General features: G+C 55.8%; 43 protein-coding genes and 8 pseudogenes (1 of these 51 running past the window's edge). 24 read left to right on the top strand and 27 right to left on the bottom strand.

Annotated elements, in window-relative coordinates:
• The first annotated feature begins 212 nt into the window (after positions 1 to 212).
• Positions 213 to 1,130 carry a Rossmann-like and DUF2520 domain-containing protein gene (locus tag AC2FJC_RS20235; protein ID WP_496741126.1) on the top strand — a complete coding sequence of 306 codons (918 nt, stop codon included), beginning with the start codon at positions 213 to 215 and terminating at the stop codon, positions 1,128 to 1,130.
• A gap of 422 nt (positions 1,131 to 1,552) precedes the next feature.
• Here AC2FJC_RS20235 and AC2FJC_RS20240 read toward each other — a convergent pair whose 3' ends face one another.
• Both AC2FJC_RS20240 and AC2FJC_RS20245 read right to left on the bottom strand, forming a co-directional pair.
• Positions 1,553 to 1,936: a Crp/Fnr family transcriptional regulator gene (locus AC2FJC_RS20240; protein ID WP_496741196.1), complete on the bottom strand. Its 384-nt coding sequence runs from the start codon at positions 1,934 to 1,936 to the stop codon at positions 1,553 to 1,555.
• Positions 1,937 to 2,131, bottom strand: a pseudogene (locus AC2FJC_RS20245) (cyclic nucleotide-binding domain-containing protein); the annotation flags it as partial.
• Positions 2,132 to 2,205: 74 nt separating this feature from the next.
• Here AC2FJC_RS20245 and AC2FJC_RS20250 point away from each other — a divergent pair.
• The gene (locus AC2FJC_RS20250) at positions 2,206 to 2,859 is read left to right on the top strand and encodes a YrbL family protein (RefSeq protein ID WP_496741128.1); all 654 of its coding nucleotides are present in this window, start codon (positions 2,206 to 2,208) and stop codon (positions 2,857 to 2,859) included.
• A gap of 130 nt (positions 2,860 to 2,989) precedes the next feature.
• Here the strand turns inward: AC2FJC_RS20250 and AC2FJC_RS20255 are convergent, their stop codons facing one another.
• The gene (locus tag AC2FJC_RS20255; RefSeq protein WP_496724932.1) at positions 2,990 to 3,595 is read right to left on the bottom strand and encodes a YrbL family protein; all 606 of its coding nucleotides are present in this window, start codon (positions 3,593 to 3,595) and stop codon (positions 2,990 to 2,992) included.
• A 614-nt stretch (positions 3,596 to 4,209) separates the two neighbouring features.
• Here AC2FJC_RS20255 and AC2FJC_RS20260 point away from each other — a divergent pair.
• The 3 genes from AC2FJC_RS20260 to AC2FJC_RS20270 are packed head-to-tail and all read left to right on the top strand — an operon-like array spanning position 4,210 to position 6,626.
• Positions 4,210 to 5,037 (top strand): ABC transporter substrate-binding protein, encoded by an 828-nt coding sequence (locus AC2FJC_RS20260; RefSeq protein WP_496741130.1) that lies wholly within the window; start codon positions 4,210 to 4,212, stop codon positions 5,035 to 5,037.
• Positions 5,038 to 5,898, top strand: a complete 861-nt coding sequence (locus AC2FJC_RS20265; protein WP_496741132.1) for an amino acid ABC transporter permease — start codon at positions 5,038 to 5,040, stop codon at positions 5,896 to 5,898.
• A complete protein-coding gene (locus AC2FJC_RS20270; protein ID WP_496741134.1) occupies positions 5,895 to 6,626 on the top strand; it encodes an amino acid ABC transporter ATP-binding protein in 732 nt (243 codons plus the stop codon). Before AC2FJC_RS20265 ends, AC2FJC_RS20270 begins: the two co-directional genes overlap by 4 nt.
• Before the next feature lie 688 nt (positions 6,627 to 7,314).
• On the opposite strand, the gene AC2FJC_RS20275 is transcribed toward AC2FJC_RS20270, so the two are convergent.
• From AC2FJC_RS20275 to AC2FJC_RS20285, 3 genes are read right to left on the bottom strand one after another with little or no spacing between them, the layout of a single operon-like run.
• On the bottom strand, positions 7,315 to 8,394 hold the full coding sequence (locus AC2FJC_RS20275; protein WP_496741136.1) for a helix-turn-helix domain-containing protein: 1,080 nt from the start codon (positions 8,392 to 8,394) through the stop codon (positions 7,315 to 7,317).
• Between the two features lie 59 nt (positions 8,395 to 8,453).
• Positions 8,454 to 9,200, bottom strand: a complete 747-nt coding sequence (locus tag AC2FJC_RS20280) for an anti-sigma factor (protein ID WP_496741138.1) — start codon at positions 9,198 to 9,200, stop codon at positions 8,454 to 8,456.
• Positions 9,197 to 9,733, bottom strand: coding sequence for an RNA polymerase sigma factor (locus AC2FJC_RS20285; protein WP_496724944.1), 537 nt, complete (start codon positions 9,731 to 9,733; stop codon positions 9,197 to 9,199). The genes AC2FJC_RS20280 and AC2FJC_RS20285 overlap by 4 nt, the downstream gene beginning before the upstream one ends.
• A gap of 84 nt (positions 9,734 to 9,817) precedes the next feature.
• Here AC2FJC_RS20285 and AC2FJC_RS20290 point away from each other — a divergent pair, with 84 nt between their 5' ends.
• Positions 9,818 to 10,756: a c-type cytochrome gene (locus tag AC2FJC_RS20290; RefSeq protein WP_496741140.1), complete on the top strand. Its 939-nt coding sequence runs from the start codon at positions 9,818 to 9,820 to the stop codon at positions 10,754 to 10,756.
• A gap of 84 nt (positions 10,757 to 10,840) precedes the next feature.
• Positions 10,841 to 11,863 carry an Ldh family oxidoreductase gene (locus AC2FJC_RS20295; protein WP_496741142.1) on the top strand — a complete coding sequence of 341 codons (1,023 nt, stop codon included), beginning with the start codon at positions 10,841 to 10,843 and terminating at the stop codon, positions 11,861 to 11,863.
• A 62-nt stretch (positions 11,864 to 11,925) separates the two neighbouring features.
• Here the strand turns inward: AC2FJC_RS20295 and AC2FJC_RS20300 are convergent, their stop codons facing one another.
• The 6 genes from AC2FJC_RS20300 to AC2FJC_RS20325 form a co-directional block, all read right to left on the bottom strand.
• A complete protein-coding gene (locus AC2FJC_RS20300) occupies positions 11,926 to 12,081 on the bottom strand; it encodes a hypothetical protein (protein WP_496741144.1) in 156 nt (51 codons plus the stop codon).
• Positions 12,082 to 12,087: 6 nt separating this feature from the next.
• A complete protein-coding gene (locus tag AC2FJC_RS20305) occupies positions 12,088 to 13,104 on the bottom strand; it encodes an alpha/beta fold hydrolase (RefSeq protein ID WP_496741145.1) in 1,017 nt (338 codons plus the stop codon).
• 16 nt (positions 13,105 to 13,120) lie between these two features.
• Positions 13,121 to 14,560, bottom strand: a complete 1,440-nt coding sequence (locus AC2FJC_RS20310; RefSeq protein ID WP_496724953.1) for a glutamine synthetase family protein — start codon at positions 14,558 to 14,560, stop codon at positions 13,121 to 13,123.
• Between the two features lie 102 nt (positions 14,561 to 14,662).
• Entirely contained in the window at positions 14,663 to 15,061 is a 399-nt protein-coding gene (locus AC2FJC_RS20315) for a cupin domain-containing protein (protein WP_108859955.1), read from the bottom strand.
• Positions 15,062 to 15,065: 4 nt separating this feature from the next.
• Positions 15,066 to 15,500 (bottom strand): lactoylglutathione lyase, encoded by a 435-nt coding sequence (gloA, locus tag AC2FJC_RS20320; RefSeq protein ID WP_496741147.1) that lies wholly within the window; start codon positions 15,498 to 15,500, stop codon positions 15,066 to 15,068.
• A gap of 19 nt (positions 15,501 to 15,519) precedes the next feature.
• Positions 15,520 to 16,611, bottom strand: a complete 1,092-nt coding sequence (locus AC2FJC_RS20325) for an aromatic ring-hydroxylating oxygenase subunit alpha (RefSeq protein WP_496741149.1) — start codon at positions 16,609 to 16,611, stop codon at positions 15,520 to 15,522.
• Positions 16,612 to 17,133: 522 nt separating this feature from the next.
• On the opposite strand from AC2FJC_RS20325, the gene AC2FJC_RS20330 reads away from it, so the two are divergent.
• The 3 genes from AC2FJC_RS20330 to AC2FJC_RS20340 all read left to right on the top strand — a co-directional run bounded on the left by AC2FJC_RS20330 (position 17,134) and on the right by AC2FJC_RS20340 (position 26,307).
• Positions 17,134 to 17,580, top strand: a complete 447-nt coding sequence (locus tag AC2FJC_RS20330) for an Lrp/AsnC family transcriptional regulator (protein WP_496741150.1) — start codon at positions 17,134 to 17,136, stop codon at positions 17,578 to 17,580.
• A 450-nt stretch (positions 17,581 to 18,030) separates the two neighbouring features.
• On the top strand, positions 18,031 to 22,782 hold the full coding sequence (locus AC2FJC_RS20335; protein ID WP_496741152.1) for a hypothetical protein: 4,752 nt from the start codon (positions 18,031 to 18,033) through the stop codon (positions 22,780 to 22,782).
• A 24-nt stretch (positions 22,783 to 22,806) separates the two neighbouring features.
• Positions 22,807 to 26,307, top strand: a complete 3,501-nt coding sequence (locus AC2FJC_RS20340) for a hypothetical protein (RefSeq protein WP_496741154.1) — start codon at positions 22,807 to 22,809, stop codon at positions 26,305 to 26,307.
• Between the two features lie 203 nt (positions 26,308 to 26,510).
• On the opposite strand, the pseudogene AC2FJC_RS20345 reads toward AC2FJC_RS20340, so the two are convergent.
• A pseudogene (locus tag AC2FJC_RS20345) lies at positions 26,511 to 26,737 on the bottom strand (DDE-type integrase/transposase/recombinase); the annotation flags it as partial.
• 113 nt (positions 26,738 to 26,850) lie between these two features.
• Here AC2FJC_RS20345 and AC2FJC_RS20350 point away from each other — a divergent pair.
• Positions 26,851 to 27,038, top strand: a pseudogene (locus AC2FJC_RS20350) (transposase); the annotation flags it as partial.
• 105 nt (positions 27,039 to 27,143) lie between these two features.
• On the opposite strand, the gene AC2FJC_RS20355 reads toward AC2FJC_RS20350, so the two are convergent.
• The 3 genes from AC2FJC_RS20355 to AC2FJC_RS20365 all read right to left on the bottom strand — a co-directional run bounded on the left by AC2FJC_RS20355 (position 27,144) and on the right by AC2FJC_RS20365 (position 31,136).
• Positions 27,144 to 28,160, bottom strand: coding sequence for a GlxA family transcriptional regulator (locus AC2FJC_RS20355; protein ID WP_496741156.1), 1,017 nt, complete (start codon positions 28,158 to 28,160; stop codon positions 27,144 to 27,146).
• 72 nt (positions 28,161 to 28,232) lie between these two features.
• The gene (gene nhaC / locus AC2FJC_RS20360; RefSeq protein ID WP_496741157.1) at positions 28,233 to 29,705 is read right to left on the bottom strand and encodes a Na+/H+ antiporter NhaC; all 1,473 of its coding nucleotides are present in this window, start codon (positions 29,703 to 29,705) and stop codon (positions 28,233 to 28,235) included.
• Between the two features lie 348 nt (positions 29,706 to 30,053).
• Complete coding sequence (locus AC2FJC_RS20365) at positions 30,054 to 31,136, bottom strand: helix-turn-helix domain-containing protein (protein WP_496741158.1); 1,083 nt, start codon at positions 31,134 to 31,136, stop codon at positions 30,054 to 30,056.
• 121 nt (positions 31,137 to 31,257) lie between these two features.
• Here AC2FJC_RS20365 and AC2FJC_RS20370 point away from each other — a divergent pair, with 121 nt between their 5' ends.
• A complete protein-coding gene (locus AC2FJC_RS20370; RefSeq protein ID WP_496741159.1) occupies positions 31,258 to 32,466 on the top strand; it encodes a sterol desaturase family protein in 1,209 nt (402 codons plus the stop codon).
• A 112-nt stretch (positions 32,467 to 32,578) separates the two neighbouring features.
• Here AC2FJC_RS20370 and AC2FJC_RS20375 read toward each other — a convergent pair whose 3' ends face one another.
• The 3 genes from AC2FJC_RS20375 to AC2FJC_RS20385 form a co-directional block, all read right to left on the bottom strand.
• Positions 32,579 to 33,196: a TetR/AcrR family transcriptional regulator gene (locus AC2FJC_RS20375; protein ID WP_496741161.1), complete on the bottom strand. Its 618-nt coding sequence runs from the start codon at positions 33,194 to 33,196 to the stop codon at positions 32,579 to 32,581.
• Positions 33,193 to 33,711, bottom strand: a complete 519-nt coding sequence (locus AC2FJC_RS20380; protein WP_496741163.1) for a dihydrofolate reductase family protein — start codon at positions 33,709 to 33,711, stop codon at positions 33,193 to 33,195. The genes AC2FJC_RS20375 and AC2FJC_RS20380 overlap by 4 nt, the downstream gene beginning before the upstream one ends.
• Before the next feature lie 93 nt (positions 33,712 to 33,804).
• Entirely contained in the window at positions 33,805 to 34,677 is an 873-nt protein-coding gene (locus AC2FJC_RS20385) for a LysR substrate-binding domain-containing protein (protein WP_496741165.1), read from the bottom strand.
• 103 nt (positions 34,678 to 34,780) lie between these two features.
• Between AC2FJC_RS20385 and AC2FJC_RS20390 the strand changes: the two genes are divergently transcribed.
• From AC2FJC_RS20390 to AC2FJC_RS20400, 3 genes and pseudogenes are all read left to right on the top strand, one after another.
• Positions 34,781 to 36,349, top strand: coding sequence for a trimethylamine methyltransferase family protein (locus AC2FJC_RS20390; protein ID WP_496741167.1), 1,569 nt, complete (start codon positions 34,781 to 34,783; stop codon positions 36,347 to 36,349).
• 12 nt (positions 36,350 to 36,361) lie between these two features.
• Positions 36,362 to 37,453, top strand: coding sequence for an aminomethyl transferase family protein (locus AC2FJC_RS20395; protein WP_496741169.1), 1,092 nt, complete (start codon positions 36,362 to 36,364; stop codon positions 37,451 to 37,453).
• Between the two features lie 104 nt (positions 37,454 to 37,557).
• Positions 37,558 to 37,911, top strand: a pseudogene (locus AC2FJC_RS20400) (site-specific integrase); the annotation flags it as partial.
• A gap of 119 nt (positions 37,912 to 38,030) precedes the next feature.
• Here AC2FJC_RS20400 and AC2FJC_RS20405 read toward each other — a convergent pair.
• A complete protein-coding gene (locus tag AC2FJC_RS20405) occupies positions 38,031 to 38,921 on the bottom strand; it encodes an AraC family transcriptional regulator (protein ID WP_496741171.1) in 891 nt (296 codons plus the stop codon).
• A gap of 160 nt (positions 38,922 to 39,081) precedes the next feature.
• Here AC2FJC_RS20405 and AC2FJC_RS20410 point away from each other — a divergent pair, with 160 nt between their 5' ends.
• From AC2FJC_RS20410 to AC2FJC_RS20420, 3 genes are all read left to right on the top strand, one after another.
• Positions 39,082 to 39,894: an SDR family oxidoreductase gene (locus tag AC2FJC_RS20410; protein WP_496741173.1), complete on the top strand. Its 813-nt coding sequence runs from the start codon at positions 39,082 to 39,084 to the stop codon at positions 39,892 to 39,894.
• A 38-nt stretch (positions 39,895 to 39,932) separates the two neighbouring features.
• Entirely contained in the window at positions 39,933 to 40,775 is an 843-nt protein-coding gene (locus tag AC2FJC_RS20415; protein ID WP_496741175.1) for an SDR family NAD(P)-dependent oxidoreductase, read from the top strand.
• A gap of 384 nt (positions 40,776 to 41,159) precedes the next feature.
• Entirely contained in the window at positions 41,160 to 42,179 is a 1,020-nt protein-coding gene (locus tag AC2FJC_RS20420) for an IS110 family RNA-guided transposase (protein WP_496741177.1), read from the top strand.
• Positions 42,180 to 42,702: 523 nt separating this feature from the next.
• Here AC2FJC_RS20420 and AC2FJC_RS20425 read toward each other — a convergent pair.
• Entirely contained in the window at positions 42,703 to 43,785 is a 1,083-nt protein-coding gene (locus AC2FJC_RS20425; RefSeq protein WP_496741179.1) for a DUF2652 domain-containing protein, read from the bottom strand.
• Positions 43,786 to 44,663: 878 nt separating this feature from the next.
• Here AC2FJC_RS20425 and AC2FJC_RS20430 point away from each other — a divergent pair.
• Positions 44,664 to 46,691: an oxidoreductase gene (locus AC2FJC_RS20430; protein WP_496741181.1), complete on the top strand. Its 2,028-nt coding sequence runs from the start codon at positions 44,664 to 44,666 to the stop codon at positions 46,689 to 46,691.
• A 219-nt stretch (positions 46,692 to 46,910) separates the two neighbouring features.
• Here the strand turns inward: AC2FJC_RS20430 and AC2FJC_RS20435 are convergent, their stop codons facing one another.
• Positions 46,911 to 47,147 (bottom strand): ester cyclase, encoded by a 237-nt coding sequence (locus tag AC2FJC_RS20435; RefSeq protein WP_496741198.1) that lies wholly within the window; start codon positions 47,145 to 47,147, stop codon positions 46,911 to 46,913.
• Positions 47,148 to 47,492: 345 nt separating this feature from the next.
• Between AC2FJC_RS20435 and AC2FJC_RS20440 the strand changes: the two are divergent.
• Together AC2FJC_RS20440 and AC2FJC_RS20445 are read left to right on the top strand one after the other, a co-directional pair.
• Positions 47,493 to 47,612 (top strand): annotated as a pseudogene (locus tag AC2FJC_RS20440) (site-specific integrase); the annotation flags it as partial.
• 552 nt (positions 47,613 to 48,164) lie between these two features.
• A complete protein-coding gene (locus tag AC2FJC_RS20445) occupies positions 48,165 to 48,800 on the top strand; it encodes a glutathione S-transferase (RefSeq protein WP_496741200.1) in 636 nt (211 codons plus the stop codon).
• 253 nt (positions 48,801 to 49,053) lie between these two features.
• On the opposite strand, the pseudogene AC2FJC_RS20450 reads toward AC2FJC_RS20445, so the two are convergent.
• The 5 genes and pseudogenes from AC2FJC_RS20450 to AC2FJC_RS20470 form a co-directional block, all read right to left on the bottom strand.
• A pseudogene (locus tag AC2FJC_RS20450) lies at positions 49,054 to 49,143 on the bottom strand (IS6 family transposase); the annotation flags it as partial.
• Between the two features lie 99 nt (positions 49,144 to 49,242).
• Positions 49,243 to 50,727, bottom strand: a complete 1,485-nt coding sequence (locus tag AC2FJC_RS20455) for a SpoVR family protein (RefSeq protein WP_496741183.1) — start codon at positions 50,725 to 50,727, stop codon at positions 49,243 to 49,245.
• Complete coding sequence (locus tag AC2FJC_RS20460; protein ID WP_496741185.1) at positions 50,720 to 52,042, bottom strand: YeaH/YhbH family protein; 1,323 nt, start codon at positions 52,040 to 52,042, stop codon at positions 50,720 to 50,722. The genes AC2FJC_RS20455 and AC2FJC_RS20460 overlap by 8 nt, the downstream gene beginning before the upstream one ends.
• Before the next feature lie 15 nt (positions 52,043 to 52,057).
• On the bottom strand, positions 52,058 to 53,992 hold the full coding sequence (locus AC2FJC_RS20465; RefSeq protein WP_496741187.1) for a PrkA family serine protein kinase: 1,935 nt from the start codon (positions 53,990 to 53,992) through the stop codon (positions 52,058 to 52,060).
• A 765-nt stretch (positions 53,993 to 54,757) separates the two neighbouring features.
• Positions 54,758 to 55,153 (bottom strand): RidA family protein, encoded by a 396-nt coding sequence (locus AC2FJC_RS20470; protein ID WP_496741188.1) that lies wholly within the window; start codon positions 55,151 to 55,153, stop codon positions 54,758 to 54,760.
• An 88-nt stretch (positions 55,154 to 55,241) separates the two neighbouring features.
• Between AC2FJC_RS20470 and AC2FJC_RS20475 the strand changes: the two are divergent.
• From AC2FJC_RS20475 to AC2FJC_RS20485, 3 genes and pseudogenes are all read left to right on the top strand, one after another.
• A pseudogene (locus tag AC2FJC_RS20475) lies at positions 55,242 to 55,481 on the top strand (HTH domain-containing protein); the annotation flags it as partial.
• 357 nt (positions 55,482 to 55,838) lie between these two features.
• Positions 55,839 to 56,469: pseudogene (locus AC2FJC_RS20480) on the top strand (tyrosine-type recombinase/integrase).
• Between the two features lie 104 nt (positions 56,470 to 56,573).
• Positions 56,574 to 57,671: the 5' portion of a cation:proton antiporter gene (locus AC2FJC_RS20485; protein WP_496741190.1), read on the top strand. 1,437 nt of this gene lie beyond the right edge of the window; 1,098 of the gene's 2,535 nt are visible here — the first part of the coding sequence; the start codon lies at positions 56,574 to 56,576; its stop codon lies off the right edge, out of view.

The raw sequence follows: 57,671 nt of genomic DNA on the forward strand, positions 1-57,671 counted from the left end.
CGATTTGCGACCGCCTAAACGGGACACCTAGAAAGTGCCTTGGATGGCAAACTCCAACCGAGGCATTTAGAGATGAACTGATGAAACTGAGATAGCGGAAACCGTCGCAACGACCCTTGAGACTTCTAGATCGGATTGGTGATGTCCGGCAAAAACCGAAAGGTGGTCGCTGAAACTTTGAAATTGCAATCCTGTCAAGCCGGGCCTTTGCAATGGCCCTGCGCCGCAGGCATAGTCCTGACAAAGCCAGTCGCCAAAGGCCGAAAAGAATGGACAGGATCATAGTAAATCTGATCGGAGCGGGCCGGGTCGGTCAGACATTTCTGAGCCTTCTCAGCTCTTTGGCGGATTGCGAAATACAAGATGTTCTTAGTGCAAGTCGGAACTCGGCAGAAAACGCTGTTCAACGCGTCGGCGCAGGTCGGGCCGAAACTGACCTATCAGATATGCGGCCAGCCGATCTCTGGGTTATCGCAGTACCAGACACGCAAATCTCTTGCGTCGCCTCGGACCTTGCCGCGACGCAAACAACGATAGAACAACGCCCCACAGTATTTCACTGCAGCGGATTCTTCCCGGCTGATGAGCTGGCCGCGTTGCGTAAGCTGGGCTGGCGTTTGGCCAGTGTGCATCCGGTCCTGTCCTTCGCTGACCCCGATACAGCGATAAAACAGTTCACAGGCACCCTGTGCGGCCTTGAAGGTGACGCCGATGCATTAGCTATCCTTCAACCTATTTTGGAAAGAATGGGGGCCGAGTGCTTTTCGATCCGCTCTGATGGCAAGAGCCTTTATCACGCGGCGGCCGTGATCTCGAACAACTTTGCAGTAGTGCTACAAGCCATCGCGCGCGAAGCCTGGGCCGAAGCCGGGGTCAGGGCCGATGTGGTCCCATTGCTGAACGCAAGGCTTCTTGAAAGCACTGCGGAAAATGTCGTTGCTTTGGGACCGCAACAGGCATTGACGGGCCCGGCCGCGCGCGGAGATGAACGAGTCGTGACCACTCAGGGACGCGACGTGGCAAACTGGCACCCCCAGGCCGGAGAGGTTTATCGTGCCTTAAGTGACATGGCCGGGTCTTTGAAAAAGACCGGTTCGACCGATGCCACCCTTAAGTTGTCAAAAGAATAAGCCGCATCGCTCGCGTACTGAGGCCTGCGCAATTCAGTTGGCACCAGTTCGGGGTGTCTTCAACACAGAGATCCCCCTCTCCTTGGGCTGCCAGCATGGCACGAGCACGTTGACCCCCGACATCTAATTCGGCCGTCACCTGTCGCAAAGGTGTGTAGGTTGCAGTCAAATGGCTGAGAGGCTGATCAGAACAATCAGGCACAACAGAAGGAGCACATTTCACCCCGTCTACAGTGCTCGACAAACCCCGCTGAATCGCTATGAACAGCAGCGTTTTCCCAGTTTCGTCGTTTCTTATTTGGCCCGAGGCGACCTGGCGGCAATGCCGACAGAGTGGCATTCTCGGGGGCCCTAAGATCTGCGCATAACCTGACCGATACATTCGATGCCGCTTCGGAATTCCTGTGAAAGCCTCACAGCGCTCAGGGTCTTGAAACGGCACCGTACTCCATTTCATGAAGCCGTTCGAGGAAGGATGCATTCAGAATAATGATTGAGCGATCCTGAATCCTAATTGCGTCGGCGCGCTCCCACTCTTTCAGGCATCGATTCACGTTGCTGCGGGTACTGCGGACCATACTCCCGATATCGGATTGCGTAACAAACGCCCCGATCCTGATCGCCTGCCGACCGTCGGCCGAGATCGGCTCGCCGATCTGACTGGCAACGCGCAACAAAGCTTCCGCAAGGCGCGCCGACAGGCTGTTCAGTGTCAGACAACGCGTGGCGTCAACGAATGTTCGGAACCTTTCCGCAACCAGATCGCTCAGGGCCTGACAGGTCGAAATATTGGAGCGGCTGAGCATGTTCAGAACATCTCTGCGAATGCGGTAGACAGTGACAGAATTCAACGCGGTTGCGGTGCCTGCATATTGGCTTTTTTGGAATACACCCAACTCACCAAACGTGTCACCGGGGCGCAGAATAGCATAGGTAAACTCGGAACCGTTCCGTGTCAGGTTGCTCAGGCGGACATAACCATCGGCCAGAAAGTAAAGGTAGTTCGCGTCGTCTTATCGCTTTCAACGATCAAAAAACGACTTGCGTTGGTCTGCAATCAACTTAAACAGAAAAAATGAAATGCCACCAAAACCCCACCTTGCTTGAACTAGGAAACAGCCCTGTTATCGCGAAGGGAAACAGGCAATTCGTGTATGAACACCCATTTGATAAGGGGTTGCTGTTAAAGGTTCCACAACCTCATACGATGGATGCAGGTTCGAGGCTAGTAACCGACAAATGGTATGACCGGCTGTTTCGTAGAGCTACCGCTTTTAAAGGTTTCATGCGTGAGTTTGATGAAGCCTTTTTTCTGATGGTCCGCCATCAGGAAAGCCCGGATGTTATGCCCATTTGCAGGGTGTTTGGCACTGCACCGACAGACAAGGGTCTGGCGCTGGTCTATGAACGCATTTCTGATCCGGATGGGCAGCTTTCCCCAAGTCTGTCTCAGTTAATCGCCGAAGATCGTCTCACCCCTCAGCATCTGAGCGATCTCGATAGACATTTCGACCAACTGTCAGATGAACGTGTCATCATAAGCAACAAGAACACTGGCAATCTTGTCTATCAAACATGGCCCGACGGATCCGGGCGATGGGTTTGGATTGACAGTTTTGGGTCTAAACAAGTCATTCCTCTGCGAAGATGGGTTCGCAGTTACAATGACCGCAAGCTCGGCCAAGTTCGAAAAAAGTTCTTTGATTTGATAGACGCCGCAAAAGGCTAATCGTTTGGCTAACCCAGTTGATTGGAGTCAACAGGTCCTTGTTGGTTCGGGCAGGAAGGCGCCTATTCGGCCGGTGGCTTATGAAGCGAAGCCAAATCGGCGCCAGTAGTTGGTCGCAGAGCGGGTGTTACTAGCTCAGACCAAATGCCTGGCCCATGCGCGTCCGACGACGCTCGATGGACTTGCGGAATGCTAAATCAGAAACCAGCGTCAGCGGAAACAGCACTCGTTCGCCCAAACCATCGATAACGACCAGTTTCCCATCGCGTTCTTGCGCCCGTACAATGTTTTCAAAACTCAGGTCGCCCACGATAATCCGACCACGTTCAAGGTCGTCCATGAGTTCCATAAACTCACCGTGCAGCTGTTTGCGCTCTGACAAATCATCGCCCAATGCGGCCCGTTCAGACTCCAGCGTTGGTGCCAAATCACCATCTGGGCCGGTCATCTTTTCGACCACCAGTGCTGGTCCTTGAGATGTCGCAGCATACCCCATAAAATCCGCAAGGCGTTCAATCTCGGGGCAGCCTCGAGTCAGCGCGGCTAAGTATTCGTTTGCTTCCCGGTTCCACTGACGGAGGTTGCCATAGCGTCTCTCGGCATAACGAGGAATCACGTGGTTGCGCACCGGTTCATCCACTCTGACTTTCAACAGCGCGCGCTCAACAAACGGATGCTGATAAATCTCGTAGTTGCGGCTTCTTCGCATTGGCCGAATTTTACTTAAGTCTATCATGTTGTTTTGCCGATCCTAATAAAGAAGATCACTGATTACAGCGATCCTCTCAAACCAAAACCTCCAATTAGTCCTTTTCATTATTGAGGACAACCAGATGTCGAAACCAATTGTTTAGTACTGGCATCTGGTGGACCGAATCGAGAAGGAATCGAGACGATTCTTAAGTCCAGATTTTGCAGATTTTTCGTATGGAGCGAGGCGACTTGGTGTCTTCAATCGGTGGCGCAAGTGTAGGCATCATGGATTTCAGTCAAGTTCGAGCGAAGCTGGTTGTTGCAGCTGGCTGCCATTGACGGTCAAGGTGGTGTTGATATGGCAGGGAACCGTTTCGAGCAGGTGCTCCAGAAAAGCTCAAGCTTCCTTTGAGTTTGCGATTTCCACCAGTTGAGCCGCAGCAAAGACGCAGGTCCGGTCAATGGCCAAATGTTTGTAACAGATCTCTTAACGATACCGTTCGACCGGTTCCTGAGAAGATTTGCGATTGGCCGCTAAATTCATTGTACCGTCTCTCATTCCAATGAAAATTCCCCGCCATCACGCCGTGGGATCAAACACCTAGACAAATCCCCCTGCGCATAAGAACCTGTGACCAAACAAAAACAGGGAGAAGATTGATGAAACTGATTGCTGGCCCAGCTCTGGCCTTACTTTTCTCAACAACCTCGGTGCTTGCTGCGGACGATGGGACCTGCGCCAAAGGCAAGACCCTAACAGAGGGCACCCTGACAATCGCAACAGGTAATCCGGCCTACTATCCTTGGGTAATGAATGACGCGCCCGATAGCGGCGAAGGATTTGAAGCTGCCGTTGCTTATGCCATCGCCGAAAAAATGGGCTTTGGCCAGGAAAATGTCACCTGGGTTCGCACAAGTTTTGACGAGGCGATTCAGCCCGGCGCAAAGAACTTTGATTTCAACATGCAGCAGTACTCGATCACGCCCGAGCGCGAAGAAATGGTTGATTTCAGCCTGCCATATTACACCTCGGCCATGGCGGTTTTGACAACCCAGAACGTTGTCGATTCCGGTGCAGAAGCGACGTTGGACGGCCTTAAGGATTTGAAGTGGGGCGCTGTGGCCACGACAACCGCGATCCCGATGCTGAACGACGTGATCCAACCGTCGAGTGAACCGCTGCTTTACAACGACAATGCTGATGTGAATGCGGCCATCATGGCTGGCCAGATCGATGCCGCAATTTATGACCTGCCTACGGCACTCTATCTGTCGGCTGTCGTGGTCGAAAACGGGGCATTGCTTGGCCAGTTCCCTCCGGGGCAATCCGAAAGTCCTGATCAGTTCGGCCTTTTGATGGAAGAGGGCAACGCCTTGAAGGAATGCGTCAACGCGGCCATCACAGAATTGACCGAAAGCGGCGAGCTTGCCGCGATTGAAACCCAATGGCTGTCCGAGGCTACAGGTGTGCCGGTCATCGAGTAAATGGAAGAAACATCATTGCAAAAAGACTCGGTTGAGCGCCCTGTCGCGACGCCCACGCGTCGCGAGGTTTATGAAGCTGAGGTACGGCGTCGCTCAAATCGCATCGCGCTGATTTCGGTGGTCAGCGTGGCTCTTGCCATCGTCGTCCTCGTCCCGCTCGCCCCCGGTTGGGAGGCCGTACAACGCTCGTTTTTCAACGGCCGGGTCTTCGCCGAGACATTTCCCGGATTGCTCGAAGCCTTTCTGATGAACGTGATGATTTTTGCCTGGTCTGCACCGCTGATCGCGATCACGGGACTGGTTATCGCGCTGTGTCGGGACACGCGCGCACCTGCGCTTTTTCCGCTGCGGCTGTTCGGCATTGCATATACGGACATCTTCCGTGGCCTGCCAGTGGTTCTTGTAATCTACATTATTGGCTTTGGCGTGCCCGGTTTGGGCCTGCCGAGGCCCTGGAACAGCCCCTACATTTGGGGCACGCTGGCGCTGGTTTTGGTCTATTCGGCCTATGTGGCCGAGGTGATCCGCTCGGGCATTGACTCGATCCATCAGTCGCAGCGATCCGCTGCGGCCTCGTTGGGGCTAAGTGATCAGGACACCATGCGCTATGTGGTCCTGCCGCAGGCCATACGAAACGTCGTTCCTGCCAATATGAACCTGTTCATCGCTTTGCAGAAGGACGTAGCGCTATTGTCCTTTATCGGCCCGGTTGAGATTTTCCGACAGGCTGGTGTTTACAAATCGCTCTATGCCAATTTTACGCCTTATGTGGGCGCAGCGCTTATCTTTCTTGCGCTGACCATACCAGCCACGCGGTATGCGGACTACCTTGTGAATAAACAGAACAGGGCCCGTACATGACAGCCAAGTTATCCTTGCGAGGGGTGCGGAAACGGTTCGATGATCATGAGGTATGCAAGGGCATTGACCTGGATGTAGCTGAGGGCGAGATGGTGTGCCTGATTGGCGCTTCAGGTTCTGGCAAATCCACACTCTTGCGCTGTATGAACCTGCTTGAACCCATCGATGACGGCGAGATCTGGTTGGACGGGAAAGACATCTCTGAACCGGGACTGGACCCACAGCCGGTGCGTCAACAGATCGGCATTGTGTTCCAGAGCTATAACCTCTTTCCCCACATGACGGCGGCAGAAAACGTGATGCTCGCGCCACATCGTGTACGAGGGCTGAGCAGAGATGACCTGCGCCCGCGGGTGACCCAGCTTTTCACGCGCTTTGGGTTAGGCGACCGGATGGAGCACTATCCAGACCAACTATCGGGCGGCCAGCAGCAGCGAGTGGCTATCATCCGTGCGCTGGCGATGGAGCCGCAGATAATGCTGTTTGACGAGATTACAAGCGCACTGGATCCCGAGCTGGTAGGCGAGGTTCTGGACGTGCTGAGGGACCTGCGAAAGCAGGGTATGACCATGGTACTTGCCACCCACGAAATGGGCTTTGCACGCGAGCTGGCGGACAAAGTGTGTTTCCTGGACGCCGGACGCATCCTGGAGCAAGGCCCGCCCGAGGTGCTCTTTTCCCAACCAAGCGAACCGCGCACCAAGGCATTCCTGTCGCGCGTGTTGTGATACCGCGGACATCGTGCAGCGTCACGCCTGGGGCCTATGTTAAACAATGTACCGGTATTCCAAACCGATGCTCATCTGCGTTTCCCACCCACGTCGAATTCGTAGGTTCTGCCAAGGCAGGTGGCTTAAATTACATGAATGAAAAGCCTATTTTGCGTGACACAATATCGACACGCTATCGATCAGCGACAGCGGATTGTTAGCCAGTGCTTGCACTAGGATTTCACGTTCACCAGACAAGGCATAGTTTCGAGGCTGAGGCATGCACAATGGAAACCGACCGACGCACGCCAGTCCTTCATTCTTGATTGTGGAACCAAATTCTCAGATTGGCAGCGTCTAAGTGACGGGATCGGCGCGGATGACTGGTTTTGCGACCCACAAGCGGCTTATCAAAATGCACCGTCGAAACCACTCACAATAGGCTACGAAAATAGCTTCGAAGATCGAATGACCCGTCGGCGCTAAAAAATCGATACTTTGTCATCCCATCATTTCTAAGCCGTGCAAATGTTTCGGTTACGGAACATCTGCAGAAGTCTTCGAAAGCAACCCGATGGAAACACTGAACTGGATGACCCGACAAGATACGTCCGAGATCGCGCTTCAACGTGGGTTCACGTGAATTTATCTGAATGAATTGGGGTTTTCACCCTGCCGACCGGGCAATTCGCAGTTTGTTCAGAGGCTACAGTGCAGCTGTCCAGACCCGGTAACGCCCCTGCCCCGTTACCTCTCGGATCAAACCCCGGTTCATAAAACGGTCGATATTGCGTTGCACCGCAGCGCGCGAAGCCTGTGTCAGGGCCTCGGCCAGCGGTGCCGACACCATGGGCCATGCGGTCAGCGCGTCGATCAGGCGCGGTGGCGTGCGGCCGCTCAGGTCACTTGTCGCCTCGCGGGCGCGCTGATCCCAGGCGCTGACCCGATCCAGGTGCAACAAAGCCGCTAATATCGACTGCCCTGCCCCCCTGATCCAGGCCGCGAGTTTTTCCTGCGGCTCACCAACCCCACGCAACGCCCCCGGACCCGACAACGCCAACGGCATGAAGATCGCTCCACCCCGCCCCATCGACGCAGCATGTCGGGCTGCAATGATCGCTGCCTCAGTGTCCTGACCAGGGCTTTCCGAAAGGGCGCGCCAAGCATGAAACCCGATGGCTGCCTGCGTGACGGGATGCAAGCCTTCCACATTCTGCATAATCTCAGCCAAATCGGCGACGGCCTCTGGCATGTCTTCGATGCCCTGTGCCATGCGATCAAGAAACGCGGTCAGGCCAGTCGCCCAGCCGCCCTCTGATGGCCCAGCCCCTGCAGTTAGTCGGCGCACAGCCCAGCCTGCCCGGAACATCGCCTGGACATCATCGCCGGTTGCGCCAATCCGTAATCCCACCCACAACGCAAGCCGGTCGACACCGATCCTATCCCCTGTCCACCAACCCAGATCAGACACATCCATCAGCGCCAGCCGGTGTCCCCACCCGGTCGGGCCTGCGCGCAAACGTTCGTCCAACGCCCCGAACGTGGCCGCCAGTTCGGCCAGTTCATAAGACAGCTCGGCCTGGGCCGCACGCCAGTCCCTTGGATCAAACAGCAGGCGGCGATCGACCACCGGACCGGGCGGCAGAAAAACATCCTGCGCCAGGTCCTCATCCGGGGGGAGGAACCAAAGATCATCATCCTCAGGCGGATCTGTGTCATAGATGCTGGGAGGACCAACCACATCGTCGTCGTCTTCCGGGTCCGGCATCACAGGTTTCGTCGTCATGCCCGCTATATTTCGGACATTTCGTGCGGTTCACAAGACGTATTTCGCCCTGCCCCCGGTTAGCCGGCGAATGTTGTCGTCAGAATGTCCAGTTGCTGGTCAAGATCGGTCTGCTCGCTGCTGCCGATCAGCATATATCCATATCCATCCTGCGCCCATGTCGCAGTGGCAACACCACTTATCGCCGCAAGTTTGACATCCTTTGCTGGCGCGCCCTCACCCTGGCGGATCACACAAAACGCCAACGGCTGACCCTGATCATCCGCAAAGACAACCTGAATCAGAGGTTTCCCCTTAAAAGACAGAACCTGAGCGCGTTTCAATTCCAATCCAGGCAGCGTTTCAAGCGCATCCCGGTTAAGCGACCGGCCCAGCTGTGCCTCAGCCCGCGCAAACTGCGCATCAAGCGCAACCGGAGAATTGTCCAATGATGCAATCGTGTCCGGTGAATAAAGTGACTGGTAGATTGCCGCCTGTTCGGCCCACCCCATCGGCTCGGGGCGTGTGGCCCAGAACGTTGCGGACACGGCCACGACCGCCACTGACGCCGCAACTGCCATCAAGCGCCAGGGGCCGCCCGAGGTGCGGGCCGTACTGACCGGCATTGGTTGCGGCAATTCAATCTGTGGCGCGTCTGCAGGAATGTTTTCGAACACTGATTGAACCACAGGTGCCAGCAGGTCCAGTGTCATCAGGCGTTGTTCCAGCGCAAGATCGGTCTCGATCGCCGCTTCGATTGCGGCGGCCTCGGCTGCATCCGCATTGCCTTCCAGATACGCCTTCAGCGTCTCGTCGGAAAACTTCATTTGCCACTCCGTCGAACGGTGTCTGCCGCATCATGCTGCATCACGTTTTTCAGTTTCTGCCGGGCGTTAGACAACCGGCTCATAATAGTCCCTATCGGAACCTCCAGCAACGCGGCGGCCTCGCGGTAGCTATATCCCTCAACAAACACAAGCATGACTGTCTCCCGCTGCGCTTCTGGCAACTGCATCACTTGTGTAAACACCTCAGCGGCGAAAATATTCGTTTCTGAATCCGGTCCGACCGAAATTAATTCGGCTTCGGGCGTCACGGACAGCGCTTGGGCCTTGCGCACCGAGCGTGCGCGCACCTCGTTCAGCCAGATCGAGCGGCAGATCGTCATCAGCCAACTGTCCAACCGATCATGCGATGTGACCTGATGATGACGCTCCAACGCACGCAGACACGTCGATTGCAAAAGATCATCTGCAACGTCCGACGCCCCCGATAGTGCAAGACCAAACCGCCAGACCCGCTTGGAATGCGTCTGGATTGCGCCGCGCACGGCCTGTTCGGAGTTAATTTCGGGACTCATCGAATAAATCGCGACCTGTGTGTGTTTGTCATTCACGGACCGGGCCCGCGTGGTCAGGACTGACATACAAGATGGAGGAAGGAAATGAAACTTCTGTTGAAGGCGGTCACAATCGCGTCGACAATTGTTGCAACCCCGGTTCTGGCACAGAACTGGACGCTGGACCCTGAAGGCTCGCAGCTGGCTTATGGTTCGATCAAAAAAGACACCGTAGGTGAGGTCAATTCTTTCACAAAACTCTCTGGTCTCGTCAGCCCTGATGGCAAAGCTGAGATTGAAATTGATCTTTCCTCGGTTGAGACCAATGTCGATATCCGCAACGAACGCATGATCGAACACGTATTCCGCAATGCCGGCACCGCGTCGCTTGTCGCAGAGTTCGATATGCAGGAGGTTTCGGCACTTGCAGTAGGCGAAACCACGACAGTCGATGCCGAGGCGGTTTTGTCCCTGGTGGGCAGGAATATCGAATTTGATGCCGAGATGTTTGTTGCCCGGCTATCCGATACCTCTGTGATGGTATCCACCAATGACATGGTGTTCATCAGCACGGAAGACGCAGGCGTAAACGCGGGTATCGACAAATTGCTGGAATTGGCCGATCTGCCGAGCATAACCAGAACCGTTCCGGTCACGGCGCGATTTATCTTCAAGTCGGAAAAACAAGAGGCCGCAGCCGCGCCAGTGTCATCTGTTGCAGTCGCCGCTGTCGATGGAGACATCAAGGCGGGCAAGAAAGTGTTTCGCAAATGCAGGGCTTGCCATCAGCTGAAACAGGGTCTGCACGAAGTTGGTCCATCGCTTTTCGGAATTATTGGTACAGCCGCTGGTCAGACCCCGGGATACAGCTACTCGAACCCATTGCGACAGTCTCGTACCGTTTGGACAACCGACACGCTGGCTGCCTTTCTGGCTGATCCCAAAAGTGCCATCCCCGGAAACAGGATGCAGTTCTCTGGCCTGAGAAACGCCAAAGACATCGCAGACGTCATTGCCTATCTTCAATCTGAATCGCGGGGGTGACCCCCGCCCCGGTAAAAACCGGGTTTCCATTATCCGCAGTGCCACGCTATCCATTGTGCAACTCAGACAAGGGAGACGCGCGGCATGAGCGACACGGTCACACTGACACTGGACGAGATCCGGGACCTCAGCCTGTCCATCCTGGCCAAGTCGGGGTTTGGCCCGGAACATGCGGCGGCCATTGCCGATGTATTGACGACCTGCCAGATCGACGATTGCCAATCTCATGGGTTGTTCCGCCTGTTCATGTGCAATGACACCATGAAGGCAGGCAAGATTGACGGGCATGTCGCCCCGGTTGTTGCGCCTTCGGATAATGCCATTGTTCGTGTTGATGCGCGCGGCGGCATGTCTTTGCTGGCTTTCCGTGAAGCGTTGCCTGTGCTTATCGAAAAGACCCGCACCCACGGCATTGCTGCAATGGCAATCAACCGCTGTTTTCACTTCTCGGCCCTTTGGCCCGAAGTGGAAAGTCTGTCTTCAGAAGGTCTGGCCGCGATGGCGATGGTGCCCAGCCACAGCTGGGTCGCACCGGCTGGGGGAACTCGGGGCAGTCTGGGTACGAACCCATTGGCTTTCAGCTGGCCGCGCCAGGGCAAAGATCCGTTTACTTTTGATTTTGCGACCAGCGCCTTTGCCCGTGGTGAGATCGAGCTCTATCGCCGGGCAGGCAAGCCCCTGCCCGAAGGCGTGGCCATAGACAAGGACGGCAATCCGACCACCGATCCGCAAACTGCGATGGAGGGCGCGATGCTGACCTTCGGCAGCTACAAAGGGTCTGCCCTGTCGATCATGATCGAACTGTTGGCTGGTCCGTTGATAGACGACCTGACCAGCCTGGAAAGCATGGAGTTTGCCGAGGGCCAAGGCGGGGCGCCCTATCACGGCGAGATTATTCTGGCCTTTGACCCCGCCCAGTTCAGCGGTGGCCGTGCCGCAGCAAATAATGAGCGCGCCGAACGTTTATTTACCGATATCATCGATCAGGGTGCGCGCTTGCCGTCGCAAAGACGTTTCGCGGCGCGCGCACGCAACACGTCCCGCGGTTACGTTGAGATCGCAAAAACCCTGCACGACGATTTGCTGGTTTTGGCCGAACAGGCTTAACGGCTTCGATCGTCTCTTTCCCTTGGCGGAGCGGCTGGCCAAGACGTGCTTCCCAAATGAATTCAGGGGGCATCCTTGGACCGCATCGCCCGCACCATCGCCACCGAAATCAACGCCCGCCCTGAACAGGTCGATGCAGCGAATGACGGAAAATCGGGCTGCACCCTCAGCATCACGGTTGGCTGCTGGATATCGGCTGCGGTCCCCCGATTCTTCACCAAGCATTACTCTTCTAAAAGTTCACGAATATTGGCATCTAACTGAGCCGTGAAACCTTTGTCATTGCCTGGGTTGGCAGCGCAATGACCCCAAGGGGAATTGTAAGGGCGGAAGATGGCGCGAGGTATGTGGTGGGCCTCAAATTCATTGTCCTCTGGAGGGAAATAGAGGTCCTGAGTACAGGGCATCAGAATGGCACGAGCCTTGATGGCACTCAGCGCCAGTTTGTAATCCCCATTGTAAAGCGGCCCGGCTGAGATGTCGCCTGCCTGCCATGTGGCAAGCTTGGCCAGCAGATTGTTTGCATCCCAGCCCTGCACATGGTCCTGTTCCCAATCCTGCATCAGCTCTTCCATCGATTGGAATCCCAGCTGCCGATATAGCCCCTCGCGATAGAAGGTCTGAGAGAAGGCCCAGCCTGCGTAAACCCGGCCAAAGGCTCTAAGCCCGGCCTCAGGTGGGCTGTCATAATTGCCGCCGTTCCAACTCTTATCCGCGCAAAGGGCGGCCTTGACCCCCTCGAGGAAGACGAAATTATGCGGTGAGGTTTTGGCTGAGGCGCAGAAAGGCAGGATCGCCTGCACTATGTCCGGGTATTGCGCCGCCCACTGGTAGGATTGGCAGCCCGCCATTGACCAGCCCGCGACAAGGGCGATTTTATCGATCCCCAGGTGATCACGGATCAACCGATGCTGGGCAGTGATGTTGTCCCACATCTGCACCAAGGGAAAACGCGGGCCGTCCTGCGGCGCAGGCGCATTCGATGGCGACGACGAACGACCATTGCCGAACAGGTTCGGGCTGACGATGAAATGGCGGCTTGGATCAATCGCGCGACCCGGGCCAAAGAACCCCTCGTTACGGGAATTTGTGCCTGTGTAAAACGTGGGCAGAACGATGACGTTGTCACGGGCGGCCGACAATGTGCCATAGGTCTGATAGGCAAGCCTGGCATCCTTCAATACCTCGCCCGACAAAAGTGGAAGGTCGCCAAGCTCGTATATCTCAAAGTCCGACACCATCTGGTCATCTCCTGCCTCAGTAGAGTCGCAAATATTCCTGCACTTCCCAATCGGTGACCGATTGGTGATACCGCTCCCACTCGTCGTTTTTGTATTCGAGATATGAATTACGCATCACCGGACCCATCACATGTTCCGCCATGGCATCGCCACGCAAGGCCTCGATCGCGTTAAACAGGGTCCGCGGCAATCGGCGGATTCCGAGCTCGGCGAGTTCAGCTTCGGTCTTTGAGTAGAGATCAAAATCCGTTGGTTCGCCCGGATCGGTCTTTTCTTTGATCCCCTTCACACTGCAGCTCAGATGCATCGCCATTGCCAGATAGACGTTCATGGTCATGTCGCAGGCACGGTTTTCGATGCAGTGACGGCTTTGCGGCAGGCGGAACTGGGCGGAGCGATTGTTGAAGCCATATGTGATATTGGTCGGAGCCCAGGTGACGGTGCCGCCTTCAAAACCTCCAACGCGCGGCACCAACCCGTTATAGGAGTTCACGGTCGGACAGGTGATCGCCGTGATTGCTTCGGCATGCTGCATCAGCCCGCCTACGGCCCAGCGGCTCTCGTCGCTCCAGTTGCCATCGGGTGTCTCAAAAATGTTTTCGCCGGGGCGACTTTCATGCTGCATCGACATGTTGATATGCGCCCCGGACCGCCAGTCCCCCACAGTTGGCTTTGGCATGAAGGTCACAAACAGCCCATGCTGCTTGGCCACCTCTTTCAACGTGATGCGCAGAAAAGCCAACCGGTCGGACATTTCCAGCAGGTTGGTATAGTGGAAATCAAGCTCAAACTGGGAATATGCACCCTCGGCCACCACGTCATGCAGGTTCCAGCCTAATCCTTCGATGATGTCGATCAGGGTTTTTAGGAATGGCATCGAGTCTATCGAATACTCAACATCATAGCCAAATGCCTGACGACGCGGACGAAGCCCATCTGCAGGGTCATCGTCAAATGCCTTTACCGGCTGCCCGGCGTCGTCATATTTCATCACGATAAACTCGGGTTCTACCCCGGCGTAACCAGTGTACCCTTCCAGCGCCGCCTCGTGCATGGCGCGTTTCAGGGCCTGACGCGGGCAGACATTATAGGGTGCGTCTTCCCAGTAGAGATCCGAGAAGATGATCGCCATCGATGTGTCCCACGGACAGACGTAGACGGCATCGAGATCCGGAACCACCACCTGATCGCTGTCGGCGGGGCTTAGCTCGGGCACGTACGAAATCGAATGCACCGCGAATTGCGGGCCTTTTCCAAGGCATAGCGGTTCAAAATCACTCATTGGTACGGGTTTGGTTTTTGGAATACCGTGCAGGTCAATCCAGGCGGCCATCACGTATTTGACACCAGCCTCCTCCAGACGTTGCCGTACCTCTGCGATACGCGGGCGGTTACGCTCGACAGCGTCATGGAAAGTCTCGTAGTAGATGCGGGTGCTGGCATTATCTTTGGGCATTCGGCGTCCTCCCATCGAATGGCAATCAGATTTGGTTCACCGAGGGTGACCCCTCAGTGTTGGTGCTGGTTTCGGTTGTTCTGTCGCTCAGCGAAAAGGTGTTCAGCCGGGGACAAAATCGTCTGGGTCGATGCCCGGAACCTGCGTGATCCCGGCAAGCTGTTTCCAGTTGTGAGGGTAGGCGGCATAGAAGATCACGCATTTGCCGTCCGACTCGTAGGAAATGTGGTTGTCCTTGGGGACAAACAGCACGTCACCACGATTGCAAACATAGCTTTTGCCATCGCAAACAAGTCGGAACGTGCCCTCAAGGCAATAAATGATCTCGTCGCAGGTCAGATCCCAAGGCACCTTGATATTGTTCAGGACGTTGATGCCACCGCACATGGACTTGCTGAATTCGCTGGTGACCATCGGTTTGATGTAGGTGTCGCTGTCGCCCATCGAGTCGTAGCGATTTTGAACCAGATCGAATTTGAAAAGTTGAGGTGTGTCACCCATTTGGTCAGCCTTCCTGTGCCAGGTGTTTCAGTATGGATTCGTTCAATTCGACCTTGTAACCGTCAGGGTCCTCGCAAAAGGCGATGACCCTAGTGCCGTTTTTCATTGGCCCCGGTGGACGGGTGATGTTTACCCCCGCTGCAGCCAGCTGTTCGCACGCGGCATAAACATCCGGCGTTTCGATGCAGATGTGACCCCAGCCGTCGCCTTTGTCATAAGGCGTGCCCTGATCCCAATTGGCGGTCAGCTCCAGCGTGGGAAATTCGGCCTCAGGCCCATAACCGACAAAGGTATTGGTGAATTTGCCTTCGGGGTAATCCGTGCGCCGCTGCACTTCCATACCCAGAATTCCGCAATAGAAGTCCAGTGACTTCTCCATATCTGTGACCCGCATCATCGTATGGGCCAGACGAAACCCTTTTGATATGGACTTGTTCATCGATATTGTTCCTTCTTTCTTAAGCACCGGCCACATCACGCTCGATCAGATCCTGAAAGGCGCGGACGCTGTCCTCCCAGGCGGGCGACAACAGCCCCCCATCCTCAGCAACCGGGGATTTGCGGCCCTCAAACATGCGCTCAACCATCTCGTGATCTTCCTTGTGGACATCCCACCATAGGTTTTTGAGGGCTTGTACTTCCTCGGCGCTCAGTTCCTGGCCTTCCGTTGTGTAAAGAGCTCGGTACTGGCGCATTTTTCCGGCACCGATGGGCACGTTCAGATAGACGCCCAGCTGATCCGGAAAATAGCGGCCCAGAATGAAATTGGGGTACAGGGTCAGATAGCGAGAGCTGACGCCCAGACTGCCGGATGTGCCCAATTCTTCGTTCAGATCCACGGCGCTGCCGATGCAGGTGCCATCGGTGATGGTATAGTGGTTTTCCAACGGCTGATCAGTGGTTGAAGCATGGACAAATTGAACGTGGTAGGGCTCGATAAAGTTCTCCATGATCAGCTTCCAGTTGGTGCCAATCTCACCAAAGTCGAGCAGGCCAATTGGTTCCACTCTGGTGAAATCCATCCCCTCCAGCCGGCTAATCAAAGGCGCGGCATAGTCTTCGAATTCAGGCGCGTTCCCATCCAGATTGACGAAAATCCAATCATGCCAGACATGGGTGCGTACAGGCTTGAGGCGATGATTTTTGATGTCAAAGCCGTCGAACTCCTGCTTACCGGTTCCGGCAAAATGAGGTGCGGCCCGCAGGCGGCCATCCAGGTCATAAGCCCAAGCGTGATAAGGGCAGCGGATCAGCTTGCCGACGTTCTTAGGCTTGTCGACCAATGTCATGCAGCGGTGCAGGCAAACATTGTGAAACACCTGAATATCGCCATCACGACCGCGCACCGCCAGCAGCGGCAAGTCTGCGCAGGTGATTGGATGTGCATCACCGGTGTTGGCCATCTGATGGGCAAAGCCGATGAACACCCAGTTCTTGGCCAAGACAGTCTGGCATTCCCTCTGCCAGAACTCTTCGCTGCGATACGCCCCGGCGGTCAGCCCGTGCTGAGGCCCTCCAATGGCCTGGGCTCTATCCTCGGCAATTGTCATTTGTCCTCCCTTCGACACTGCCACCTGTACCCGTCAGTCCAACGACAGGCGCATGGTTTTTCCGTTTCTCGCGGTCTTCCTACTTGCCGGCTCTGTCTCGCCGCGCCGGGACTTGAGGTTTTGACTGCGAATATCGAATTTCTCGTCCAGTTTTTTCCGTTTTTCGCGACTAATTGGAATTTTGAGGCAAGAATCAGAAATGATCTGGTCAAAAAACGGCATAGTGGTGCGAATTTCGCATAGCGGGATCGTGTGGATTGCGAAAGGCGCAATTCCAACGGAATTTTACAGAAAATCTGGCAATCGACTCGCGTCACCGTCCTTGGAATCTACGGTGTCGAGGGCAATGGATGTCGTTTTCTGCACTTCCCGCCACAGAATTCACAGGGGAGAATTGCGGATTTCGATGTCCTCACCTAGTCTCAGCTACGAATGCAGCAATCGAGCATCGGGTATATGGCAGTCAAAAAGCAATCAAACATGCGCGCCACCGCACAGAGCATTAGGTCCCCAAAGGATGACTTGAACCAACAGATCATCCGGCTACTGCAGCAAGATGGCCGGATGGCCTTTTCTGAGATTGCGCAGCAGTTGAACGTGTCCGAAGGAACCATCCGCAACAGGGTGAGCGGTCTGCGAGACAATAACATGTTGCGGATCGTCGCGATGTCCGATCCTGTGGCCACGGAGTACACAACCGACGCGATGATCGGGTTGAATGTGGCTGTTGGTGTGACCCCACGCCAGGTGGCGGAGCGGCTTGAAAAGAACCCGAGGGTAGTTTTCATCCTGTGGGTCGCGGGCCGTTATGACCTGATTATCGAACTCGTCAGCGACGACGGTGACGCACTAAAGGAATTTCTTGAACATGAAATCCACGCGAGTGACGATATTGCCAAGGCCGACGTTATGCCGGGGCTGCAAAATTTCAAGAACCAGTTCCTGCTTAAGCAGGGTGTGAGGGAATGACTAGGGAGCTGTCCACAGATGGAAATGCCGGCGACACATAGTTCTGCCTCCAGCGAATGAACTCATCCATTTTCGCAGCGCGTCCTTCATCCAGCATCTAAACCGATTTCTTTGATCCTGACCTCGATTTGGCAAAATTGGCGCTGATTTGTAGATCAGACGCCGAAGACGACTGTTCCTGTTGATCTGCCACGTGGCGGTCGCGGATACCGTTCATCGCCACGATGTGAGGGCCGGATTTCGGAGCCCCCGCGAGATTGTTCGCACCCGAAAAAAGCGGAACGGTGAACCAAGCGGAAAGGCGACGACCGGAAAAAACCGTTGTCGCAAGTTCGTATCGAATCGCAAAATATGTTAGGATTTATCATCAAGAACGCCGGTCTATTAACCTCAATTCTTCAACCAGTATTAGTTTATCGTCGCATTTCTCCACTTGTTCTTGGAGGTCATATGTCAGCCGATTCAACACTTTACAACTTTGCCGTAGAATTCTTGCGAAACCAGGACGAGCGGCCCAACACACCAGATACCGTTCCCGATTCCAATGCCCTGGACGTGCGGCGTGCAGCGCTGGCAGGGTCGAGCGAAGCCTTCGCTGCGGCGCTTTCAGGGGCTGCTCCGGCGGAAATCAGCGTAACCGAAGCTGAGGAAGCGGCTGCGGCCCTTCGAACACTTTACGTCGATAGCGCCCAGGATCGCGATACGCTTGCAAGTCTTGCAGAGCACGGGCTTTCTTGGGACCGGATCGACGGCGCGGAGAGAGTACTGCGCTCCGGCTCCGACCGCGTGGTGGCGGTGCGCCGGGTTCCGATCTTCAGTACGCAACTGAATGACGCTCTTCCGGCCTGGACCAGTGGCTTAGCGGCCGAAGCGGTCATCGGGCCAGCACGTGATGCTTTCGGTCGTGACATTTGGATCCATATATTCCGGATCGTCCGCCAGGTCCGATTTGTCCGTGCCCCCGGCGGTGTCCCGTTCCTAAGCGTCCCGCACGTCCAGTTTGCCTCAGTGTTCCATTCCGCCGCACAAGTCGATCACGACCTCGCGGGCGGCAGCTTTTGGATGGCAACGAACCAATTTGCGACTGTGGCTGGCGACACCTACACTGGCATCCGGATCAAAGGCGGCTCGCTGTCTTTTTCTTCGCCGATTGCGGTCAATGGCGACGAGGTCGTCGTCCCGACCACTGTCACCTGCAAGCTCGATATCTTGCTGGATCCGCCCGCGCGGGGCACTTCGGGCGTCCCATTGGACCACGCCGGCACGGACGCGCGCGCCTCGATCTTCGATCCACCAGAAGCCCTGCAGATCGTCATTGGCTCTGGCGGCAATCGGATTGAAGCGACGGCAGACGCCACCATTGGTGCCTTCGGTGAAGAGGTGGAATTAACGCCAGCGCAATCCGCAGCACTGTACCTGCCGGAATTCAACCGACTGTTGGTGCCAATGACCCCGACCGAAACGGAGTTCACGGTCACCGCCTCTGATGCCAAGGATTTTGCGATCGCGGGCGACGCCCCGATCACCGGCGGTGGCCTTGCACTGCCGGCCGCGCGCATCGTCCCCGCGCTTTTGGGCGAGGCGGCGGGAGTCGGCGCATTGATGCTCCGGATCGACCCTGGACTTTCGGCTCAAATATCTTCTGAAATTGCGCCCGGACAGCTTGGGCTAACCACTTTGATGGTCGATCAGGAGCGACTTGCACTCACCGCCCTGCAAGCCGAACAGGATGGTCGCCGCACACTGATCGAAATTGGCGACGTGACACCTGAGTCACGCGCTGAAATTGGGCGCGCGACCCAAGGTTCGGTGCGTTACTTCGCCCAGACTGGCGGGCAGGAGGCCGTCCAGTATGTGGCCGATGTCAGCCTGCGCCCGGACCTTCCGCGCGATGTCGCAGGCGATCGTGTGCCGCTGCGCTTACTGGATGCGGTCGTCATCATCGCTCAGATTGGGGATATCGGCGCGCTCGCAATCTATGGTCGAAATCGCGGGGACCGGCGACGGTGCTTTCAGATAAAGAATGGTCTCCTGCGCACCAACGACCCGATCAACGCCCTTCTATACGGCTTTTTCGATGGCGAGCGCATAAACTCCGGTGCCCTTTGGGCAGGCTACAGACTGGAGGGGATCGTACCGACATTGCCTGACCCTTATGCCGCCAACGTCGGTATCCGCGACACGTCCGAGAAACGGGGCGCTCAGCTTCTGATCAGCCGGTTCGCCGTCCAGCCAGGCAGCCGGACACTGGACTTTTTCCTCCCGGGCCCAGCGCCTGTAGCGGCCCCCAACGATGGCGACACCGGCGCATCCATGAACCTACTGTCGAACTCCGTTGCGGCTGTTGCCTCGGTCACCGACATCTCCTTCGCCGCGCGTCCCAACACCGCCGCGGCCGCCGCTGATCCGAGTTGGGGGAAAGCGCTTGGCGATGCGCTAGACTTCGAATTTGTCCCTAAGATCACCCTTCTCGATGTCTCCAGTGGCGCGGGCCAGTTTGGTGTCGCGCTGCGCCCACCACGTGGCCCGCGCGATCCTATCGGAGTTTCCAGCACTGCGCCGACGACTGCAGTCAACCAGGTCGTCGCCATTGAGGACCTGGCTTTCGAGGTGGATCCCAATTGGATGGTGCTGCTGACCCTTCCTGCGGTTCAATGGGAACCCGCGGTCGTCGTTCCGCCGGAGCCTGCGGACGCTATCGCCTTTCCCGAACGTGTGGTGTTTCTCAATTCCGGCGTCCCCGCGGTCATCGACCTGCCCGACGGGGACCGCGTACCATTCGCACCGGTGCCCGCCTATGACACGATCCTCGACCGGCTCCGCGGCGACACCCACCCGTCTAGCCGGGCGCGAGTCACCCTCCCCTTTGGAATGATCGCCTCCGCTCGAATGACGGCGCCGACCGATACCGAACGCGGTGTTCGGGTGCAGGAAACCCGCCCGGAGGCCCCTGATGACATGCAAGGCGCCCACCAGCTTTCGCTGCGCGCGCGGGACCGCACGCTCGCAGGTCGCCAGACCCCCGCCATGCCCGGCCATACGGTGCAACTTCCCGTTGCCGTGCCTGCGGATGTACCCGGTGCGCCAGTCAGTATCCTGGGAACCAGCGCGACGAGCATATTCAACTCTAGCCTTGGTGCTGGTTCACCCAGCACTGCGCTCGTCCCCGTCACGCGGCTCGACCTTTCGGGCTATGGCGAAAGCATCTTCAGCAAGTGGAACAACCCACTGAACGCCACAACTCAGGTCGAGAAGGTCGAACTGGACGTGCCCGTCGGACGCACCGCGCGGGAAGTCGTCACCGTCAAATCGGTTCTGGTTCCCTACGGCGTGCCTGTTGTGCGCACGATCACGCTTCAGCGTAAGGCAGACGCCATTGTCGGTCGCAGCGACACCGGCTGGGTTGCGGGCGGCGATGGCCTGTATGACTTCCCAGGTCTCGGCCTGATCACTCATCCCGGCGTCGTAAGCCGGATCACAAATGTCACCGAGATCGCTGAGACCGGCCAGATCGTCACCGCCAATGGGCAGGATTTCATGGCCGTCTACTTCCAAGGCGATCTGGTCATGGATGGCGCCGACGCTCCTGTACCGGTCAAACAGCACCTGGGCTACGTGCGCATTACCGCCGACCCGCCGGCCTTCGACGTCGCCACCTACACCGACCTGATCAATCAGGTCGGGCCGATGTGCGGCCCTGTCGAAGCGGTTTGTGCCGTCGCAGGCGGAGAGCAGAAGATGCGTATGAACCGCGTCGGCATTGCTGTCGCGGGAACCGAGTTCGCGATGACTGCATGGGGCAGCCTCGTCTTTCCCGGCGGCGAATGGTCTGTGCTCGAGACGCTCGACGCCAGCGGCGCCCCTTCGCCGGTGCCTGAGGATGAAGGCTTGCCGCTGATCCGGCGCGGCGCAGCTGGCCTGCCGACAGGAGAACCTTACCGCTTTGCCGACCCCGAGGATCTCTTCGCCGTCAACCCGGCCAAGGATTACGGCATCCTGCACTCCATGGGGATGCAGCGTGCCTTCTTTCGCCGACCCCGGATCGAGCCGACCGAACCCAATCGCATCGTCTCGACCGAACGCCCGATCATCGCCGATCCTTTCGTCCTCGCCGACTCGTTGTCCATGTTCCCCGAGCAGTCCGACTGCATCCCCTTCCCGAGTGCCAACTTCGCATTGGTGGCTGATGGCGGCAGCTTCCGCCTTGACGGTCCCGGCACTTTCAATGCGGGGATCGGGCGACGCACGACCGCGTCTGCCGGAAGTGTGCAAAGCGACGTTGATTACACCAACTCAGAGGTCACATACGAAGTCGACACCAGTCAGCCAACTCCGTGGGAGTTCCGCCTAACCAACGCCACCCGCATCATGGCGCATACTGATATGGGCGATGTGATCACCACGGTTGCGCAGGTCAGCGCCCTTGGTGACCCCGACACCCGTTTCGAAGCGCCCGAACTCCGAATGGGCGGACCCGTACAGATCGTGCAGGACCTTCTGACAATCCTGCAGGAACTGGGTATCTCCGGCGAACCGGATGTCCGGATGGAGAATAAATGGAAATTCACGTTCGGAATGAAAGTTCCCTTCAAAACCAGTAGCGGCGCCGATCTTCAGATCCCGCCCTCACCGCTGCCGGGAGACATCATCTTTGCGGACACCGGCGTAGAAGTTCTGGTTACCTTGGCGAAGGAAAAGACCAAAGCGAAGTTCTCGCTGGGCGGCAAACCGATGTTCGCGATCAAGGCGGTTCCCGGCCTATACGCCGTTGCGATCATCAAGTTCTCACTCATCATGTCTGTGAAGGACGGCACGACCTTCGTGGTCACTATCGGCTTTGGGATTGCCTACATGAAAAAGGTCGGACCGGGCGACTTCCTCAAGCTTAAGGGTATGGTTGGGTTCACCTTCATCGCCATTATCGGTGAAACCGTAATGGGTTGGGGCGGAGGGATTCTGCTGCAGGCCGAGGCAGCCATCAAACCAATCATATCCGTCGCCATCCGGTTCGAGGCAATGGGGGCCCGACTACTCGCGCAACCGGGCACCGGCAACGAGACCGTGTTCTTCGTCTCGAAAGTTACCGTATCGATCGACATCTCGGTCTTTCTGGTCCTGAGCTTTTCCGCCTCCTGGGACGCAAAGATGGTTGAAATCACGCGCGGCCCCCTCGGCAAAGAGGATGCTCCAGATGTGCTGTAATAACCAAAAGGGGAGGATCGCCCCATGACTGCCGCGTCCCGCCTTGTGCTGCTGCCGTTCCTCCAGAATTGGGATGGCGCAAATCTCTCGCTACGTCTGATGGTGACCCCCCAGACCGATCCGACCTCGGCCCCCGCACCGGGTCTGTCACCCTATGCGACAACGGATTTCGACGTTGTTGTTCGCACCATCGCGGACCCGACGGTGCTGCCGTCACCGGCCAGCGTCGCCACCGGCGAGACTGCGATCACGTTGCCCGCAATGCCTCAGGCCGAAACGCTGTTTCAATCACTGGCGTCCGAGCTCCCCATCGACAATTCCGTCACGCCTACCGACCCACGCACCGCCTCGATCCGGATCATGAAGTACGCGCCACCGCCCTATCGCGAGGCCACAGGCTATGGCCAAGGTGCCAATCCCTTCCTTCTGACCGATGACACGTATCGCTGCGCGCTCAAGGCCGTTCCGCCCGCAGGCACGTCCATCGCCGACACGGCCCCACCGTTGTCGTGGGGCCAGGTTCTGGCCGGCGTACTTCGCCAGCCTTTACTTGCCGAAGCGGTAGGTCTCATTCGCACAATCGACATCCCTCTTCCTGCAGACGTCGTCTCACAAGGGGGCTGGGTCTATGTCGATCTTGCCCCTGGCGGTCCGTGGCAGTCGCTTGCCGGCATTCCCGGAGCGCTGCGTCTCTACGCCGCGCGGCTGTCCCCGCTATCGGGGCCACGCCCGCTGTTCACGGCTGTGCAGTTCCCCGTCACAGCAGCACCCATCCCGGGCTACGACGATATCTTCGCCGAGGCCGTACGTTATGACGACGGCTTCGCCAAAGAGGTCTATGGCGCGCAACCGGCCTGGGCCGACCCCTTCGACGAGGACGGTGAGGACGAAGCGGAGCGTCCCGCGACAGAACGCGGCCTGCTTGTCGGCTGCGACGACTCGCAGCTAGTCACCTGGTTCAACCGTCAGATTAGCCCCGGTGCTGCGCCGTTGGATGCGCCGATGGGCGTACGCGGCTATCGCATCGACGCCCGGGAAACCGGCAGTTCCGACTGGGTTCCCCTGACGATGGGGGAAACCGCTCTTGTTCTCGGCGGCAATGACCTTGGTAGTGTTCAGGCCAACTTCCCCGTCGAGGTCGGACCGAACAAGATCCTCGGCGATCCCACCGCCAACATGTGGCTTCCCTCCTATTTCGCCGCCTGGAACGGCCGGCCGCTTGTGGGGGTCGACCGCTTCGCCGACCGGCTGATGGGCGGCGACGATGAACCTGAACCTGTCATAGGAGTGCCCCCCGATATCCCGCTGCGCTATGGCACCACATACGATCTGCGCATTCGACTTTGCGATCTTTCCGGCGGCGGCCCCGGCATCGAAACCGAGGCCCTGAACCCTGGTGCACAGCCTGTCTACACCGCAACGATGAAGCGCTACGTCCGGCCCGCTGGACTGCGTACGACGCCCGCCCTGCCTTCGGCAGCCGATCCCACCGACCCTCCAGCCTCGCTCACAGTTACCAAACCCCGACTGCACTACCCCGCGTGCCTCGTGGCCGGCGGAACCGAGGCCGAGCTTGAGGCAGATATGCCCCAGGCCGCCGCCGAGCAGCGCGCACCTGGCCTTCCGGACCTAGATGTGGACATCCTCGAGATCTCGGTTGAAGTGCTGCGTCCAGACGTGAACCCGGAAGACGATGAGCCGGTCTACGAACAGCTCTACACTATAGAGCGCGCCTTCGATGCCGATGGTCAGGCCCTGCTAGATCTCGAATACGTTGACACCGCCGACATCGGGACCATGGCAATCCCCACAGACGGCGCGATCACTATTCCGACTTCGCGCAATGTGCGGCTGAACCTAACCCCTATCTGCTCGGACAAACCCAACTACTTCGGTGCCGATGACGTGCGCCGCGGCGAAACTGCGCGGCGCTACCTACGCAGCCCGGCCCAGGACGAACGTGGCCTCATTAGCCTGCCACGCGGATGGGTGGCCGAGGGTTTCTATCTGCAACCTACAGAACCGGGAAGCCGGGCGCTTGTCAGAGCCAACCGTGCCGGAGGTCGTACTGGTCAGGGGGCCGAGAACCCGATCGCGCGGCTTGCCTCCGCGCTCGACCTCGATCATGTGGGCGCAAGCCTGCGCGCTCGCCCGGGACAGCGATGCCTATTCGGGCTGCACTCAAGTCTGAACGCAGTTATCGGTCCCGACGGCGGTTCAGTCCGCTTCGCAACCAAATCCGAAGTGACCAGCCAGTGGATCGTCGCGGTCGTTGTCAACATCGAAAGGGACTGGACATGGGATGGGCTAAGTGGGTTGCGCATCGAGCGTGACGGCAACCAAGTGGGCCGCGTGAGCTGGCGGCAGTCCGCCCCGCACGAAGTCGCCCGCGCAGCCGCCAATGGAGAAACGACGCTGATCTTCCTCGATGCGATCGACCCCGAGCCCGCGGACGGCAGCTTCCCGCGTCCTTTGCAGTTAAAATACACCGCCATCCCCGAATACAAAGTTGACCCCGCACAAGAGGACGGTGCCGAAGAGGTCGATCTGACCTTGCCCGTCGCCCGGCCTCCGCGCCAGGTGCCCAAAATTGTCTCGGCTGGCATCGCATTATCACCCTACTTGCGCGACCCAGCGTATTCCCACTCCGAGGAACGAACCCGGCTGGTCTGGCTCGAGTTCGACCGCCCGCCCGACGATCCGAATGATAGCCTGTTCGCGCGCATGCTCGCCACCAGTCCGGACCCAGTACTCACCGGCGATCTTACCGGCGACCCGACGCTGGGTAACACGCCCCTGCCCATCGACCTTGAACTGATCCGCACGATCATCCCCGAGCAAGCCGATGACCGCAGCGGACTGGGCGCGATGCAGAAGCTTTTGCCCACGAACAGCCCTCGGCACTTTATGCTACCGCTGCCCCAAGGGCTGCCGCCCGAAGCGCCCGAACTCTTCGGTTTCTTCCTTTACGAATTCCGCGTCGGTCACGCCGAGATGTGGAGTACTGCGCAAGGCAGATACGGGCGGCCCCTGCAAGTCGCAGGTATCCAGCACGCGCCTCCTCCGCTTACCTGCGGCGTCACCCGCTCGACCCAGCGGTTGACTGTCAGCGCCGAATTCGCCGACCCGGTCAAGAATGGTCGCTCCGTGCAACCTGTGGTGCCACGCACCGACCTTTGGGTGCTGCTTTACGTACAAGCGGTGCAAGCTGATGACGAAGACCGGCGCAACGTGCTTCTGGGTCGTCGCCAGCTTGCAGCTCCGCGCCGCCCGCGCCAGCCCTTCGATGACAGAAGCTTTGGATTTACCGCCACAACCGAGCCCGCCGGCCAGACAAGCTGGTCGGCCGCAGAGATCACGAGTCTTCTGGCCGACATAACGCTTGGCCCCGATGCACCGCTCAGCTGTCTCGTTGTCGAGACCCTGCCCGGCGAGGTACCGCACAAGGATCCGCTAGGCGCGCATCTTGGCTACGAACGCATTCTGCGCGCATCACCTCTGACGAAGGTGCCCGAGGTCTGTTAGGCCCAAATTTTTCTGCCTGCGACTAATCGCACGGTTTGGCGACGTATACAGGGGTCCCGGTCGGATCGGATACCTGCGATAAGAGGACTGTTGCGTTAATTGGTTGAAGCTGGGTCAAGTGCAGCGCATGCGGCCGGACTATACGCGCTCGAACAGTTTGAGATGAAGCCGGTCTCTCCTCGAACACCGGTCTATTTGTGTCAAATGTGACCGCGCTTGTTGGTCCGGATCGTCTCTATCCCACTCAGTGTTGCCCTCACGGTTCGCAAGGCTCGAATGCTCTGACGGTACCTAAGTAGGCGCTTCATCGCGACATGATCACTTTCGACCAAATTGTTCCGCCACTTTCGATCAATTTGCCTGTGCAGTCAAAATCCGGATCGTATCGGCGGTTGATTTCGCAGATGATACGCCGATAAGCGTAGGCCTTGGGAGCCTTAACGTCTCGCGAACCGAGAGCCGGAAAGCGGACCGTGGTTGGGCTCAGGACACATTGATTTTTGGTTTCAGCGTGATTCACGTTGCCGAAAACAAGCGGTTACCATGCCTGACCTTTTCTGGCTGAGCGACGAGCAGATGGCGTGCCTTGAGCCCTTCTTTCCTAAGTCTCATGGCAAGCCACGTGTAGATGATCGACGTGTTCAGAGTACGATTATCTCCATCAATAGCAATGGGTTGCGCTGGTGCGATGCGCCAAGGAATACGGGTCGCACAAGGCGCTATATAATCGCGCTCGCGGCTCTCGTCATTTATTGGTTATGATGCCCGACCCTAACTGCACATAACCTAAATCAAAAATTCAAAATTTTTGACTTCCGATACTGGTCAGATGCAATTTAATCGCGTCTTTCAGACCATCCTCTCCGGAAAGAAGTTGGCGCCTCGCCGTAGCGTTTCTTGAATCGTACGGTCAGCTGAGTAGCGCTGCTAAAGCCAGTGGCTGCCGCAATTTCGGCGACCGACATCTCGGTTTCGCTGAGCAGTGCGTATGCCCTCGCGACGCGCAGTTCGATATAGAACTGGACGGGCGAGATTTCGACATACTTTTGAAAAAGACGTTCCAGCTGACGACGCGATATCTGCACAGCTTCCGCAATTTCAAAGATATCCAGCGGCTCTTCCAGGTTTTCATGCATGATCTGCATAGCATTGATCAGGTATTGATTGCGGCTGCCCAAGGCCACCGAGAAGGCCGATTTCTGAAGCGTTTTGCTATTGTTGGATCGAAAGTGGATGCACATGTCTGATACGATGACCGCCAGATCGTTTCCGAAATCGGATTCAATCATGTCCAGCATCATGTCGGTTGCGGCATTTCCACCACCACATGTCATAAGCTCGTTGTCAATCTCGTACAGGTTTGCCGATGGCTCCAAATCGACAAAACTTTCAATGAAAGCCGGGTGGTTTTCCCAATGCAACGTAAACCTTTTTCCCGGTAGAACCCCGGCCTTAGCCAGGGCAAAAGCGCCGGTGCAAATTCCACCCAGATTGCAGCCAAAGGTTCTCTGTCTACTGATCCAAGACAGGACTTTGGGGTTCGTACTTTCGGCTGGTTCAATGCCTGAGCAAACAAACAACCGCGAGGATCGCGGAAGATTGAGCAATGCAAAGTCCGGCGTAATTTCAATCCCGTTGGAACAGGAAACCGGTGTCCCGTATTCGGTGATCAGAAACCACTTATAAAGCTCTTTGTTGGTGACCTGATTGGCGATCCTCAGTGGCTCTACCGCAGCACTAAAGGCCAGCATGGTCAGTTTCGGCAATAGCAAGAAGTAGATTTCTTTGGCCGACCCTTCATGGTCTATGCGATAGCTGGCCGCACCTTTTGGAACAAAGTTTCTCGGGTTCATTGTCTCTCCTCCCAGTATCGACCAAGGCGGATGAAGTGCACCAACACCTGTTGCGGTGTTGGTGCGGTACGGTCAGGCGCTCATCTGGGCAACAGGCTCACCGCTTTCCTCCCACGAGCGGATCTCACCTTCGCTCGCCTTTGGTGAGAAGAGCCCGGTCATGGCATAGATGATACCGATGACCGGTGACAGCCAGCAAGCAAATGCGAGCGGGATGTACAGCAGGTTCTCAAAGTTCCCGTCCGCGATCCCCAGGCCCAGTGCCGTGATGACAAAGGCGCCACCCGCATTCCATGGGATCAGAGGGGACACCAGCGTTCCGCCCTCCTCGACGGCGCGGGACAGGTTCAGCGGGGAATAGCCCATCGCGCGATAGACAGGCGCATACATTCGGCCCGGCAGTGCGATGGACAAGTATGGATCGCCTGCAACGGTATTGGTGGCGACAGACGTCATGATAGCGGAAATCTGTATGCCGGCGAACGACTTCACCTTCGATATGACGACTTTGATGATAGCCTGAAGGCAACCCACGCGTTCAAGCGCTCCGCCGAAACCCAGGGCAAGCAGCACCAGTGAGATGGTCCACATCATCGACTGAATGCCCCCGCGGTTTAGCAAAGGGTCTATCTCCGGAACCCCGGTATCGATTGAATAGCCGCTGTTGGCAAAAGTGAACGTTTCATGAAGCCCGGCCCCCTGACAAAAGATTGCCATAACACCGCCCGCAACAGCCCCCGCAAACAGCGACGGGATCGGAGGTTGCTTCATAACCGCCAGAACGATGACCAGAACCGCCGGAAACAGCATGATCGGTGAAATCCAAAATGCGTCGTCCAGCGCGGTTGTGATCGCGTGAATACGATCAAACGAAACCTGCGACGTGTCGATCAGTGTGAAACCGACGACAAAGTAAATCACCAGCGCGATCAGCATCGAAGGAACTGTGGTCGGAAGCATGTTCCGAATGTGATCGAAAAGATTGGTCCCCGTCACGGCAGGGGCAAGGTTAGTTGTGTCCGACAAAGGCGAGATCTTGTCGCCGAAGAACGCGCCAGAGACCACCGCCCCCGCCGTCCAATACATTGGAATACCAAACCCGGCACCAATCCCCATCAGCGCCAAACCAACTGTACCGGTTGTTCCCCACGATGTGCCCAATGAAACAGAGACAATGGAGCAAAGGATCATTCCTGCGGCAAGGAAAAGCTCGGGCGACAATATCTTGAGGCCGTAATAGATCAGCGTCGGGACGGTGCCGCTTGCGATCCACACGCCAATGATCATACCTACCGTGATCAGTATCGAGACCGACGGCAGGGATATATTAATGACGTGGAACACGCCTTCTTCGATGCTGGGCCATTTGTGACCCAACATAAGGCCAACGATGCCGGTGATCGCGATCCCGAAGGCCAAAGGGATGTGCGGGGTAAAATCGCCGAAATAGAATAGCTGCAGCCCAAGCACACACAGGGTCAGCACGATTGGCACAAGCGCCAGCACTAAGCCGGGTTGACGTATGTTGTCTTCATTCGCAGACATATGGGTCTCCTCCATTGGAATGATCCAGAAGCGGTATGATCTGCGGAAGAAACCAAGTTTAGCAGTGTGGGACCGTCGGTCAGAGCGCACATCCTATTAGAATTTGCGACACAGATGCGTCGGGGTTCGGCTTCTTCGGGTGAACTGAAGGCCGACCAACGCGATCAAGCGCAACAAATTGGCTCCAATTACTGCGCACTCCCAAGCCCCGAACGACAGCAGGCTGTACTACGGGTATTGGCAACAACCCTTGGCAGACGTCCGCCTCATTGATCGTTGCTGCGGTACGGCAGCCGTAATTTTGATTTTTTTTGCAAAGCAGGCTTGGAAGGTGGTTTTGCGGATAGCTTACAAACGTGACTTTGTCGTTTCATGTAAATGCGCCCTTCGAAATTCCGAAGGTGTCATCCCGGTTTGAGCGCGAAAGGCGCGGTTGAATGGCCCCAGTGAGGAAAACCCCACATCGTAAGCGATGCTCAAGACCGAGCGCTCTGCCAGCTCGGGCGATGATAACATGGATTGCGCCTCTTGAATGCGGAACGCGTTCACGAAGCTCGCAAAATTCCGGTGCCCCAAGCCTTGATTGATTGCGGACCTAATGCGGTGTTCCTGTGTCCCAAGATGTGCGGCCACTTGGGCAACGGTCAGCCTTTCGCTGCGCCACAGCCCCTCAGACATCGCGGCTTCAATACGCGTTATGAGCGCGGACTGCGCCGGGTTGGCTTGGTCATCCCGCTTTGGAGTGCTCGGTATCCAGATGTCTGGAACCACGCGAACCGACCACAGCAGGAACGCGCTTGCAGACAGGAAAAACGCACTTGCCTGTAGTGCAAATACCCAGACAGGAAGCGCTTTATCCAGATGGGTGATTTCAAATCCGGTAATGAGAATTCCCAAACTGAGGATCCAGATCAGAAACCAACGCCGAAACCGGCGACGGGCCTCGATCAGATCCCCTGCCTGACCTGAAACTACGATCCACAGGCCATGGAAAAAGAAGATCAGTACGCAGATACCGCGAACTGCACCAAGTTGCAGCTGTAGTTGAGAAAGCCATGCCAAACCGACTATCAACGCAGCGGTCAAGATCTGCCAAGGTCGAACAAAAACGTCATCCTGGAACAGCTCAATCACGGCCCAATAGAGCAAGACAGGGATCACACCTGCGATCATCACAAGCACAATCCGAACCGGGCTGTCGGTTAGATCAATGCTTGGTGAGGACACAATCAAGTAGGGGCCAAAACTGAGGCACAGCAAGACTACTGCCATGCTTTTGCGCTGGAATCCCCCGTTTCTCATGAAGACAGCGGCGCATAACGCGAGTGTGCCGATGGCACTGCCGCGCAGGAAGATATCCAAAATCATTGGGTCTGACATAACAGGCGCAATCGAAGTCGGATTTACCCCGCCGGTCAACGGTATAGCCATGCTGAAACTGAAAAATCCTCGCCGATTTTGCAAGAAACGGATCGGTTTTTAAACTCAGCGCGCTCTGATTTGCGTCGCCAGCCACTGTCCGCCACATGTCAATTCGCATTCGGAGCAGACAATGACTCAGTTAGCCACACTCTTATCCATCTACACGGATGTCTTCGGCGGAGACCTCTTACGGTATATTCTTGGCGCCGGCGGCACGTATCTATTGATCAATATCATGCTGGCACGGCGTCTTGGTGCGCAGAAAATTAGACCCTCTGCAGTGCCACAAGGTCAAATCCTGCGCGAGATTCTAACGAGCCTGCGCACTGTGCTTATCTTTACTGCCGCAGGGACATCCATCGCGCTTGGTGCGAGGGTAGGTGTCATCACAATCTACCAAGACATAGCCGCATATGGCTGGACCTATTTCGCGTTCAGTGTCGCGGTGCTGATTATCCTTCATGATGCGTGGTTCTATTGGACGCACCGTGCCCTGCACTACCCGCCCCTGTTTCGCCGGTTTCACCGCTTGCATCACAAGTCACACCAACCGACTCCCTTCACCTCCTACAGCTTTGACGTTGGCGAGGCCGTGGTGAACGCCGTCTACTTGCCTTTCGTTCTTATCATTCTGCCAACACACCCTGTCGCGCTTTTCATCTTTGTGACCCATATGATGCTGCGCAATGCAATCGGGCACTGTGGGATCGAAATCTTTCCTGCCAATGCAAAAGGCAGGCCGGTCTTTGGCTGGCTCACGAGCGTTACTCATCACGATATGCACCATGCACATGCGGGCTATAACCACGGGCTCTATTTTTCGTGGTGGGATCGGTTCATGAAGACCGAGCATCCAAGATACTTGACCGAATTCGCCCGCGTCGCGCCGCGATTGCGCATCCGAATGGTCAAAACAGCTCTTTTGGTGATTGCGGTTATCGTGGGTATGTTGGCCACCCAAGGACATGCCTTTGACCTAAAAGGCCACTACGCGTCCCCCGGACTCGGCGTGATCGTCGCGTTTGAAGATTGCACATCGAATAAAGCAATAAAGTGTGGACGTCTTGTTTGGGTTTGGAACAAGGACGATACGCCCCATGCGCAGGTTGGTGATATGATCCTGACCGAATTGGTCTTTGACGGCACGGTATGGAAAGGCGCGCTACGCGATCCAGAAACTGGACGGACATATCGTGGATCCATCCAGCAATCGGCCAAGCATCAGTTGACACTTAAAGGCTGCGCCGGGGTATTCTGTGCATATCAAACCTGGCATTCGACCGAGTACCTCAGAACTGTGCTCAGGCGTCATGGAAATAAGGTACAAGGCCATCCCTAAAGATGGCCCATTCCGGACCTTCACACTGCCTTAACAATTCTGCGCTCGCAGTTCGCTTACCGGTCATTCGCTGCAATCGCGAAGACACAGCCCAGTGTGGATGTTTGGGTCGTTAAGGTCGTTCTGCCGGACCACCCTGATACGCTTGTTTTCTCCGCAACCGGACCTCGCGGTCACCAGCTGCTTGATCAAGAATCCAGTTAATCCCGCGCAGAAAGTCATCTATTGTCAGGGGATTGTTTTCTCCGCTGGAGGCAGAGAGTACAAACCCATGTGCATAGTCTATTAGCACGTGAACAAGGACGTCGCCGCCATCGCTGTTTTCAAGCTGGTCCGTGCTGGCCTTTAATTCCCCGGACACGTTTATGAGATCCGCGCTCATCAGCGTCACATCCTCAAGGATCGCGCGCAGAAGGTTGGCGTTCTTCAAGGCGTACCCATAGTAGGTCATCATGATGCTTTGGGCGCGTTCGACTGGAGTATCTCCGTCCACGCCATCCAGAACGCCGGCGAAAGCATTTTCCACCAGATCGGACAAAAGGTGTCTCTTGGTGCCAGCGTGATAGGTCACCGCCATCGGGGTGACCCCAAGTTGATTGGCGAGCATGCGAAACGATAGCGCGTCAACGCCTTTGCTTTGGACAATCGGCAATGCAGTTTTCAGGATCAGCTGTTTCGAAAGGCGCTGCTCAGCCTTTGGCGGCCGCCCCGGTGGGGAAGCTTTCGTCATCCGATTTTCAATCTGTAATCGAGATCCACCAGACCGGAGGGAAAGCTGCTAACCGACACCAGTTCCAGATCAACGTCACCTTGTGTCTCGCCGAATATCCGAATGCCTTCCCCGATTAGGATGGGAATCAAGGTGATCCGCATGTCCGCAATTAGCCCGGCTTTGAGGAAAGAGCGAATGATTGCTCCGCCATCCACATAAACTCGACTGAAACCACGCGCGTCAAAGCTCTTCATCAATTCGGTCGGTGTTTTGTCTGAAACCTCAACCTTTTCGCGCAGGTCATTAGGGATGTCGTCGGCTGACATCGAACGACTGAGAACCACCACCGGCTTCGTGTATGGCCACTCGCCAAACCCCCTAACCGTCCGGTATGATCCCGACCCCATTACGATCACGTCGACACTGTCCTGAAAGGCTGTGAACCCGTGATCTTCATCCTTAGTGGGTTGCTTATCCAACCAATCCAGCCTGTGATCCGGCCTTGCAACAAAGCCGTCTAGACTCATTGCCATCATAATATGTCCCGTGGGCATCGTCTGGACCTCCTTCATATTATTTATATGCCGTATAATAATATCCTTGACGACGCTCAAGGGGAAACACCATCAGGCTTGGCTCTGAACCCAGTCCGAGAATGCCTGCACTGCGCCAATTGGAGCGGTTCTGTGCGGTTGAACTAAGAAATACCCGTATTCAGGCAGAACGGTTTCCGATAACTTAAACAGCCTTTCCGCATTCAAATCGTCCCCAACCAAGTCATCCATCAAAGCGATTCCCTGTCCGTCGATGACCGCTTGCACCCGGACATTCGGGTCAGGAACGATCAGCACATCTCTCCTTGATTGTAGGGGAAGCATTGCGACATTCAGCCAATCAGACCAGGCACTGCTGTCGTCGCGATCTCTCAGCAGCGTAAGCTGTGATATTGCCTCTTCTATTCCTAACTCAGTCACCAAATCGGCTGCCGCCCGATTGCCCACAGGATAGGGTGGTAAGCGCATGAACGATGTAACAGTGCCGTCTCTCCAATTCCCGTTGCCCCACCTGATTGCCAGATCCACTTCCTGCATCTCAGCTTGAGAAAACTCGATCATCGGTTGAATACGAAGCTGCACGTCCGGGTGGCTTTGCATGAATGACATCAGGCGTGGCGATAGCCAGCGCGCAGCGAAATAGGTCGAGACCCCAACAGTCAAAGAGCGCGTTGAGATCCCCTTCAACGCCTGAATTTCGGTTTCGATTTCTTCGTATCGGGCCTGGCAGATTGCGAGCAGTTTCAGTCCTTCACCGGTGAGTGCGACACCCCGCGTTGTGCGCTGAAACAAAACCATCCCCAGATCGGTCTCAAGCGTTTTGATCTGATAACTGATTGCACCCTTTGTCATATTGAGCGCCGACGCCGCCGTCGAAAAGCTGGAATAGCGGGCGATCTCGGCAAATAGCCTCAGCAAGTCGTGGTGATGAAAGCGGGCAGTCATGAGTACAGCGTACAAATTTTCTGAACGCCGAGAAAAGAAATTTTCGATTTTCAAGTTAATTTTTTAAGCCCAAAATTTGCATCTAGTTGCGTGAAACGAAAAGATGACGTTGGACCCTTTGAACGCTGTAGCAGACACATCAACACCGGCGGGGCGTCGCAGACGCGTGCGCCGACGCCGCTTGGCCCGTGACAATGAGCCCTCTGAAAGCACGCCGTTCACGGGGCGCAAGATACCTGCATATAATCTTCTGAGCGAAACGGCACTGATCCGGATCGAAGATCAAGCCGATTGGATATTGAACAATTTTGGTGTCGAGTTCCGGGGGGATCGTACAGCGCTGGATCACTTCGCCCAAACCGGTGCACGCATCGACGGCGAACGTGTACGGTTTGAACCGGGTCACGTCCGCGCGCTTTGCGCTACCGCCCCTAGTGAATTTCAGTTGCATGGCCGAGACCCGGCCAAAACAGTGACACTTGGCGGCGACAATGTTGTGCTGATGCCTGGATACGGCTCTCCCTTTGTCAGCGATCTGGCGAATGGCCGCCGCTATGCGACGCTGGAGGACTTCCGCAATTTCGTCAAGCTGGCCTACACTGCGCCTGCCTTGCACCATTCCGGCGGCACGGTGGTCGAGCCGACAGATGTACCGGTGAACAAACGACATCTGGACATGATGCTGGCGCATCTGACGCTGTCGACCAAACCCTTTATGGGATCTGTCACAACACCCGAGCGTGCGCGGGATAGTATCGAGATGGCACGCTTGGTCTTTGGGGGCGACTTCATGAAGCGCCACGCGGTGATGCAGGCCAATATCAACGTCAATTCGCCGCTGGTTTATGATGATACCATGTCGTCGGCTCTGCGGATCTATGCGGAGGCAGGCCAATGTGTTTGTGTCTCCCCTGCCATTTTCGCGGGCGCTATGGGCCCGCTTTCGCCGGCCGCGGTGGCGGCGCAAACTCTGGCAGAAGCGATGGTTGGCATTGCGCTTGCGCAACTGGTGCGCCCCGGTTGTCCGGTGGTGTTTGGCTCATTCCACTCCAGCATGAACTTGCGCACAGGTGCGCTGACCTTTGGATCGCCCGAGGCGAACATGACCACGATGGCGCTTACTCAATTGGGACGAAGGCTTGGCGTGCCTGTGCGGTCCGGCGGCGGACAGATCACCGCCTCCAATGCGCCCGACGGCCACGCGATGCAGGACAGCACCGGTGCAATGTGGTCCACGCTTTTGTCCGGGGCTCATCACGTTTGGCACGCAGCGGGCTGGCTCGAAGGTGGGCTTGTGATGTCCTACGAGAAATTCATCATGGATCTCGACCACTGTGGCGCGATGCTGAAACTGTTGCAGGGCTTCGAAACGGATGACGAGGCCTTTGGTCGTGATGCCTATTTCGAAGCAGGCCCGGGCGAAAATTTCCTGTCGACCAATCACACGCTGCGGCACTGCGCGACGGCGAATTTTGAGCCACAGATTTCTGACGCCGGACCCTTCGAAACCTGGTCTGAAAATGGTGCTCTTACAGCAGATCAACGCGCCGCCACCCGGTGGCGTCAGTTGTTGAACGACTATCAACGCCCCGAAATGAAACCCGACATCCAGGCCGCGCTTGAAGACTTCGTGTCAGAGCGCAAAGCGCGAATGCCGGACGAATGGTACTAGAGAGGAACCCCCATGACCGAAGAACTTAGCCGCACATCCGCGCTTGCATCCCGCCACACCGCGCTTGGATCGGGGCTTGAGGATTGGAATGGTATGGGCACCGCCTGGACCTACCACACCGATCCCAACGATGAACACGATGCGGTTCGCGAGCGCGCGGGAATGTTTGACATGTCGCCTCTGAAAAAGGTGTTCGTGCGCGGCCCTGACGCCCAAGCGGTTCTTGATCACCTAACCACACGCGATCTTTCCAAGGTCACACCGGGAAAGGCGGCTTACCTGTGCGTGCTGACAGATGAGGGCGGGATCGCCGACGATGCCATAGTGTCCAATAACAGCGGCGACGAATGGATGATCGTGCATGGCTCGGGCAACACGATGGCGCTTCTGGAGAATTCGGCGGAAGGGCGGAACGTGCAGATCGAATTTACCGATGATCTGCATGATCTGTCAGTACAAGGGCCAGCCTCGTTGGAAATTCTCAACGCGAACGCGGATTTTGACCTGGCCGATCTGGCCTATTTCGAACATGCGCCTGCGGTGCTTTTCGGTCACCCCTGCCGTATCTCGAGAACCGGATATTCCGGCGAACGCGGCTACGAGATTTTTGCCGATGGCTCCGTGATCACCGACATTTGGGACAAACTGGCGGAGGCAGGCGTCATGCCCTGCTCCTTTACAGCACTCGACAAGGTGCGGATCGAGGCGGGGCTGCTGTTCTACGGATATGACATGACCGAAGTCAACACGCCCTGGGAGGTCGGCCTTGGCTTTACTGTCAACAAATCCAAGGGCGATTTTCGCGGCAAATCGGCCGTCATGGCCGCAAAAGGTTCCGAGAAGGTCAATAACTTCTGCCTGGATATCGATCATTCTGACATGGTCGAAGGCGGAGAAACACTGTCATTGAATGGCGCGGAGGTGGGCGTCATCAACAGCCCCTGCTTCTCGCACCGATTGGGCAAATCGCTCGCCCTTGCGCATGTTCAGCCACAGCTTGCAATCGGAACCACGCTAAAGGTTTCAGGAAATGATTTCGCGACAAACGCAACAATTGTGTCCAGCCCAATTTACGACCCCGAAAAAGCTCGCACACATAGTTAGGGAGGTCTTGGCAGGCAGCGAGGGTTGCGTCAACGTCGGGTTATCCTCCTGGGTGGGCATGACGGATTGGAGGATCAGTCAAGGAAACACCAAACTTACCGGCCATTCGCGCACTTCGCCCAGCCTGGATCAAAGGCCGTGTCGTGGGTCAGAAGCACCCCTTGAAAACAAAACATGTCTGGGCGATCCGAGTGCGCCTCGAGCTTGCCGAAAACCATCGCGATCTTGCGCTCTTCAACATGGCAATCGACAGTAAGCTCCGCGGCTGCGATCTGGTAAAAATGAAGGTGACAGATGTCATGTCATCGGGTCAGATCTAGGAACCAGCTTCAGTACTTCAAAGCAAGACGCAGAAACCTGTGCGCTTCGAAATATCCGAGGGCACCCGCGCCTCTATTGAGAAATGGATGGAAGACGAACTCATGGTCGAGTCAGAGTACCTTTGGCCCGGCCGATTCACACTTTGCGGACAATGTACCAATTCCTCGATTGCGCCAATGGCCGCTTTCAAAAATTGATCGGTTCGAAAGCCTTGGTTCGTGTCGGGGCTGCGACGTTTGGTTTTATACCTGCAGCCTTATTGGACAGATTCGGGAACGCGGTCCTGTCTTGGGGAACGTCCGAATTTGCGGACATACTCTCTTGAGAATTGAGCCGAGCTTTCATATCCAACCCCGTAGGCAATCTCTGAGACTTTTGAGCCGGTGGTTTGAAGCTCATTCCGGGCTTGGAGCAAACGCAAGTCTTTCTGGTATTGCAGCGGCGAGGTTCCCGTAACAGCCTTGAATTGTTCGAAGAATGCCGAAGTGCTCATACCCACGCGCCCTGCAAGTTCTCCAACGACTAGGGATTTAGCTAAATCTGACCGGATTTCGTGTGTAGCTGCGAAAATCCGGCTTGCCGTGTTTTCGTGCCACGCCAGTTTTCGGAGCGTGCCACCATGTCGCCCAATCAGCAGGCGGGCATGGATTTCCCGCACCGTGATCGGAGCGAGCATGTGACGTGTCTCTTCGGTTTCGCACTGGCGAAAATATCGCAATAGGGCGCTTTTCATTTCGTGATCGGTTTCAGCGAGGCAGATCGAAAATGGATCCGACACTTGATGGGTGGACGACCGCGACCCTGACGAGGCTAGGACGCGCAAGAGTTCCAGATCGAGGGGGAACACGAGCGCGACGTAGGGACGTTCGGGTGTGGCCTTTGTGATCCTTGAGACAACCGGCAGCGCGTTACTGACGATCAGCGACTGCCCGGCCCGAACAGTGAGTGTTCTGTTACTGGTTCCTACCTCTTTGGCGCCTTGTAGGACCGCGCACAACAGCGGGCGGTAGACATTGGCGTCGTTTAGGGTGGTCGACGGGTGAATGAGAAAAACCGTCTCGCTTTCCTTCTGTGTCAGTACGCCCTGCGCGACGCCCGCGCGGTCAAGCAGTGCCAGAACATAGTCCAATAGTGTCTGAGATCCCATATACGCCTCCAGTGGTTGCTCTTATCGATAGCACGGAGGTGGGAAAACCTTTACAGAAGATCTCCACTTCTGGAGCATTGTGCAAGAAAACTGGATAATACTTAAAGACCCATCCGTGCCTAAATACTATTATGTGTTTCGTAACTTGCGGAGCAAAAACATGAAAACCATTCTGATCACCGGGGCCTCATCCGGAATTGGCGCGGCAACCGCCCGACATTTCCAAGCGAAGGGTTGGAATGTCGTCGCCACGATGCGCAACCCTGCAGGCAGCACGGATCTTGGGGCTTTGGATAGCGTGCATCTGGCCCAACTGGATGTGACGGATGCGGACTCAATTGCAACGGCCGTGCGAGATGGCATCGAACGGTTTGGACAGATTGATGTTTTGCTGAACAATGCGGGCTATGGCGCATATGGTGCGTTAGAGGCTTTCACAATGGACCGCATCCGGCGTCAGTTCGACACCAACGTGCTCGGGTTGATGGAAGTGACCAAAGCGGTTCTGCCTCATTTCCGTCGGAACCGGTCTGGCACAGTCATCAACATCTCCTCCATCGGCGGACAGATCACATTTCCACTCGGCGCGCTCTATCATGGCACCAAGTTCGCAGTAGAGGGGCTTTCTGAAGCACTGCACTACGAGTTGGAACCCCTTGGCATTCGGGTCCGTATCGTCCAACCTGGAATGATACGGACTAACTTTGGCGGCAGCTCTTTCGATTTCGCAATGGATGAGAACCTACCGGACTATGCACCAATGGGCGAAGCCATGGGGCGCCTGTTCGGCAAACTGGCCGCGAACCCTTCAGCACCAGAAACTGTCGCGCAGGTCATTTGGGATGCGGCAAACGAGACCCGAAACCGCCTGCGTTTTCGCGCAGGGCCTGATGCTGAAGAACTGCTTGATGCGCGCAAACAACAGAATGACGAGACGTTCATCGGCGGTCTCAAGCAAAAGATGGCGCCTTGAAGGGCCGTTCAGTCATTCATAGGAAAAGAGGATGATCCATGTACCGCGAAGCAATCGAAAAAGGCGGCTTTGCCGTTGTAACCGGGGCGGCCAGCGGCGTCGGCAAAGCCGCGGCCCAACGATTTATTCAGGACGGTCTAGGGGTTGTGCTCGTCGATTTGGGGGGCGAGGCCTTGGCCAGCGCCGAGGCGGAATTGCGCGATCAAGCTGGGTCGTCCGCAACTGTTCAGGCAGTTCCAACTGATGTCACCGACACCTCTGCTGTGAACACCTTGGTGGATCAGGCTTTTGCGCTGGGTGAGGTGGCTGTCCTGATGAATAATGCCGGTATCGCCGCGCCAACCGGTAGTTGGGAAAACACGGAAAACTGGCGCAAACTAATAGAGGTCAATCTTTTCGGCGTCATGAATGGCGTGCATGCTTTTCTGCCGCGCATGATCGAAGCGGCGCGCCCGGCTGTAGTGATCAACACCGGGTCAAAACAGGGCATTACCACACCGCCCGGAAACCCTGCTTATAATACCAGCAAAGCCGCCGTAAAGGTCATGACAGAAATGTTGGCACACGATTTGCGACAGGCTGAAGTGCCTATCACCGCTCATCTGTTTGTGCCGGGATTTACCTACACCAGAATGATTGAGAAGTTCATGCCGGAAAAACCGGCCGCCGCTTGGACCAGCGAAGAGGCAATTGACTATTTGCTGAAGCGCATGTCGGACGGGGATTTCTATATACTTTGCCCGGACAATGATGTGCCCGAAGAGCTCGACCGCAAACGGGTTGAATGGGCCGCGGGTGATATTATCAACAATCGTCCGGCTCTTTCACGATGGCATCCCGACTATGCAGATGCCTTTGCGGCGCACGAGGTCTCAGAATAGTCGAATTAAACAAGAGGTCTAATAAACACCGAGTGTGCTGGTAGATGGCGAGAGTAAGACTGCTGTGCATCCAAAAGGGTTCACGCCTCAATTTGAATCCTAGCGGAAAAACCGGGTACTGTAACCCAATCTTGATAATCAGACGTTCGTACGACGCGCTGTCTCAAATACTTTGGGCTCACAACCGACCTCAGAGGCAGCGCAGCATCTGTAGTGGCGCGGCGGGTTGGCTCATCTTTGACGGTCCATAGCGGTCGTTCGACATTAATCACCGTCGCTGCGGTGCGGGCCGTCAAAGGAGATGGGGTGGATGGCTCCTGCTCCACCGGCGTCGCAATGCGCCATAATGCAGTTGTTATCGACTGCTAGGAAAGGAGCCACCCAATGCAGGTTACAACAGTTGGCCTAGATCTGGCCAAGAACATCTTTCAGGTGCACGGGATCACAGCGGATGGAACGGTTGCGTTCAACAAGTCGCTCAGGCATGCACAGCTTTTGCAGTTCTTCGGGAACCTTGAGCCATGTCTCATTGGTATGGAGGCCTGCGGAACCAGCCACCATTGGGCGCGGCAGTTCCAGAAGCTAGGCCATGAAGTCCGGCTGATGCCTGCAATGTATGTGAAAGCCTACGTTAAACGCGGAAAATCTGACGCCATTGATGCCGAGGCAATCTGTGAGGCTGTGAATCGCCCAACGATGCGCTTTGTCGCGATCAAGTCTGAGGAGCAGCAGGGCGTGCTATTCCTCCACCGTGCGCGGGATCTGGTCGTGCGGCAAAGGACCCAGCTCAGCAACATGTTGCGCGGCCTGCTGGGGGAGTTTGGTATCGTGATTGCTCAAGGGATCGGCAGTGCCGTGAAATTTGCAAAGGCGGTGCTGGACGGAGATCGCCCGAGCATTCCTGAAGTCGCAATCGATGTTTTGACAAACCTGTGCAACCAGATGGTTGCTCTGCACTTGCGCATTCTTTGGTACGATAAACGCATTCTGCTTCAAGGTCGCAGAGACCCAAAGGTTATGTTGCTGAGGACCATACCCGGGGTCGGTCCGGTTACAGCTTCGGCTATTATTGCGACCGCAGGCGACGGGCATCAGTTCCGCAATGGACGAGAGTTTGCCTCCTGGCTGGGGCTGACGCCGATCAACCGATCAAGCGGCGGCAAAGAACGTCTGGGGCGTATCTCCAAGATGGGAGATCAATACCTCAGGCGTCTTCTGGTGACTGGAATGACCGCCCGATTGAACCAGATGAAGATCAATCCAGACCGCGTTGATCCATGGGCGATGTCGTTGCGAGAACGAAAGTCCCCGCGCGTGGCCACCGTCGCGATGGCCAACAAGACTGCCCGTATCATCTGGGCGGATATGACCCGCAACGAAAGGTATCGGCCTCATACAGCATAAAAGCTAAAAGGAACATCAGAGACGCAAGACCATTGAGATGATGGAGCAATGTCAGCCCGTTAGCTGAGGCACCCCGCCGAATGTCTGGGACACTATGTCGTCCGCTAAAGGAGTTTGGGACTTAGGTAGCGGATACCATCAGGGCCAGCGGCCGTGTGCGCCGCGCAAACAGGCCGGACACAAGACCGCATCTGACAATCGCTCACATCAAGCTCAAAAAATATCTTGCTATGCAGGAGACATCCACACAAGACATTCGCTGCGCGAGCGAAAATGGAAGACGGATGGAGGTCCCAAGAGCGCAAAGATGCCACCGTTCAACAACATCGCGTCAGCGACCGCTTTGGCTAACGTTGGTAATGATAAAACCTCGCCTATTCTGTAGCCAATTTTCGAAATTTGTGACAGCAACACGTTCTTGATCGCCGGGCGGTTGAAAACCCTGAGCGAGGGATTTTCACAGCGACCGGCTGCCTCACAATGGTGGTTCCGATTAATAGTCGCCCAAGCATCATTCTCATTACTATTGTTTCTCTTGTTGGAACTCCAACGCCATTTCGTCCAGAATACTGAAAGCCACCGGGTAAAAATTCTCAAATAGATCGATTACTGCAGATTCCTCTGCTGGATGATGTTTGCCGTCGGCGCCCATCAGCTGCCCCATCCGAAATACGATCTCGGTTCCTTCTTCTACCGGGACCAACTCATCGGTCTCCAGGTTTGTAAGGCCCTCAATGGAAGAATTGTGGAGGATGTCGGTCACGTATTCGAATGGATGCCAGTCGACGATCAGCATCTGAAAGTGAGCTGCTTCATGCACGCAGTGCAGACGGACGCCGGCGGATGTTCGCGACGCGTCCCCTTCCCGATAAGCGTCCCTCAACATCATCCAGCGCATCTTGAGCCGGGGGTCCGTAAGCATTTCCCAGGCTACTACCGGCGGTGCTTTCAGTGTGTGGCGGGTTGTGAACACAGCATCCTCATCGGAAACGCGGACTGGCCCGGCAATCTCGCGGTACCTTTGCCAGGCGGCTGCAAGGTCATAGACCCGCACGGGCACGTCACCAAAGTGCTCGAACTGAGCGCTGTATTGCATGAGGTCAGACTCGATGCCCATTGCCCGGAACGCGTCTTCCGAGAACAGGGCGTAGCTGAGGATACCAGTATCCTCCTTCACATCTGTCTTCGCCATACGATGCACGAGTATGACGTCAGCACCGGAAATATCCTTCATCGGTCCGATCGACAGTTCTTCATATTTTCCGTGATGCGCGAGGATCTTCAGATCAAGATCGGCTACGTTGCGGCAAGCATTGCAGGGGCAAGTTTTGTTCTGCACGATGTTCCGACGGCGTTCGGCGAACGCCCGATAAAGGCTTTCACATATATTGAGGAAAGTCTCGCCAGAGGGGAAGGGCCGGCTCGAGTAGGCAAGAACGGCGTCGCCTTCGAGACCTCGCAATTTCATTGGGTCCTTTAGTTCAATTACAACCGCCTCAAGCAAAGAACGGATGATTGGGTTGGCGTGCTCCAACTCTGACCGGGTCAGATATCCGGTATAACCGGTAATATCAGCGATTAGCAGGTAACCGGTTTGAACAGACATCCGAGCTTTCCCATTTGCATTACATCCCTTGACCGTAACTTTCACCATAGTGCCGGACAAGCGGGTCTGCCCCCGTCCAACATATCAGATAGAGGCTGCTGAAGCCGCAACACCTGCTGTTTGGTGTCGGACGCAGCCCAGAGAGCACCACCGGCGCATTTCCATCGCGCCCCTCCGCATTGAACGGCATGCGTTTGACGGCGCTGACGAAGACAACGAATATCAATTCGAACTGGACCAGGCGAATGTTTTGGAGCCCTACAAAGGGCGAGACGCGAAGCGTTGTGAGCAGTGGTAAAATTGATTCAGCTGAAGTCACCGTATTGGTGCGTAGCCGACATTCGTCGCGCCGCAGCAAATTTTGCGATGTACTGATTTCCAGTAACTGTGGGCGACCCAATTAAATGTACCGCCTGCTGTTCGTAAACGATTTGTGGCATGTTCTCGGAAGTTGCTCAAATGTATCCAGCCTATTGATCGGCACGCAGGCCGTGGCCTTGTTGGAGTTACGCACGCGCCGTGATCTAGTCACCGGCAAGGTCGATGTAGACCGATTGCACCGTCCGACTCTGGGGGCGTAATTGTTCCGTTCGATACCATCTTTCATTCGCGAACTCCTTTGGGTCGATCCGGCTAACCGACCTTGATGGATCGAGCGGCAACTGTCGGGCCTCCGTCTCTGCTCAACGAGTTTTCCACATATGAGTCTCGTCGCGGAGTCGTCTTTTCATACAACCATGTCGGAAGCTGCGAATTCTCACACGTTGTATCCCGAATAACATTCCCTCGAGAACGAAGCTCATCAGGCATGGAATTTGACCAGCGGACCCGACCCTGGACAGTTTTCAAACTGAAGATTTGGCCGAAGGGATACGAATGTGGCAAACCTACTTGATCCGTTTCAATTGAAACACCTGGCTTTGCGCAACCGTATCGTAAGCACATCCCATGCACCGAATTTTGTCGAAGCTGGCCATCCCCGGGACCGTTACAGGTTGTATCATGAGGAAAAGGCAAAGGGCGGAGTCGCCCTGACCATGGTCGGCGGGTCGACCAATATCGCCCCTGATAGCCCATCGGTGTTTGGCCAGCTCTATGCCGGCGATGACAGCATAATACCTTGGTTCCGTAAGCTTACGGATGGCGTTCACGAACATGGTGCCGCGATCATGTGTCAGATCACCCATATGGGGCGCCGCACAGCATGGGATGATGGGCATTGGCTGCCGGTTTTGGCTCCATCCAGTATCCGCGAACGCGCTCACCGCGCCTTTCCCAAAGTGATGGAACAAGAGGATGTCGACCGCATTATTGGCGATTTCACGGCTGCTGCGCGACGCTGTCAGCAAGGCGGGTTCGACGGAATTGAGCTTCTGTCCCACTCACACCTTCTGGGGCAATTCCTGTCCCCACTTACCAACAAGCGCGACGATGACTATGGCGGGCCGTTGGAGAACCGCATGCAACTAACCCTGCAGGTGCTTGACGCAGTACGTGCTGAAGTCGGCTCCGAGTTCATCCTGTCGATGCGCATCACTGGTGATGAACTAACCGAGGGAGGGCTGAGCGCAGAAGATTGCGTTGCTGCCGCACGGATGTTGGAAGGCTCCGGCCATGTCGATCTGCTCAACATCCTTGCCGGCGCACCCTACGATGATCTTGGCTTGGCCGAGTGGGTGCGCCCCATGGGTTTGCCAGCGGCCCCGCATATCACAGTGGCCGGACGCATCCGTGATGCCGTCGATCTACCGATTCTGCACGCCGGAGGGATTGCTGATATTGCCACGGCCCGCCACGCTGTCTCTGGCGGCCATGTCGATCTGGTGGGCATGACCCGCGCACAGATGGCCGACCCCTATCTGGTGGAAAAACTCGCACGCGGGGAAGAAGAGCGCATCCGCCCCTGTGTCGGCTTGGGCTACTGTGTGGACCGGGTCAATCAGGGCAAACCTGCCGTGTGCGGACACAATGCTGCGACGGGGCGTGAGCAGACCTTGCCGCACTTCATCACCCCCAGCGACACCCCTAAAAAAGTGGTTATCGTTGGTGGCGGGCCCGGAGGGCTGGAGGCCGCGCGGATTTGTGCCTTACGTGGCCACGACGTGGTGCTGTTCGAGGCGTCGGATCGACTGGGCGGGCAGTTGGTTCTGGCCGCCAAGGGTTTGACGCGCAGGCAGGTCTGGGGCGTTGCTGACTGGTTGATTTCTGAAGTGACCGTGATTGGGGTCGATATCCGCCTGAATACTTTTGCCGAAGCCGATGACGTGCTGTCCGAAACTCCCGATTTGGTGATCATTGCGACAGGTGGCTGGCCTGAAACATTAGCCATCCCCGGCGGAGAACTGGCGATCTCCAGTTGGGAAGTTTTGTCCGGTGAGGCACGTGTCTCAGGTGAGGTGCTGTTATTTGACGAAGTCGGCGATCACCCTGCGGCCGTTACGGCTGACGCGTTGGCTGGTTCCGGTTGTAGCGTAAATCTTGTTACCCCAGACCGGTCCCTACTGCATGACCTCGGCCCAACGACCTCTGCCGTTGCATTGCGCGATCTGGCCGCTAACGGGGTTGCCTTCACCTGTCTGCAAGAGCTTACCTCTCTGACGCGCAAGGGCGACCGAGTTCGCGCCAGCCTGCGGCATGTGTTTACGCGGGATGTCACTGAACGTCTTGTCGATTACGTGGTCGTTGAACATGGACTTTCCCCGATGGCGGAACTCTATCACGAACTCAAACCAATCTCGCGCAACCTTGGGCAGGTGGAACACAAGGCACTCATTGACGGAACGTTTCCATTCGTTGACACCAATCGTAGCGGTCAATTCTATCTGGCGCGCATTGGCGACGCTGTTACAAGCAGAAATATGCACGCCGCAATTCTCGATGCCTTGCGCATATGTGCTCCGGTCTGAAAGCAACCATGCTCCTCCGCCGATAAAAGATGGGAGCTGACTATAAGTTCTGGCGCAGCGAATGACCGGAAAGTATCCACTTTCATGGGTATCGAGTGGCCCATAACGAACCTTGGCCCTGCCGCTCCTGCGTCACGGTGTGCTTATCGAACAAAACATTCGATGCACGATGTTCCAACGCTTTGGTTTCCAGTTGGCGCAACAAAACTGCCGTCATATCTATGGATCGAGAAACGCTTCTTTCGGGTGGGCATTCAATTGTCTCTTGATTGAATCTATGTCACCCAGAGCCCAAAGGCTCCCGATTTTTATGGTCCCTAAAGTAAAGAACGCTGCCCCGGACCACTCGATCCGCTGCTCTGTTCCGTTAACCCCGAAAAATTTGCCTTGGTGCGTGCCGACGAAGGACATTCGTGCAGCTGCGTTTTCTCCTGCATCGACAATTTTTTTTATGATATTGCATTAAAATCTGAGAGAGCCGCTCGAACTTCCTCCATGTATCGAATGAATTCATCCGACCCCGAGCGCTTAGTGCCGAGGCTCCGACGACAATCGAACTTTTGGGTGTAGGATTTCCCAGGCGCAGCCATTGTCCGCGATGTTCGATATATCGTGATAAAATCCCTTAATAAGATTGGACAGCGTCATGAGGTTTCCCCAACTTTGGTGATTTAATCCAAATACCACGCCGCGAAATCCAGCGCTAAGGGCTCACTACAGACCTTAGCATCTGACGCGCCTTTCATTGGTACATTCCAGCGCCAACGTTGGATTGGCGTTGAGGCGGATAGGAGTAACGCCATAACAATTGCGAATTTACCTGCCATTCGAGCCTGCCGACCAGCGTGGAACAAGGGCCGCGTCACTGGTCAAAAACGCCCCTTGACGCCTAAGCACGTCTGGGCAATCCGCGTTCGCCTTTCCCGGAAAGGAGTAGGGCCGATGAAAAAGAACCGTCTCTGATCTGAGGGCTAGGGGTCAGGCTGAAATTAAGAATATTTGGGAGGGAAACGCGCGGGCTGCGTGGGAGGAACCGGGATTTTCGCGATTTCTGCTTGAGCCGTATTGGAGTTAGAAATTTGAGTCGGACAATCGGTGCGGCTTTCACTTCGCGCTTTCCCCAGGATCGGATGCGAGAGATTTTGGCCCTCTGACGCCTGGAAAAACAATCACCGCAGACCGCAAGGCGGTCTGCTATCGCAAAGACAAGGGTCAGGGTGCGCGCGCTGTGACGCGTTTGCCCCCTGCCCTGTCAATTGATCAATGTGAGCCACGCGAATCTCAACACACCCTGGGCATGACGCCGTCAGCGGCTGGATGCGTTGACTTGTTGCCAAGCGAGAAAATCAATGGATCACCGCAGTTTGTGTCACATGATATCCAAATCACAATTTGATTGCGGTTAAGCAGGAGTACCGGTTGGGAAACAATGGGAGGTTTGACCAAGCTGGTAGTTTGGAGATAAATCCTCATATGGCTCACCACCCTATCTTATGGACGTTCCGTCGTTGCCCGTACGCGATAAGGGCTCGCCTCGCATTGGCGAGTTCACGAGTTACAGTCGAGCTGCGCGAAATTGTTCTACGGGACAAACCAGGGGCCTTCTTACAAACATCCCAATCCGGAACAGTGCCCACGCTTCGACTTCCAGACAAAGTTATAGATGAAAGTCTGGAAATCATGGTTTGGGCGCTCCAACAAAATGATCCACAGCGGCTTTTGGACATGCCTCAAGAAGGTTGGGATCTGATTAGGGTAAATGATGGTCCCTTCAAGGCCGCTTTAGATCACACGAAATACGCCACGCGGTATCCGGATTTAGATGCCAAAGAGGAACGCAGGAAAGCGGCAAGCTACTTGCTCAGCCTCGACGAGCGGTTAGTTGGGCAGGCTTGGCTTTTCGGAGATCGCCCCAGCCTAGCCGACCTGGCGCTTCTACCATTTGTGCGCCAGTTTGCGTTTATAGATCGGACGTGGTTTGACGTGCAGGAGTGGCCGAATATAACAGCATGGCTGGATCAATTCCTGGATAGTGAAGTATTTTCGCTTGTGATGAGAAAATACGCAACTTGGTCAGAAGGCGACGCTCCGATTTGGTTCAACAGCTGAGCCGAACACGTTGTATCACGGCCCAGTGTCGACCTTGGGCACCAAGTTAAAATGATGCAGTCGCAGCCATTCGCTATGAACGCAAACCTGAGAAAAGTGTCAATGAAGATACCTAAAACAAGTTTTCCTTCTACTACATCTGTCTAAATGACAGGCCCTCACCTTTTGCTACCAATTACAAGTCGTCGCCTTTTATCGCTGCGACTGTGCCTCAGCCATTCAGATGCTGAGTAGGCCCAGGCTCCAGACCAATCGCTGCGGCGTCGCGCCGTTCGGATAGCATGAAATCAAGGGTTTTCCGGTCGCGATCATCCGCCCGATACAGATACATCCAGTAACCCTGACCGTGTCGGGGAACAGTGGGACAATCAAAACCAAAAGTTAGGGGCACAACCAGAGCACTCATGTCAATCCAAGCTCAGAGCTTGCAACACAATCGCTACTAGCTTTCGAACGCAGCGTCGAAACCCCAAATTTGCCGCAGATAACCCAAAGTCATTTCGCTGGCCTTTTTGTCCAGCGGCACACCATCACGCACAGAGTGATGCAGTCTGAGGTGTCGATCCCCCATTAAGTCCACATCAACAATCTGAATATCGGGATCGTATTCCGAAACGTCGAAGCCGCGCGCCAGGGTGTCGCGCACTTGGTGATAACCGCGTTCGTCGTGAATCGCGTCGACTGTGTAGAAGGGCTTCCCCTCGTCATCAGTTAGCGAAAACATCCGGAACCGGCGCATGACATTGGGGCTGAGGAACTGCTGAACGAAACTCTCGTCGCGATAGTGGGCCCAGGCATCCTTTAATATTTCGCGCCACGCACGGCTGCCCGCTATGTCCGGAAACCATTCCCGATCCTCATCGGTCGGGTCGGTGCAGATGCGCTTGATATCCTGCATCATCGCGAAACCCAACGCATAAGGGTTGATCCCGATCGCGTTCGGGGCGTCAAAGTCGGGCTGGGACAGAACATTGGTATGGCTGTGCAATATTTCGAGCATCGCGCCATCCGTCAGCAAACCAGCGCGGTGCAACTCGTTGGTAATGTAATAGTGGACGAAGCAGGCGCATCCTTCATTCATAACCTTGGTCTGACGTTGCGGGTAGAAATACTGTGCTATGTTGCGAACGATGCGTAGAATTTCACGTTGCCAAGGCTCCAGAACCGGACTGTGACGTTCGACGAAATAGAGCAGGTTTTCTTCCGGCAGCCCCATTTCGCGCTTGCGCTTTTCCGCTTCTTCATCGCTTTTCGAAGACTGTGTGGGATGATCGAAGGCGTCCCACAGGTAATGGACCGCCCGCTCTTCTTCGATTTGCCGCTCTCTCTGCCGGATTCTCTCCTCTGCGAGCGATAAGTGGGTTGGGCGCCTGTGCCGGAAAACGCTGGACGGCATAAGCGCATGAGCCGCGTCGAGTAAATGCTCAACCTCGCGTTCCCCGTGCTGTTCTTCGCATTGGGCGATAAATCCGCGCGCATAGTCGAGGTAGTCGAGTATACCTTGCGCATCGCTCCACTGGCGAAACAGGTGATTGTTCTTGAAGAAGTGATTGTGCCCGAAGGCCGCGTGGGCAATCACAAGGACCTGAAGCGCCATCGTGTTGTCTTCAAGGCAGTAGGAGATACATGGATCGGAATTGATCACGATTTCATAGGCAAGGCCATTTGCGCCTTTGCTATAAGCCTTTTCTTCGTGAACAAAACGCTTCCCAAAGGACCAATGCCGATACATGAGCGGCATCCCTGTCGACGAGTAGGCATCCAGCATTTGCTGATACGAGATGATTTCGATTTGGTTCGGATAGACGTCAAGTCCGAGGTCATCAATCGCCACACGCTCGATTGCATCATAGCTGCGCTGGATGGTCTCAAAATCCCAATCCGCGCCGTCAAACAGCGGCGCTCCAGTTTCGGCCCGATCAACCATTGGAAACTCCGTTCGTCTTGCGCGCAAACAGCTCGTGCAGAACCGGGTAGATGTCACTCGCTCGCGCGATCCGTTTCATGGCGAAGTTTGGCCAAGCCTCTGCAACTTGTCGGTACGAACGCCATAGTTCCATGCCGTTATCTTCGCTGTTCATCAGATTTGCTTCGGTCTCGTCGACAATTTCCGTATAGGCAAAGTACTGGCAGCGCTTCATCAGATCGCTGGTCAACAGGTCGGCGCATAGTTGTGAATCTCCGCTGAAATTCTCACCATCTGATGCTTGCGCGGCATAAATGTTCCATAGCGAAGGCGGATAGCGGGCTTCGATTATCTTTTTCATTTCGGTGAGCGCGCTGCTCACGACCGTACCGCCAGTTTGGCGCGAGTGAAAAAAGGTTTCTTCATCAACTTCCGCTGCGACCTGGGTGTGGCGGATGAATACAAGTTCGATCTTATCGTAGCGTTGCTTAAGGAAAAGATGCAGCAGGACGAAGAACTGCTTGGCAAGGTTCTTTTCACGCTCCCCCATCGAGGCCGAAACATCCATCAGGCAGAACATCACCGCGTTTGCCGCCGGTTCGGGGCGCATCTCGAAATACTTGTAACGCACATCAAGCGGGTCAATATAGGGAACGATCCGGCGTCGCCGTAGCATCTTGTCGAGCTGCTCACGCAGCAGTTGCCTTTCCGCCTTTCGCGCTGCATCTGGCTTTTCCAGCGCCTCCAGTTCTTCAACCTGTTCTGTAAGAGCCTGGATCTCGGCGTTGGTCGGTCGTCGCATCGCAAGACGTCGGCCAAAAGCATTGCGCATCGTTCGGGAAACACTGAGGTTGGCGGGCGTCCCGGCGGCAGTATAGCCCATGCGATGCGGCTTCGAGACGGTGACCTCTTTGAGACTGCGTTTGACCATGTCAGGCAGTTCGAGATCCTCGAAGAACAGGGAAAGAAACTCGTCCCGCGACAGAACGAACATGAACTCGTCCTCGCCCTCCCCATCGGGCGCCCCCTCACGTCCCCCCTGCCCGCCCTTACCGGACCGAGGTTTCTTGAGACGGTCACCCGCCTCAAACTTCTTGTTTCCGGTCAGAACCCTTTGTTTGGAACCGCCTTTGTTGTCATGCTGAAAATGCGGTTCACCGATCCCTTCTGACGGTACCGAGATGTTTTCCTGCTGGCCGACATCCGCGATTTTCCGGCGCCGGACACTTTCTTCAACCGCCTCTTTGACGGCAGAGCGAACCCGGCGCAGAAATCGCCTGCGGTTCCCAAGATTCTTATCTTTGGGGTTTAGCCTTCGGTCGATGAAATGGGCCATTTGAGCATAGACTCCTCATCCTGCCTTGTTGACCCGCATGTACCATTCAACCAAGCGCCTGACCTGTCGGCGCGTATACCCGCGACCGATCATGCGATCGATGAACTCGTTATGCTTGGCTTCAGTTTCCTTATCCCTTTTGGCCCCAAAACTGATGACCGGCAGCAGATCCTGAATCTGACCAAACATGCGCTTTTCGATAACGCGTCTCAGCTTCTCATATTTGCGCCAGTCGGGGTTACGACCGCGATTGTTGGCCCGCGCGCGCAGCACGAATTTGACCACTTCGTTCCGGAAGTCCTTGGGGTTGGAAATTCCGGCCGGTTTTTCGATCTTTTCAAGTTCCTGTTCCAGAACACTACGATTGAGGATCTGGCCTGTATCCGGGTCCTTGAAGTCCTGATCTTCGATCCAGGCGTCAGCAAACGCGATGTATCTGTCGAAAAGGTTCTGACCAAAGTCAGAATAGGATTCCAAGTAGGCTTTTTGGATCTCATTGCCGATGAATTCCGCATAGCGCGACGACAGATCGTCCTTCATGAAAGACAGGTATCGGCTTTCAACCTCATCGGGGAATTGTTCGCGTTTCACCGCCTGTTCAAGAACATAGAGCAGATGAACCGGATCGGCGCCGACTTCTTCGGTGTCATGATTGAAGGTCTCGGACAGCACCTTGAACGCGAAGCGGGTGGATGTGCCCGTCATCCCCTCGTCCACCCCGGCCTCATCCCGATATTCTTGCACTGATCGTGCTTTGGGATCGGTATCCTTCAGTGTTTCACCGTCATAGACGCGGAGCTTGGAAAAAGCCGGTGAGTTTTCGTGTTCCTTCAATCGTGTCAGAACACTGAACTGGCTCAGGATTGACAGCGTTTCCGGTGCACAGGGGGATTCGCCCAGACTGCTTTCCTCAAGCAGCTTCTCGTAAATCCTGGTTTCATCCGAGGCACGTAAGCAGTAGGGGACTTTGACCAGGCTGATCCGGTCCAGGAAGGCCTCGTTGTTCTTATTGTTTTTGAACTGCTGCCATTCCGCTTCGTTCGAATGTGCAACAATAACACCTTGGAAAGGGAAGGCACCGATGTTCTCTGTCCCCGCATACGACCCCTCCTGCGTGGCGGTCAGCAAGGGATGCAATACCTTGATCGGCGCCTTGAACATCTCCACGAATTCCATCAGCCCCTGCGTGGTGCGGTTCAGGGCACCGGAATAGGAATATGCGTCTGGATCGTTCTGGCTGAATTCTTCGAGCTTGCGTATATCGAGCTTCCCAACAAGCGAAGAAATGTCCTGGTTGTTTTCGTCACCCGGTTCAGTCTTCGCCACGCAAATCTGGCGCAGTTTGGACGGATAAAGTTTGACAACCGAAAATTTGGAAATATCGCCGTCGAATTCCTGTAAACGCTTGATGGCCCAAGGCGAAATCAACCCGTTCAAAAGCCGTTTGGGAATGTTGTATTTGTTCTCCAGCAGATCCCCCATTCGCTCGCGGTCAAAAAGACCAAGCGGCGATTCAAAGATTGGGCTGATCTCGTCACCTGCCCGCAGCACATAGATCGGCTGCCGCTCCATCAGGTTTTTGAGAATTTCGGCAAGCGTTGACTTGCCCCCGCCGACCGGCCCCAGCAGATAGAGGATTTGCTTGCGTTCCTCGAGACCCTGGCTGGCATGGCGGAAAAAGCCAACGATGCGTTCGATGGTTTCCTCGACGCCATATATGTCCTGGAAGGGTTCGTATCGCTTGATTGTCCGGTTAAGAAATATGCGACTGAGCCGAGCCTCTTGACTGGTATCGATAAGCTCTGGCTCGCCAATCGCGGCGACCATCCGCTCGGCGGCGGTAGCCCGCATCGTAGGGTCTTCTCGACATTCCAGCAAATAGTCCTGCAATGTCATTTCGATGAGCTTTGTCCGCCCATACTCTTCTGCAAACTGCTCGAAAATCTCCATTTTTAAAGTTCCTCTAGGTTTCGTACTCCTTCGTCCCAGCGCGCTAAGTTCATACTAGTCTACCATAAATATGATCCGTAATTGTCTAATTTCTAATCACAATTTGTTTCCCGGCCGACGTTCTGTTGAAATTTTTTCTGATTGAAGCCTGCGAAACCCCTTGCCGCGCTGCTATTTGCAGTTGTGGCCTTTGTCTTCAGAACGCCGAATGACCGGTTGAGCATTGGCATCCGAAGACGAGTGAAGTCTATCGTATCCTCAGCAAATTGGTTCACACCCTCAAAACATGCTTCTCAACTGGAGCCCGTTCGCAGGGCTTTGTTGCAAACTTTTCACGATTGACGCTCACTTCTCTTTCGGCTGGTTGGTTGCCAGTCCGGCCACGGAAACAAGTTTGTCCAATCGGCTTTGTATTCTACACCGGGCCGCCAAATCCGAACGAATCTCCAAAGACTCATGCCTTCAAGCGCCCCAAGTTTGACCGACAGTGCGCGACATCGCACTATAAGCGCATCCATCGGGGCAGGGTCATCAAATCACATAAACTCAGGAACCATCGTTATGGCAGGCTGTGCAATCCACGGTGAAATTGCGAAGCCCGCTTTCTGCGCAATGCCGGCAACGGATCAGCGAGCAGCGCAAATGCCATGGAGCGCCCGTCAAACCAGGCTTTCTCCGTAAGCGCAAAATTTGGAGGTGGTCGACTAACAGTCTGCAGACAAAGCGGCCACTTGAGAGATAGCAATAAGGGGCGCCTGATCTCACCTATGCCGCTGCGGTTGCTTCAATCTCAAACAGCAATCCGGGGATAGCGAGGCGTGTGACACCCAGCAAGGTCATGGGCGGGGCGATCCGATGCGGGCCAAAGCGCATCCCCAGCAGGTCGAAATTCTTCAATGCCTCATCCACATCAGTAGCAAAGACGCCCAACTTGATGACATTGCTCAGATCCATGCCGGCGCCTTTGATTACGGCTTCCAGATTGTCCAGGGCCAAGGCGATCTGCGCGCGCATATCGTTAGGGTGCTGGGGCGCGCCGTTCTCGTCAACAGCTGTCTGCCCGGCGCAAATGACCTGATGTGTCATGCCCTTGATCACCTCGGCCTGATTGTAGCCCAGCTTGAGCGACCACTCCCAGGGGTTCACGGCTGTCCGCTCCATGTCGCATTCTCCTTTTTGTTGCGTTGCTGGACCAGGTGTAGATCAAACCGGTGACAAAACTTGTCACTATTTGTGCTACCCTGTCAGAATGAATGTTCGACTCAGACATGAAGCGATTGTGCGGACCCTCCGCCGAACCGGTACATCCACTATTGATGCCCTTGCTGATGAGGTGGGCGCGTCCCGCCGCACCGTGCTGCGCGATATCAGCGCGCTTCGGGATGAAGGCTATGTGATCCATTCCGATGTGGGGCGCGGTGGCGGCTTGCAGCTTGATCCGCAATCCATGCTGACAACAGCCAAGCTATCGGTGTCAGAGGTCTTTGCAAGGTGTTGTCACGTTAACCTCCTGCCCACCAAAGAATGCTGATGATCAGATTTCAAGCTGCTCGAGTAAAGGACAATTCCGACTAATGTTACATTGGATGGCAGAAGAAGAATGATGGCTTCGGTGGGTCCGCGGCGCAGATTGCGCGGATACACCGAATCGTGGCGGAAGTACGCAATTGGCTGAGGGCGTTTTAGTCAAACCGGAGCAACCGTAATCGCTCAGTTGTCACGGCCCAAAGAATACGCGGGCGGCGCCAAAACCACCGCTCGTCGATTGCGCAGCATCCTGTGTTATTGGATCGCGTCAATGTCGGGTTGTCGTTGTGGGTGGACATGGCGGATCGGAGGATCAGTCATGGAAACACCAAACTTACCTGCCATTCGCGCACTTCGCCCAGTCTGGAACAAAGGACGTATCGTGGGTCAAAAGCGCCCACTGAAACCAAAGCATCCCTGTTCGCCTTGAGCTTGCTGACAACCATCGCGATCTTGCACTCTGCAACATGGCCATCGACAGCAAACTTCGCAGCTGTGATCTGGAGAAGATGAAGGGGGTCGATGTCATGTCATCGGGGCAGATCAAGGAACGCGCTTCCCTACTGCAAAGCAAGACACAGAGACCTGTGCGCTTCGAGATATCCGAGGGCACCTGTGCCTCTGTTCAGAAATGGATGAAAGATGAACTCATGATCCGTTCGGAATATCTTTGGCCTGGCAGAATCCACATCTCAACGCGTCAAAATGCGCGGATTGTTCGAGACTGGGTCTCATCGATCGGCGTTGAAGCAAGCACATACGGAATCCATTCAATGAGGCGCACAAAAATCACCCAAATCTACAAGAAAACCGGCAAACTTAGATCGGTCCAGCTCTTGCTAGGCCCCGCCAAAATGGACAGTAAGGTCCGGTACCTCGGCGTCCAACTCGCGGGTACCTTGGCTATTGCCGAAGCCATTGAGACTAGTGCCAATAGGTTGCATTCGTAGGCGGCCCAGACTGGACGAGCGAAGGTGCGCATATTGATTCCACGTGTTTGATCCGGCTTTAAGAGTGGATTCCACTTACTCGAGTTCTCAGGTAATACGAAACTATGGATATCGTCGTCGTTACGACCATCATCACTTCTCTTTTTGTTGTCATCGGCGTGGCGGAACCGCTGGCCGCGCGAATGCGCCTGCCTTACAGCGTTATCCTCGCCGTCCTGGGGATAGTGATCGGGCTTGGCGCGACGTTCTTTCTCGACACAGACCTGACGGATGCATTGAACCCGGGGGCGCAGGCGATCATAGATCTGCCGATCCGGTCAGACGTCTTCCTCTATGTTTTCCTGCCTACGCTGCTCTTTCAGGCGACACTCGGCATGAACCTGCGCAGGATGCTGGATGACTGGATGCCCATCCTGATGATGGCCGTTGTGGCAGTGATTGTCGCGACCCTCTCTATTGGCTATGCGCTGAGTTGGGCAAGTGCGCTGCCGCTGGCCGCCTGCCTGTTGATCGGCGCCATTGTGTCAACAACGGATCCCTCGGCAGTTGTCAGTATATTCCGGTCGATTTCGGCACCGCGCAGGCTGTCACGAATAATCGAGGGCGAAAGCCTTCTTAACGATGCTGCTGCTGTGGCTCTGTTCGGGTTATTCATGAGCTTTGTCATGCTCGGAAGACCCAATCCATTGCTAAGTGAAGCCGTGGGGCAGTTTCCGCTGTTGATCGCAGGCGGAGCACTCACTGGTTGGCTCATGGCGCGCATGGCGGTTTGGACGATGGCTTTTGTCGACCGCTGGGAAATGGCGCAGATTTCCATTTCCATCGCGCTGCCATACCTTGCCTATATCGTTGCAGAACAAAGCGTTGGGGCTTCGGGTGTCATTGCGGTGGTGGCTGCGGGGCTTACGCTCAACCTCACAGGCCCCGGTCGTTTGTCACCGGTCGCCTGGACAAATCTGCAAGAGGTTTGGGACCTTCTGGCACACTGGGCCGGCGCGCTGATTTTTATTCTGGCCGCATTGCTGATACCGCGATTGCTGGAAGAGGTGCGGCCGTCTGATTTTGGCTTGCTGGTTGTGGTGGTTTTGGCCGCCATGTTCGCGCGGGCGGCAATTCTGTTCGGGTTGTTACCATTGCTGACAGCAATTGGACTATCGCCCGCTGTTGAACGCCCCTATCGCACCGCAATACTGTGGGGTGGG

The sequence above is a fragment of the Ruegeria sp. CDSB117 genome (genome assembly GCF_059611005.1).

Excerpts from the sequence above, each read along its gene's own strand:
- AC2FJC_RS20425 (WP_496741179.1), bottom strand. The coding sequence starts at position 43,785 with ATGTCTGTTCAAACCGGTTACCTGCTAATCGCTGATATTACCGGTTAT.
- AC2FJC_RS20415 (WP_496741175.1), top strand. The coding sequence starts at position 39,933 with ATGTACCGCGAAGCAATCGAAAAAGGCGGCTTTGCCGTTGTAACCGGG.
- AC2FJC_RS20265 (WP_496741132.1), top strand. The coding sequence starts at position 5,038 with ATGGAAGAAACATCATTGCAAAAAGACTCGGTTGAGCGCCCTGTCGCG.
- AC2FJC_RS20255 (WP_496724932.1), bottom strand. The coding sequence starts at position 3,595 with ATGATAGACTTAAGTAAAATTCGGCCAATGCGAAGAAGCCGCAACTAC.
- AC2FJC_RS20395 (WP_496741169.1), top strand. The coding sequence starts at position 36,362 with ATGACCGAAGAACTTAGCCGCACATCCGCGCTTGCATCCCGCCACACC.
- AC2FJC_RS20310 (WP_496724953.1), bottom strand. The coding sequence starts at position 14,560 with ATGCCCAAAGATAATGCCAGCACCCGCATCTACTACGAGACTTTCCAT.
- AC2FJC_RS20365 (WP_496741158.1), bottom strand. The coding sequence starts at position 31,136 with ATGGCTATACCGTTGACCGGCGGGGTAAATCCGACTTCGATTGCGCCT.
- AC2FJC_RS20370 (WP_496741159.1), top strand. The coding sequence starts at position 31,258 with ATGACTCAGTTAGCCACACTCTTATCCATCTACACGGATGTCTTCGGC.
- AC2FJC_RS20380 (WP_496741163.1), bottom strand. The coding sequence starts at position 33,711 with ATGGCAATGAGTCTAGACGGCTTTGTTGCAAGGCCGGATCACAGGCTG.
- nhaC (WP_496741157.1), bottom strand. The coding sequence starts at position 29,705 with ATGTCTGCGAATGAAGACAACATACGTCAACCCGGCTTAGTGCTGGCG.
- AC2FJC_RS20385 (WP_496741165.1), bottom strand. The coding sequence starts at position 34,677 with ATGACTGCCCGCTTTCATCACCACGACTTGCTGAGGCTATTTGCCGAG.
- AC2FJC_RS20355 (WP_496741156.1), bottom strand. The coding sequence starts at position 28,160 with ATGAACCCGAGAAACTTTGTTCCAAAAGGTGCGGCCAGCTATCGCATA.
- AC2FJC_RS20340 (WP_496741154.1), top strand. The coding sequence starts at position 22,807 with ATGACTGCCGCGTCCCGCCTTGTGCTGCTGCCGTTCCTCCAGAATTGG.
- AC2FJC_RS20470 (WP_496741188.1), bottom strand. The coding sequence starts at position 55,153 with ATGGAGCGGACAGCCGTGAACCCCTGGGAGTGGTCGCTCAAGCTGGGC.
- AC2FJC_RS20405 (WP_496741171.1), bottom strand. The coding sequence starts at position 38,921 with ATGGGATCTCAGACACTATTGGACTATGTTCTGGCACTGCTTGACCGC.
- AC2FJC_RS20465 (WP_496741187.1), bottom strand. The coding sequence starts at position 53,992 with ATGGAGATTTTCGAGCAGTTTGCAGAAGAGTATGGGCGGACAAAGCTC.
- AC2FJC_RS20240 (WP_496741196.1), bottom strand. The coding sequence starts at position 1,936 with ATGCTCAGCCGCTCCAATATTTCGACCTGTCAGGCCCTGAGCGATCTG.
- AC2FJC_RS20290 (WP_496741140.1), top strand. The coding sequence starts at position 9,818 with ATGAAACTTCTGTTGAAGGCGGTCACAATCGCGTCGACAATTGTTGCA.
- AC2FJC_RS20235 (WP_496741126.1), top strand. The coding sequence starts at position 213 with ATGGCCCTGCGCCGCAGGCATAGTCCTGACAAAGCCAGTCGCCAAAGG.
- AC2FJC_RS20305 (WP_496741145.1), bottom strand. The coding sequence starts at position 13,104 with ATGGTGTCGGACTTTGAGATATACGAGCTTGGCGACCTTCCACTTTTG.
- AC2FJC_RS20270 (WP_496741134.1), top strand. The coding sequence starts at position 5,895 with ATGACAGCCAAGTTATCCTTGCGAGGGGTGCGGAAACGGTTCGATGAT.
- AC2FJC_RS20325 (WP_496741149.1), bottom strand. The coding sequence starts at position 16,611 with ATGACAATTGCCGAGGATAGAGCCCAGGCCATTGGAGGGCCTCAGCAC.
- AC2FJC_RS20315 (WP_108859955.1), bottom strand. The coding sequence starts at position 15,061 with ATGGGTGACACACCTCAACTTTTCAAATTCGATCTGGTTCAAAATCGC.
- AC2FJC_RS20250 (WP_496741128.1), top strand. The coding sequence starts at position 2,206 with ATGAAATGCCACCAAAACCCCACCTTGCTTGAACTAGGAAACAGCCCT.
- AC2FJC_RS20285 (WP_496724944.1), bottom strand. The coding sequence starts at position 9,733 with ATGAGTCCCGAAATTAACTCCGAACAGGCCGTGCGCGGCGCAATCCAG.
- AC2FJC_RS20295 (WP_496741142.1), top strand. The coding sequence starts at position 10,841 with ATGAGCGACACGGTCACACTGACACTGGACGAGATCCGGGACCTCAGC.
- AC2FJC_RS20280 (WP_496741138.1), bottom strand. The coding sequence starts at position 9,200 with ATGAAGTTTTCCGACGAGACGCTGAAGGCGTATCTGGAAGGCAATGCG.
- AC2FJC_RS20445 (WP_496741200.1), top strand. The coding sequence starts at position 48,165 with ATGGCTCACCACCCTATCTTATGGACGTTCCGTCGTTGCCCGTACGCG.
- gloA (WP_496741147.1), bottom strand. The coding sequence starts at position 15,500 with ATGAACAAGTCCATATCAAAAGGGTTTCGTCTGGCCCATACGATGATG.
- AC2FJC_RS20460 (WP_496741185.1), bottom strand. The coding sequence starts at position 52,042 with ATGGCCCATTTCATCGACCGAAGGCTAAACCCCAAAGATAAGAATCTT.
- AC2FJC_RS20335 (WP_496741152.1), top strand. The coding sequence starts at position 18,031 with ATGTCAGCCGATTCAACACTTTACAACTTTGCCGTAGAATTCTTGCGA.
- AC2FJC_RS20455 (WP_496741183.1), bottom strand. The coding sequence starts at position 50,727 with ATGGTTGATCGGGCCGAAACTGGAGCGCCGCTGTTTGACGGCGCGGAT.
- AC2FJC_RS20275 (WP_496741136.1), bottom strand. The coding sequence starts at position 8,394 with ATGACGACGAAACCTGTGATGCCGGACCCGGAAGACGACGACGATGTG.
- AC2FJC_RS20420 (WP_496741177.1), top strand. The coding sequence starts at position 41,160 with ATGCAGGTTACAACAGTTGGCCTAGATCTGGCCAAGAACATCTTTCAG.
- AC2FJC_RS20375 (WP_496741161.1), bottom strand. The coding sequence starts at position 33,196 with ATGACGAAAGCTTCCCCACCGGGGCGGCCGCCAAAGGCTGAGCAGCGC.
- AC2FJC_RS20390 (WP_496741167.1), top strand. The coding sequence starts at position 34,781 with ATGACGTTGGACCCTTTGAACGCTGTAGCAGACACATCAACACCGGCG.
- AC2FJC_RS20410 (WP_496741173.1), top strand. The coding sequence starts at position 39,082 with ATGAAAACCATTCTGATCACCGGGGCCTCATCCGGAATTGGCGCGGCA.